This window comes from Marinobacter sp. MDS2, from assembly GCF_030718085.1.
Classification (GTDB): domain Bacteria; phylum Pseudomonadota; class Gammaproteobacteria; order Pseudomonadales; family Oleiphilaceae; genus Marinobacter.
In genome coordinates this window covers 115,344-173,014 of record NZ_JAVAJF010000003.1, presented here as the reverse complement: position 1 = coordinate 173,014, position 57,671 = coordinate 115,344, and the positions used below count along the sequence as shown (strand labels likewise).

50 protein-coding genes and 2 tRNA genes (2 of these 52 cut by a window edge) are annotated in these 57,671 nt (G+C 53.9%); 24 read left to right on the top strand and 28 right to left on the bottom strand.

The features are described from left to right. The 3 genes from Q9245_RS14010 to Q9245_RS14000 form a co-directional block, all read right to left on the bottom strand. Positions 1-1,118, bottom strand: the 5' portion of a protein-coding gene (locus tag Q9245_RS14010) for an HD-GYP domain-containing protein (RefSeq protein ID WP_305897767.1). 187 nt of this gene lie to the left of the window's left edge; the window shows 1,118 of its 1,305 coding nt (coding positions 1-1,118); the start codon lies at positions 1,116-1,118; its stop codon lies off the left edge, out of view. Between the two features lie 176 nt (positions 1,119-1,294). Beyond that, positions 1,295-1,888 carry a hypothetical protein gene (locus Q9245_RS14005; protein ID WP_305897766.1) on the bottom strand — a complete coding sequence of 198 codons (594 nt, stop codon included), beginning with the start codon at positions 1,886-1,888 and terminating at the stop codon, positions 1,295-1,297. A 59-nt stretch (positions 1,889-1,947) separates the two neighbouring features. Next, a complete protein-coding gene (locus Q9245_RS14000; protein ID WP_305897765.1) occupies positions 1,948-2,226 on the bottom strand; it encodes a PilZ domain-containing protein in 279 nt (92 codons plus the stop codon). A 187-nt stretch (positions 2,227-2,413) separates the two neighbouring features. Here Q9245_RS14000 and Q9245_RS13995 point away from each other — a divergent pair, with 187 nt between their 5' ends. Together Q9245_RS13995 and Q9245_RS13990 are read left to right on the top strand one after the other, a co-directional pair. Continuing rightward, on the top strand, positions 2,414-3,427 hold the full coding sequence (locus Q9245_RS13995) for a Fe(3+) ABC transporter substrate-binding protein (RefSeq protein WP_305897764.1): 1,014 nt from the start codon (positions 2,414-2,416) through the stop codon (positions 3,425-3,427). A gap of 159 nt (positions 3,428-3,586) precedes the next feature. Next, positions 3,587-5,275 (top strand): iron ABC transporter permease, encoded by a 1,689-nt coding sequence (locus tag Q9245_RS13990; protein WP_305897763.1) that lies wholly within the window; start codon positions 3,587-3,589, stop codon positions 5,273-5,275. 71 nt (positions 5,276-5,346) lie between these two features. Here the strand turns inward: Q9245_RS13990 and Q9245_RS13985 are convergent, their stop codons facing one another. After that, positions 5,347-7,014 (bottom strand): AMP-binding protein, encoded by a 1,668-nt coding sequence (locus Q9245_RS13985; protein WP_305897762.1) that lies wholly within the window; start codon positions 7,012-7,014, stop codon positions 5,347-5,349. Positions 7,015-7,270: 256 nt separating this feature from the next. Between Q9245_RS13985 and Q9245_RS13980 the strand changes: the two genes are divergently transcribed. From Q9245_RS13980 to Q9245_RS13970, 3 genes are all read left to right on the top strand, one after another. After that, positions 7,271-8,245 carry an ABC transporter substrate-binding protein gene (locus tag Q9245_RS13980; RefSeq protein ID WP_305897761.1) on the top strand — a complete coding sequence of 325 codons (975 nt, stop codon included), beginning with the start codon at positions 7,271-7,273 and terminating at the stop codon, positions 8,243-8,245. Between the two features lie 66 nt (positions 8,246-8,311). Next, positions 8,312-9,217, top strand: a complete 906-nt coding sequence (locus Q9245_RS13975) for an ABC transporter permease (protein ID WP_305897760.1) — start codon at positions 8,312-8,314, stop codon at positions 9,215-9,217. Positions 9,218-9,226: 9 nt separating this feature from the next. Continuing rightward, positions 9,227-10,021, top strand: coding sequence for an ABC transporter ATP-binding protein (locus Q9245_RS13970; RefSeq protein WP_305897759.1), 795 nt, complete (start codon positions 9,227-9,229; stop codon positions 10,019-10,021). 53 nt (positions 10,022-10,074) lie between these two features. Here Q9245_RS13970 and Q9245_RS13965 read toward each other — a convergent pair whose 3' ends face one another. Beyond that, positions 10,075-10,890, bottom strand: a complete 816-nt coding sequence (locus Q9245_RS13965) for a DUF6160 family protein (RefSeq protein ID WP_305897758.1) — start codon at positions 10,888-10,890, stop codon at positions 10,075-10,077. 372 nt (positions 10,891-11,262) lie between these two features. Between Q9245_RS13965 and Q9245_RS13960 the strand changes: the two genes are divergently transcribed. The 5 genes from Q9245_RS13960 to Q9245_RS13940 all read left to right on the top strand — a co-directional run bounded on the left by Q9245_RS13960 (position 11,263) and on the right by Q9245_RS13940 (position 15,799). Then, positions 11,263-13,401, top strand: a complete 2,139-nt coding sequence (locus tag Q9245_RS13960; protein ID WP_305897757.1) for an adenosylcobalamin-dependent ribonucleoside-diphosphate reductase — start codon at positions 11,263-11,265, stop codon at positions 13,399-13,401. A gap of 30 nt (positions 13,402-13,431) precedes the next feature. Further along, positions 13,432-14,130 (top strand): NrdJb, encoded by a 699-nt coding sequence (locus Q9245_RS13955; protein WP_305897756.1) that lies wholly within the window; start codon positions 13,432-13,434, stop codon positions 14,128-14,130. A gap of 108 nt (positions 14,131-14,238) precedes the next feature. Then, the gene (locus Q9245_RS13950; protein ID WP_305897755.1) at positions 14,239-14,691 is read left to right on the top strand and encodes a hypothetical protein; all 453 of its coding nucleotides are present in this window, start codon (positions 14,239-14,241) and stop codon (positions 14,689-14,691) included. A gap of 108 nt (positions 14,692-14,799) precedes the next feature. Continuing rightward, positions 14,800-15,285, top strand: a complete 486-nt coding sequence (locus tag Q9245_RS13945; RefSeq protein ID WP_305897754.1) for a GNAT family N-acetyltransferase — start codon at positions 14,800-14,802, stop codon at positions 15,283-15,285. A gap of 7 nt (positions 15,286-15,292) precedes the next feature. Beyond that, a complete protein-coding gene (locus tag Q9245_RS13940; RefSeq protein ID WP_305897863.1) occupies positions 15,293-15,799 on the top strand; it encodes a methylated-DNA--[protein]-cysteine S-methyltransferase in 507 nt (168 codons plus the stop codon). Here Q9245_RS13940 and Q9245_RS13935 read toward each other — a convergent pair. Then, positions 15,762-16,640: a metal-dependent hydrolase gene (locus tag Q9245_RS13935; RefSeq protein WP_305897753.1), complete on the bottom strand. Its 879-nt coding sequence runs from the start codon at positions 16,638-16,640 to the stop codon at positions 15,762-15,764. The genes Q9245_RS13940 and Q9245_RS13935 overlap by 38 nt on opposite strands. Before the next feature lie 148 nt (positions 16,641-16,788). Between Q9245_RS13935 and Q9245_RS13930 the strand changes: the two genes are divergently transcribed. Continuing rightward, positions 16,789-17,808, top strand: a complete 1,020-nt coding sequence (locus Q9245_RS13930; protein WP_305897752.1) for a class I fructose-bisphosphate aldolase — start codon at positions 16,789-16,791, stop codon at positions 17,806-17,808. 29 nt (positions 17,809-17,837) lie between these two features. On the opposite strand, the gene Q9245_RS13925 is transcribed toward Q9245_RS13930, so the two are convergent. The 7 genes from Q9245_RS13925 to Q9245_RS13895 all read right to left on the bottom strand — a co-directional run bounded on the left by Q9245_RS13925 (position 17,838) and on the right by Q9245_RS13895 (position 25,578). Beyond that, on the bottom strand, positions 17,838-18,815 hold the full coding sequence (locus Q9245_RS13925) for a tRNA-dihydrouridine synthase (protein ID WP_305897751.1): 978 nt from the start codon (positions 18,813-18,815) through the stop codon (positions 17,838-17,840). Between the two features lie 136 nt (positions 18,816-18,951). After that, entirely contained in the window at positions 18,952-21,123 is a 2,172-nt protein-coding gene (katG, locus tag Q9245_RS13920; RefSeq protein WP_305897750.1) for a catalase/peroxidase HPI, read from the bottom strand. A 295-nt stretch (positions 21,124-21,418) separates the two neighbouring features. Continuing rightward, entirely contained in the window at positions 21,419-21,637 is a 219-nt protein-coding gene (locus Q9245_RS13915; RefSeq protein WP_305897749.1) for a DUF2835 domain-containing protein, read from the bottom strand. A gap of 12 nt (positions 21,638-21,649) precedes the next feature. Continuing rightward, positions 21,650-23,542, bottom strand: coding sequence for a molecular chaperone HtpG (gene htpG / locus Q9245_RS13910; protein ID WP_305897748.1), 1,893 nt, complete (start codon positions 23,540-23,542; stop codon positions 21,650-21,652). A 375-nt stretch (positions 23,543-23,917) separates the two neighbouring features. Beyond that, positions 23,918-24,352, bottom strand: coding sequence for a PaaI family thioesterase (locus Q9245_RS13905; RefSeq protein WP_305897747.1), 435 nt, complete (start codon positions 24,350-24,352; stop codon positions 23,918-23,920). Continuing rightward, on the bottom strand, positions 24,349-24,819 hold the full coding sequence (locus tag Q9245_RS13900; protein WP_305897746.1) for a PaaI family thioesterase: 471 nt from the start codon (positions 24,817-24,819) through the stop codon (positions 24,349-24,351). The genes Q9245_RS13905 and Q9245_RS13900 overlap by 4 nt, the downstream gene beginning before the upstream one ends. An 18-nt stretch (positions 24,820-24,837) precedes the next feature. Beyond that, a complete protein-coding gene (locus tag Q9245_RS13895; RefSeq protein ID WP_305897745.1) occupies positions 24,838-25,578 on the bottom strand; it encodes a DUF599 domain-containing protein in 741 nt (246 codons plus the stop codon). Between the two features lie 176 nt (positions 25,579-25,754). Here Q9245_RS13895 and Q9245_RS13890 point away from each other — a divergent pair, with 176 nt between their 5' ends. The 4 genes from Q9245_RS13890 to Q9245_RS13875 all read left to right on the top strand — a co-directional run bounded on the left by Q9245_RS13890 (position 25,755) and on the right by Q9245_RS13875 (position 29,892). Further along, positions 25,755-27,047 carry a M48 family metalloprotease gene (locus tag Q9245_RS13890; protein WP_371824822.1) on the top strand — a complete coding sequence of 431 codons (1,293 nt, stop codon included), beginning with the start codon at positions 25,755-25,757 and terminating at the stop codon, positions 27,045-27,047. A 161-nt stretch (positions 27,048-27,208) separates the two neighbouring features. Further along, entirely contained in the window at positions 27,209-27,754 is a 546-nt protein-coding gene (locus Q9245_RS13885; protein ID WP_305897743.1) for a hypothetical protein, read from the top strand. Further along, positions 27,754-28,941 carry an iron-containing alcohol dehydrogenase gene (locus Q9245_RS13880; protein ID WP_305897742.1) on the top strand — a complete coding sequence of 396 codons (1,188 nt, stop codon included), beginning with the start codon at positions 27,754-27,756 and terminating at the stop codon, positions 28,939-28,941. The genes Q9245_RS13885 and Q9245_RS13880 overlap by 1 nt, the downstream gene beginning before the upstream one ends. 168 nt (positions 28,942-29,109) lie before the next feature. Continuing rightward, entirely contained in the window at positions 29,110-29,892 is a 783-nt protein-coding gene (locus Q9245_RS13875; RefSeq protein WP_305897741.1) for an ABC transporter substrate-binding protein, read from the top strand. Positions 29,893-29,911: 19 nt separating this feature from the next. Here the strand turns inward: Q9245_RS13875 and Q9245_RS13870 are convergent, their stop codons facing one another. After that, positions 29,912-32,398 (bottom strand): ABC transporter permease, encoded by a 2,487-nt coding sequence (locus Q9245_RS13870; RefSeq protein ID WP_305897740.1) that lies wholly within the window; start codon positions 32,396-32,398, stop codon positions 29,912-29,914. Continuing rightward, positions 32,398-33,117: an ABC transporter ATP-binding protein gene (locus tag Q9245_RS13865; RefSeq protein WP_305897862.1), complete on the bottom strand. Its 720-nt coding sequence runs from the start codon at positions 33,115-33,117 to the stop codon at positions 32,398-32,400. Before Q9245_RS13865 ends, Q9245_RS13870 begins: the two co-directional genes overlap by 1 nt. Positions 33,118-33,234: 117 nt before the next feature. On the opposite strand from Q9245_RS13865, the gene Q9245_RS13860 reads away from it, so the two are divergent. Continuing rightward, positions 33,235-33,810, top strand: a complete 576-nt coding sequence (locus Q9245_RS13860; RefSeq protein WP_305897739.1) for an arylesterase — start codon at positions 33,235-33,237, stop codon at positions 33,808-33,810. 186 nt (positions 33,811-33,996) lie between these two features. On the opposite strand, the gene Q9245_RS13855 is transcribed toward Q9245_RS13860, so the two are convergent. Continuing rightward, positions 33,997-34,905: a YheT family hydrolase gene (locus Q9245_RS13855; protein WP_371824821.1), complete on the bottom strand. Its 909-nt coding sequence runs from the start codon at positions 34,903-34,905 to the stop codon at positions 33,997-33,999. A gap of 130 nt (positions 34,906-35,035) precedes the next feature. Between Q9245_RS13855 and Q9245_RS13850 the strand changes: the two genes are divergently transcribed. Further along, positions 35,036-35,111, top strand: a tRNA-Asn gene (locus Q9245_RS13850). A 53-nt stretch (positions 35,112-35,164) separates the two neighbouring features. Here Q9245_RS13850 and Q9245_RS13845 read toward each other — a convergent pair. Continuing rightward, positions 35,165-36,448, bottom strand: a complete 1,284-nt coding sequence (locus Q9245_RS13845; RefSeq protein WP_305897738.1) for a M18 family aminopeptidase — start codon at positions 36,446-36,448, stop codon at positions 35,165-35,167. A 115-nt stretch (positions 36,449-36,563) separates the two neighbouring features. On the opposite strand from Q9245_RS13845, the gene Q9245_RS13840 reads away from it, so the two are divergent. Both Q9245_RS13840 and Q9245_RS13835 read left to right on the top strand, forming a co-directional pair. Beyond that, positions 36,564-37,055 (top strand): hypothetical protein, encoded by a 492-nt coding sequence (locus Q9245_RS13840; protein WP_305897737.1) that lies wholly within the window; start codon positions 36,564-36,566, stop codon positions 37,053-37,055. Between the two features lie 100 nt (positions 37,056-37,155). After that, entirely contained in the window at positions 37,156-37,758 is a 603-nt protein-coding gene (locus Q9245_RS13835; RefSeq protein ID WP_305897736.1) for an outer membrane beta-barrel protein, read from the top strand. Positions 37,759-37,955: 197 nt separating this feature from the next. Here Q9245_RS13835 and rlmKL read toward each other — a convergent pair whose 3' ends face one another. Further along, on the bottom strand, positions 37,956-40,130 hold the full coding sequence (gene rlmKL, locus Q9245_RS13830; protein ID WP_305897735.1) for a bifunctional 23S rRNA (guanine(2069)-N(7))-methyltransferase RlmK/23S rRNA (guanine(2445)-N(2))-methyltransferase RlmL: 2,175 nt from the start codon (positions 40,128-40,130) through the stop codon (positions 37,956-37,958). A gap of 319 nt (positions 40,131-40,449) precedes the next feature. Between rlmKL and rmf the strand changes: the two genes are divergently transcribed. Further along, entirely contained in the window at positions 40,450-40,662 is a 213-nt protein-coding gene (rmf, locus tag Q9245_RS13825) for a ribosome modulation factor (RefSeq protein WP_199007373.1), read from the top strand. A gap of 172 nt (positions 40,663-40,834) precedes the next feature. On the opposite strand, the gene Q9245_RS13820 is transcribed toward rmf, so the two are convergent. Then, the gene (locus Q9245_RS13820) at positions 40,835-41,860 is read right to left on the bottom strand and encodes a quinone-dependent dihydroorotate dehydrogenase (RefSeq protein WP_305897734.1); all 1,026 of its coding nucleotides are present in this window, start codon (positions 41,858-41,860) and stop codon (positions 40,835-40,837) included. A gap of 402 nt (positions 41,861-42,262) precedes the next feature. On the opposite strand from Q9245_RS13820, the gene Q9245_RS13815 reads away from it, so the two are divergent. Next, the gene (locus tag Q9245_RS13815) at positions 42,263-43,432 is read left to right on the top strand and encodes a cation diffusion facilitator family transporter (RefSeq protein ID WP_305897733.1); all 1,170 of its coding nucleotides are present in this window, start codon (positions 42,263-42,265) and stop codon (positions 43,430-43,432) included. A gap of 5 nt (positions 43,433-43,437) precedes the next feature. Here the strand turns inward: Q9245_RS13815 and Q9245_RS13810 are convergent, their stop codons facing one another. Further along, the gene (locus Q9245_RS13810) at positions 43,438-44,937 is read right to left on the bottom strand and encodes a RimK family protein (RefSeq protein ID WP_305897732.1); all 1,500 of its coding nucleotides are present in this window, start codon (positions 44,935-44,937) and stop codon (positions 43,438-43,440) included. Positions 44,938-45,136: 199 nt separating this feature from the next. On the opposite strand from Q9245_RS13810, the gene rimI reads away from it, so the two are divergent. After that, a complete protein-coding gene (gene rimI, locus Q9245_RS13805; RefSeq protein ID WP_305897731.1) occupies positions 45,137-46,252 on the top strand; it encodes a ribosomal protein S18-alanine N-acetyltransferase in 1,116 nt (371 codons plus the stop codon). On the opposite strand, the gene uvrB is transcribed toward rimI, so the two are convergent. Further along, complete coding sequence (uvrB, locus tag Q9245_RS13800) at positions 46,253-48,310, bottom strand: excinuclease ABC subunit UvrB (RefSeq protein WP_305897730.1); 2,058 nt, start codon at positions 48,308-48,310, stop codon at positions 46,253-46,255. It abuts the gene before it with no gap. 190 nt (positions 48,311-48,500) lie between these two features. Between uvrB and Q9245_RS13795 the strand changes: the two genes are divergently transcribed. Continuing rightward, complete coding sequence (locus Q9245_RS13795; protein WP_305897729.1) at positions 48,501-49,685, top strand: pyridoxal phosphate-dependent aminotransferase; 1,185 nt, start codon at positions 48,501-48,503, stop codon at positions 49,683-49,685. A gap of 70 nt (positions 49,686-49,755) precedes the next feature. Then, positions 49,756-49,831: transfer RNA gene (locus Q9245_RS13790), tRNA-Asn, on the top strand. Positions 49,832-50,323: 492 nt separating this feature from the next. Here the strand turns inward: Q9245_RS13790 and pyrF are convergent. The 7 genes from pyrF to Q9245_RS13755 form a co-directional block, all read right to left on the bottom strand. Then, the gene (pyrF, locus tag Q9245_RS13785; RefSeq protein WP_305897728.1) at positions 50,324-51,034 is read right to left on the bottom strand and encodes an orotidine-5'-phosphate decarboxylase; all 711 of its coding nucleotides are present in this window, start codon (positions 51,032-51,034) and stop codon (positions 50,324-50,326) included. 31 nt (positions 51,035-51,065) lie between these two features. After that, positions 51,066-52,235, bottom strand: a complete 1,170-nt coding sequence (gene lapB / locus Q9245_RS13780; protein ID WP_305897727.1) for a lipopolysaccharide assembly protein LapB — start codon at positions 52,233-52,235, stop codon at positions 51,066-51,068. Next, complete coding sequence (locus Q9245_RS13775) at positions 52,235-52,537, bottom strand: LapA family protein (RefSeq protein ID WP_305897726.1); 303 nt, start codon at positions 52,535-52,537, stop codon at positions 52,235-52,237. Before Q9245_RS13775 ends, lapB begins: the two co-directional genes overlap by 1 nt. A 66-nt stretch (positions 52,538-52,603) precedes the next feature. Next, complete coding sequence (locus tag Q9245_RS13770) at positions 52,604-52,900, bottom strand: integration host factor subunit beta (RefSeq protein WP_114335658.1); 297 nt, start codon at positions 52,898-52,900, stop codon at positions 52,604-52,606. Between the two features lie 134 nt (positions 52,901-53,034). Beyond that, positions 53,035-54,726, bottom strand: a complete 1,692-nt coding sequence (gene rpsA, locus Q9245_RS13765) for a 30S ribosomal protein S1 (protein ID WP_305897725.1) — start codon at positions 54,724-54,726, stop codon at positions 53,035-53,037. A 131-nt stretch (positions 54,727-54,857) separates the two neighbouring features. Next, entirely contained in the window at positions 54,858-55,538 is a 681-nt protein-coding gene (gene cmk, locus Q9245_RS13760; RefSeq protein ID WP_305897724.1) for a (d)CMP kinase, read from the bottom strand. Beyond that, a protein-coding gene (locus tag Q9245_RS13755; RefSeq protein WP_305897723.1) for a bifunctional prephenate dehydrogenase/3-phosphoshikimate 1-carboxyvinyltransferase crosses the window boundary here: on the bottom strand, positions 55,538-57,671 show its 3' portion. Its footprint extends 107 nt past the window's final position; 2,134 of the gene's 2,241 nt are visible here — the last part of the coding sequence; its start codon lies beyond the right edge, outside the window — the gene reads right to left on this strand; it ends in the stop codon at positions 55,538-55,540. The genes cmk and Q9245_RS13755 overlap by 1 nt, the downstream gene beginning before the upstream one ends.

The window sequence follows — 57,671 nt, the reverse complement described above, 5'->3', positions numbered from 1 at the left end:
GCTTGCAACACCATAACGCTCGGCCATAGCCGGCGCTCCGGACTATGCGAGACAACCACTCCGCGGCTACCGTCATTCAGCTCAACCAAGGTCCCCGCGGGGTAAACGCCTACAGCCTGGATAAACGCCTCGACCAAATCCTTCTGAAACTCGATATTGCGCATCTCATAGAGTAAACCCACTGCCTTAGCGGGTGTCATGGGTTCTTGCCCCTCACGGGGCGCGATCAATGATTCGAAGAACTCGGCAATACCTGCCACTTTTGCCAGCAAAGGAATCCGCTCGCCACCCAATCCAACGGGAAAGCCCGAGCCGTTATGGCGCTCTCTATGGCCTTGGACGACACTAAGCACCGCCTTGGAAACCCCGGATGGCTTCAGAATCTCAACGCCTCGCTGCACATACGTCCTGAAAACCTCGTAATCTTCCACGGACAGTTGCTGCTCACTCTCAACGATCTCTATCGGCAACGTGGTCTTGCCGACCTGAGACAACAAACAACCTGCACCCAGATGATTCAAAAGCCCTTCATTAAGACCAAGCTGGCGCCCAACCACCAGGGCCCATACCGATGTATTTAAGGCATGACGATACACAAAATCATCGTATTGACGCGTTCGGCTCAACCATAAGAGCGCACTGGGCTGCCGACAGACACTTTTCACCATTTTTCTGGTAACGTCCGCGACCAGACGGGCATCTACACCGGCCTCTGAACGAACCGAATCGAACATTCTCTCAAGCGCGCCTTCGGCATCACCCAACAGTTTTCTCGAGGTTTTGATTTCTTTCTTTAGGGTAGTACTGACTTTGTGGTTTACCGGCTCACGAATACTAAGCGGCGGAAGTTCAATCTCTTCCCGACCTTTAGCTCTTTGCCTTGAGCGAGCCTGGAACCCCACAACATGCGGCAAGTTTACATCAGCGGAATCGCGGGTTTCCGGCTCGTCGATCATCACCCATTTGCAGTGAGAGACGAGCGCCCGCACGTCGTTTTGCGAGCGAATATAGAAGCCCTGAATCGGAAAAGGAGTTTCATGCCACGGTCGATCCAGATCAGACACGAACATGCCAATCTCCAGATCATGAACCCCTAGCTTTCGTTGCTGAACCCCCACCACTTTCCCCTCAGATACAAATGTCTCAAGGTACTCAGTGTGACATGCCGGAGCATAGCTGCCATTACCATTTTGTAGAGAAGCGTCACGAAAGCAGGCTCAAAGGTAACCCTGCACAACAATTCGCAACGGAATGTATAGATGAGACCCAGTGCGCACAAATGGAACCGGCACAATCAATCAGCTTTACACACCGAATCATCAAACTCTGGCAGCCGGGCGCTGAGCGATCCGCGGGGCACTTTGCGTGCGTACACTGTATAAGCCACGGATGAAGCGCGGAGGTAATCCATGTTCACCACCTCATCGCTTTTTGAAATCTCGGTGTCTATAGGCCGGCACACGACAGATAACCGGAACTTCGCACCGATGTCCGCAATGCGCTCAACCGACTCTGGCCCAACCACTTGCATACAGGCAATTTCGCTTGCCGGGCCGCTCTTGAACACACTCACATCCTGACTTTTCTCACCGCAAGCCCTCACACCCGCGGCACAACTGCCCGCCTGGTCATGGCTGTCGTCGGCAAGCCGCCAGACCCGATCGCTGCATTGGGTTTCAACCTTCATGGTGGTCGATTGGTCGCGCATGAACGACCAGCCCGGATAGTCTGCGGTCTGCCACGACACTCTTATCTGGCGTGATTCTCCCGACGACGTTTCACCCGGGAACATTGCGTAATGGGTGTAATAACTGGCACACCCCTGAAGCGCCGAAATCAATAAACCAACGCAAAAGAGTTTTATACGAGAGGTATCAATCAACAACATGGAAACAGGCCTTCCCAAGCACATGAATTCGCCACCATCCTTTTTGACAGACCTTCGGGCTATTCGCTGTCCAACGCAAATTGCAGCCCATACCCGTCATCGGTCTTACGCACCACCACCATATTCAATACAGGCGCTGGCACCGGCAACCCCTGCACCTGGACAACCACCTTGTCTCCGAGCTTCGGCGCAAATGAGACCCCTTCCAGTGCAATAAAAATACCACCGTCGGAAATATCACGGGTCGGGAAAATATGCTCCCCCAGCTCTTCATGGATGACCTTTACTCTTGCACTCATCGCCGTGCGACCGTGCTCCCTGCGATCAGTTGTGGACATTCGGGGATTCCTAAGAAGTGACGTCTTTTTATAGTGTTAAGAAGCATACCATCATTTTTATAACAATATGCCAACAGAGTTGTTGACTCAAAGCTCATCATGAATGAGAATGCTTTTCGTTTTGATATGCCGTTGATACCCAATCACAGCACGCATTCACAAGCATCAACATTAAAGGAAAGCACCTATGCGAATGAAACTAGCCGCAACCGCCGCCATGGCACTCGCAGCCATGCCGCTCAGCGCCTCAGCCGATGGCGAAGTCAACATCTATTCTTATCGCCAAGCATACCTGCTAGAACCTTTATTGAACGCATTCACCGAAGAAACCGGCATTGAAGCCAACGTCGTTTTTGCCAAGCAAGGCCTCGCTGAGCGCCTTGAGCGCGAAGGCCGCAACAGCCCCGCTGACGTTGTCATGACAGTGGACATCTCCCGCATCAATGAACTGGTCGAAAGAGACCTGGTCGCGGGCGTAGAATCGGAAACACTGTCCGAAAACATTCCTGAGAACCTGCGCCACCCGGAAGGTAAATGGTACGCCCTGACCACCCGTGGCCGCCTGATCTTTGCCTCTAAAGACCGGGTAAAAGAAGGTGAAATCACCAGTTACGAAGAGCTGGCGGATCCGAAGTGGGAAGATCGCATCTGTACCCGCAGCGGCAAGCACCCCTATAACATCGCGCTTATTTCTTCCATGATCGCTCATCACGGCGAAGCAGAAACCGAAGCGTGGCTGAAAGGCGTTAAAAACAATCTCGCTCGCAAGCCACAGGGCGGCGACCGCGATCAGATCAAGGCGATTGCTGAGGGCGAGTGCGATCTCTCCATCGGCAACAGCTACTACTACGGCAACATGCTGAAAGACGAAAACCAGCGCCCAATCGCTGAGCAAGTGAACCTGATCTTCCCGAACGCTGAAGGTCGCGGTACTCACGTTAACATCAGTGGCATCTCACTAACCAAGAGCGCGCCGAACAAAGACAACGCCATTAAACTGATGGAGTTCTTGTCGTCGCCAGAAGCCCAGCGCATCTACGCTGAAGCCAACACCGAGTACCCGGCTAACCCAGAGGTGAAGCCAACCGGTATGGTTGCAGAATGGGGCGAAATCAACCCGGACGACCTGTCGCTGCAGGAAATTGCTGAAAACCGCAATGCAGCTGTCAAACTGGTCGATCGCGTAGACTACGACAGCTAAAGTATCGTCGTTACTTCAGATGATGCGAAAGGGTGCATGGTAAATGCACCCTTTTTTCGTTATTGACACGCCTCAAGATGACTCGAGTCATTGCAGGGAACCGGCTCAGTAACTAAAATCGCAACACTTCTCATCACCACTTACAAATACAGGAACGCCATGACTGAGGTTGTTAGCAGTGCCGACTCAGGGCTTTCACAACCCCTACTGGCAAAACGCACCTCGAAACGTTGGCTTTTAAGCGCCATCATCACCACGGCCATCGTTGCGCTACCTGTTCTTGCCGTTATTTTTCTCGCTCTGTTCCCTGAAGAAAATATCTGGCCGCACTTAATCAGCACCACCCTGCCCCGTTACCTCATAACCACCATTCAGCTCATGGTTGGCGTTGGCGCGCTGACATTGATCATCGGGCTTTCCACGGCGTGGGCGGTTACGATGTGCGACTTTCCGGGCCGAAAATTTTTCGAGTGGGCGCTACTGTTACCCTTTGCCGTACCGGCCTATGTCATCGCTTACGTATACACCAGTCTGCTGGACTATGCCGGCCCGGTTCAAAGAGCACTCCGTGAGTGGTTTGGCTGGCAGAATGCCAGCGAATACTGGTTTCCGGAAATCCGCAGCCTGGAAGGCGCAACGCTGATGATCGGTCTGGTGCTCTACCCTTACGTGTATCTTTTGGGCCGTGCCGCGTTCCTCGAGCAATCACCGTCGCTTTTTGCCGTCAGCCGAAGTCTTGGCCACTCCGCCTTAAGTACGTTCTTTAAAGTGGTATTACCCATTGCGCGACCTGCCATCGCGGTTGGGCTTTCCCTCGTGTTGATGGAAACGCTGAATGATTTTGGCACGGTCGATTTCTTTGCAGTACAAACGCTCACCCGCGGCCTGTTCGATACCTGGATGAACCTGGGCAACCTTGGCGGAGCAGCGCAAATTGCGACCACCATGCTCATCTTCGTGGTAATCCTTGTTACCCTTGAACGCTACTCACGTCGCCGGCAGCAGCAGTTCGCCGCCCGGGACAACCGGGATCCGATTCGCCGCTTCAGCATGTCGTTTCCACGCCAGATGATCTGCGTGGCGGTTTGTGCAATCCCGTTGATCTTTGGCTTCCTGATTCCCGGAGCAACCCTTGGTTACTACGCATGGGAATACTTCGATGTCAGCTGGAACCCGGATTTCGTGCGCAACACCCTGAACAGCCTGTTTCTTTCGGGCACAGCCGCACTAACCACCCTGATCATTGGCGTCACTCTCGCTTACAGCCGTCGCCTTCATAATACGAGAGGCATGAAAGTTCTGATGCGCCTGTCCAGCCTGGGGTACGCCATGCCCGGCGCTGTGCTTGCGGTTGGCGTGATCGTTCCTCTTGCCGGTTTCGACAACTGGCTTGATTCGTTGATGCGTGATTACGTGGGCATAAGTACAGGTTTGCTGTTAAGCGGCTCTGCATTCGCCCTGGTATTCGCTTACACGGTTCGTTTCCTTGCAGTATCGGCCGGTAGCGTCGAAAGCGCCCTGCAAAAAATAACCCCCAGCATGGACATGGCGTCCCGCTCACTGGGCCACAGCCCAGGCAAAACACTGCTCAATGTTCATCTCCCTATGTTACGCGGAACGCTGCTAACAGCCGCCTTGGTTGTATTCGTAGACTGCATGAAGGAGCTGCCAGCAACCTTGATCCTTCGGCCCTTCAACTACGAAACCCTGGCAACTTATGTATACCAGTTTGCCTCTGATGAGCAGCTTTACCACAGCGCCCTGCCCGCTTTGATTATTGTGTTGGCTGGCATTATCCCCATCATCCTGATGAGCCGATCCATTTCCAACTCCCGCACCATGAGCTGATCTGTCCCACACCAGACACAAAAAAGGCCCGACATTGTCGGGCCTTTTTGATCAAGCACTCGGCTTAGAGCTTACTGCCAAATCACCTTCTGCTTCTGAGCGTACCAAGCGTCAACTTTCGCCTGATAGGCATCTTCAACCACATTGCGCTTAAGCTTGAGCGTTGGCGTCAGGAAGCTGTTTTCGATAGACCATTCATCGCTAACAACGGTGATGAACGCCAATTGCTCGTGAGGATCCACCGTCTTGTTAACCTGTTCGATCAGGTTCTTGAAACTTTCTTCGATCTCAGCCCGGAAGGCCGCATCAGCCGACTTCGGACGAATCTCTTCAGACAACACCACCAGTGCGTGCGGCTGAGTCTGATTAGCGCCGGAAACACACACCATCTCGATCGCGTCGTGCGACATCAGGCTGTTTTCGATCGGCGCAGGAGCAATGTACTTGCCTTTACTGGTTTTAAAGATTTCTTTGATGCGGCCGGTCAGTTTCAAGCGACCCATTTCATCAATTTCGCCTTTATCACCCGTCCGAAGGAAGCCGTCTTCAGTGAAAGCTTCGGCGGTTTTCTCTTCGTCTTTGTAATAGCCCATCATTGTAGCCGGGCTTTTCACCAGAATTTCGCCGATTTCGCTGATCTTGGTTTCAACACCGGGCAATGCCTCACCAACATATCCGGTGCGAGTGCGGCCGGGCTTATTCATATGAGAATAGGCAAAGTTTTCAGACATGCCGTAACCTTCAAGCAGCTCCAGGCCAAGGTTGCGATACCAGTCCAGAACATCGTGAGACAAAGGTGCAGACCCGGAACCGGCCAGTTTTACCTTGCTCAAACCAAGCCCTTTGAGCACCTTCTTCTTAATAACCTTGTTAAGCAACGGAACCTTGAGCAAACGCTCCAGCTTCTTCTTCGGAAGCTTCTGCAGAACACCGTGCTGGAACTTCACCCACAGGCGGGGTACCGACAGGAACAGGGTCGGCTCGGCTCGCTGCAGATCGGCCACAAAGGTATCAAGGGATTCCGCAAAGTACAGCTCAAAACCTGAATACAGTGAGCCGAGTTCTACGAACGTACGCTCAAATACGTGAGCCAACGGCAAGTAGGACAACATACGTTCATTCGGCCCTACACCCAGCGTCTGCGTACCACCAACAGCAGCAAATGCCATATTCTCGAAGCTGAGCATGACGCCCTTCGGACGACCGGTACTACCCGAGGTGTAAACAATCGTGGCCAGTTCGCTGGCTTCGCGCTGCGGCTTGCCTTCCAGCGGCGGGTACTTGGCAACAATATCGTCCCAGGTTTCAAAATTATTGGACGGACTCAAGGGGTAAGATATGCAGCGAACAGAATCTGGCACGCCAGGCTTCATCATTTCCCAGTCGTCCAACTTGCCGACGAACAGCACGTCACATTCCGCGTGGCCAAGGATGTAGTTAACAGTGTCAGCGTTCAGCGTTGGATACAACGGCACCGAAATATGGCCGGCCAACCAAATTGCCCAATCGGTCATGACCCAGTGAGCACAGTTCTTGGAAATCAGGCCGATGCGGCTCTTTTCCGGCAGGTTGAGGGATTTCAGGTACGCCGCCATCCGACGAGCTTCGTCGATCGCGCGCCCCCACGTATATTCAACAACCTGGCCATTTCCGATTGGCTGAGTCATGTAGAGGGCGTTGGCGTTCGTGGCCTCCCAGTGGTAGACCATATCGAGCGGGAGTTTTTGGTTGGAGTCCATGGATCTTCCTGTCTTTTCTTTATAGTTGGATGACTTGCGTATTATTAGACTTTAGTCGCGCATTGCAACATGTGAGTGTATATCCAAATGTTGTCAATACGAAACCTTTTCAATTCATCAGCGCTTCGCCACTTTAAACCTGAAAACTGTCGATAGTCACTACCCTCAATGCCGTAAGCCTGTGTTAAACTGGCCAACTTTAAGTTTTCAACCCTGCACACTAGGGAAAACAACCCCAAAAACCGGAGATGGGCATATGGCCAAAAAGACCCTGCGCACCTTGCTCGGCGCGTCCTTGCTGGCGGCTGCCAGCCTGGTACAGGCTGAAGACACGCGCGTTGTAGCCATCACGCAAATTGTTGAACACCCTGCTCTAGATGCGGCTCACCAAGGCGTGAAAGACGAACTTGCAGAGCACGGATACATTGACGGCGAAAACTTGCGCCTCATGCATGAAAGTGCTCAGGGCAATTCCGCCATCGCGACGCAGATCGCCCGTAAATTTGTTGGCGAAAGCCCGGATGTCATCGTCGCCATCGCCACACCTTCTGCACAAACCGTTGCCGCAGCTGCACGCAAAACCCCTGTCGTGTTTTCAGCGGTAACTGACCCGGTAGCGGCCAAGCTGGTTAAAAGCTGGGAAGCGCCAGGCGCCAACATTACCGGCGTGAGCGACATGCTTCCCATTGAGAAGCACATCGACTTGCTGCAACGCGTTCTGCCAGATGCCAAGCGCATCGGAACCGTTTATAACCCGGGCGAAGCCAACGCGGTTGCTCTGATCGAGCTTCTGGAAGAACGTCTCGCAGCCCGCGGTTTGGAGCTGGTAAAAGGTGCCGCAACCAAAACATCTGAAGTACTGGGCGCAGCCCGCTCTCTGGTAGGAAAAGCCGACGCGATTTATCTGACCACCGATAACACGGTCATTAGCGCCGCAGAAGCCGTGGTCTCCGTAGGTGAGCGTTCTGACATCCCCGTCTTTGCTGCAGATACGGCAACCGTAGCCCGCGGCGCTGTGGCAGCACTGGGCTTTGATTACTACAAGCACGGCCGTCAGACCGGAGCGATGGTTGTTCGCATCCTGGAAGGTGCCGAGACAGCCACCATGCCTGTAGAAACCATGGAAGAACTTGACCTGTTTGTGAACCCGGCCGCCGGAGAGCGCATGGGCATCACACTGTCTGAAGACGTTATCAAGGACGCCAAAGAAGTCGTCAACAGCGACAAATAATGCCTGACCAACACGGGCGAGCCTCACGAGGGCCCGCCCGTTTTCTTTCTCGGTGACTTATTACCCATGTTAAGCGAAATCGCATTCTACGGTGCTCTTGAAACCGGCCTCATTTATGGCCTGGTTGCTTTTGGTATCTATCTTTCTTTCCGTGTTCTGGATTTTCCAGATCTAACAGTTGACGGCAGCTTTCCATTAGGCGCTGCTGTAGCCGCTGTTCTCATTATTTCAGGCTGGAACCCGTGGCTTGCTACCGGCATGGCTGTCCTAGCAGGCATGGCGGCCGGTGCAGTAACAGCCATTTTGAATGTAAAACTCAACATTCTGAACCTGCTTGCCTCCATCCTGACCATGATCGCGCTGTATTCCGTTAACCTGCGCATCATGGGGCGCCCAAACCTGGCACTGTTAACTGAAGACACTGTGCTGACACCCTGGTACGACATCGAGTTTCTCGAATTTCATCAGGTATCGGTTGTCCTGTTCGCCATTGTTGTCGCCATCTCGTTAATACTCCTCTGGCGATTCATGAAGTCTGAAACCGGCCTCGCCATGCGCGCGACCGGCGCCAATGCACGAATGGCTCGTGCTCAAGGTATCGCCACCGGTGGCATGATTATTTTCGGTGTTGCGCTTTCGAACGGTCTGGTTGGCCTTGCTGGCGCACTCTTTGCCCAAAGCCAGGGTGCGGCGGATGTCACCATGGGCGTAGGCGTGATCGTTATCGGCCTTGCCTCTCTTATTGGTGGGGAAGCCGTTATTACGCCCTCATCGGTTATGCGAGCACTGATTGCCTGCGTGATTGGCGCGATCATTTACCGACTGGCCATCGCTTTTGCACTGAATGCCGATGTTCTCGGGCTTCAGGCGCAGGACCTCAACCTGATCACAGCCGTTCTGGTAACCCTGGCGATTGTCTTGCCGGGCGTGCGCACCAACCTTACAAACCGCTTTAGCCGCAAGAAAGCCTGAGGAGGCCCTATGATCAGCGCAACCGATCTTAAGCTCACCTTTGGCAAGGGAACGCCTCTGGAGAATCCCGCCTTGCGAGGCATGAGCCTGACCGTCAATCAGGGCGAATTTGTGACCGTGATCGGCAGTAATGGTGCCGGTAAATCGACGTTTCTGAACGCCCTGTCCGGCGAGGTTATGGTCGATAGCGGCAAAATCGTCGTCGATAACGTGGATGTCACCAAGCTGCCGACCCACAAACGGGCTGGCCGCGTGGCACGAGTATTCCAGGATCCACTGGCCGGTACCTGCGAAGGCTTGAGCATTGAGGAGAATCTGGCACTTGCCATTAAACGCGGCCAACGCCGTGGCCTGACCAGCGCCGTCAAACGGCAATACCTCGCTCAGTTCCGGGAAAGCCTGTCTACGCTGAAGCTTGGCTTGGAAAACCGTCTTGGCGACAAGATGGGACTGCTGTCAGGTGGCCAACGTCAGGCCGTCAGCCTGCTGATGGCGAGCCTCACGCCCTCTTCGATTCTCTTGTTGGATGAACACACCGCCGCGCTGGACCCCAAAACGGCCGCGTTCGTACTGGAGTTAACCACCAAGATCATTGAAGAGCAGAAGCTGACAGCCTTGATGGTGACTCACAGCATGAAACAGGCCCTCGAAGTTGGCACCCGTACGGTGATGCTGCACCAAGGCCAGGTGGTGTTCGACATAAAAGGAAAAGAACGTGAAGGCCTGGAAGTGAAAGACCTCCTCGAACTGTTTGAAAAACAACGAGGAATCACTGTGGATGACGACAGCCTATTGCTAGGCTAATGAAAAACGGGAGCCAACTTGGCTCCCGTTTTTACAACAGTCAACGCCAGGAATTAGTGGCCATATATCCGCATCGACGTATTACTGATTGCCAGATTATCCAAAGCAAGCGAACCGATTGACGTTCCTCCGACGATCACGCCCCCTATCCGTACATCAGCTTCGAACGTTTGCAAATCAACTGCAAGACTCTGAACGCCCTGAGAGTTCGTGGCCTTGTATATATCGAGTTCTACAGGGGCAAACACCCTTAAAGGTTGAGGCGCCTGCAGATCATAATCTGCACCGGTCACTTCTAAATCCCTTATGCCCAGCGCCAGGAAAGGCACATCGAAATCCATATCATCAATAGCGATATCCGTTTTAAAGTTTAGCTTGTCTGTCGCTGTATCTATCCGAATCGTACCGGAGCCGATCAGTGCATCCATCTTGAAGTTATCAAGAATGGTAGTGGAACCGCCGCTACCAATCAGATTCCAGGCACCAGTAGACACGTTGAAATCCACCGCATTGAAGGCTAAAGGTAATAGATTGATGATGGCATCGCCATCTCTCGCCACATCGATATTGATCCGGACGTTATCCAAACGATCGGTAGCGGCCCCGTTCATGTTCAACCCCATCTCTGAAAACATATCCGTACGATTGGCACCGCCAACGAATATGTCATTGACCTCCAGCGATCCTTCATCGGTATAGATAAAACGGTCGATGTTAAGTTTCGTCTCAAGCTCGATGGTTACACCGGCCTGCCCGGTGATATTTCCCATGAAAGCTTCATCCAGCGGCTGAAAGCCGGAATCTGCAAAAGCCAGCGTCGGTACTCCGCTAACGAACAGCGCTAATAATGTTGGTTTCAGGCCTTTCATTATTTTTTTCCTTGTATAGTATTAGCCAATTCCTATGGGCCACTGCAGACGTACGACACCACCACTGCAGTTTACCGATACGTCGCTATACAAGACGTGCAATGCTCACATATTCCTCAACTTGTTCACTTATAAATCAGCGCTTAAATTCGTACTGATCTGCCGATTTTTTCTGAGCGAGCCAGCAGCTCACGCCCCGTGCGGTGTTGCGAACTTTCAAGTGTTTTCTCATTGAATTTCTTTGCCCGCGCCTCTCAATTCATAGGTTATCCCTTATTCACAAAACACTATATCCTGTTATACTCATCGAAAATTAACCCATATATAGGGTTATAGACGAGAAGACAGTTATTAAAAAAGCAGAGGGTGGCAATGAACGCTAAGGCACAGGCAGTGATCACAACGATTCCCATGCAGGAAGCTTCGCTCGACATCTGGGCCAGCAAATATCAGCTGAAAACCAAGACCGGCGAGTCTGTCGATAAAGACATTAACGCAACCTACGAGCGGGTCGCCAAAGCCCTTGCCGAAGTGGAAAAAAAGAATGTACGCGACAAGTACATGAAAGAATTCCTGTGGGCTTTGCAGAACGGCGCAATTCCCGCTGGCCGGATCACCTCCAATGCGGGCGCCGAAGCGCACAAACCGGCAACCTCGACCATTAACTGCACGGTTTCCGGCAACATCCACGATTCCATGAACGACATTCTGGAGAAAAACCACGAAGCCGGCCTAACCCTCAAGGCTGGTTGTGGTATTGGTTATGAGTTTTCCACTCTGCGTCCCCGTGGTGCCTACGTGGCTGGCGCTGGAGCAACCACTTCTGGCCCGCTGTCGTTCATGGATATCTTTGATCGCATGTGCTTCACCGTCTCCTCTGCTGGCGGTCGTCGCGGTGCGCAAATGGCCACCTTTGACGTTCATCACCCTGACGTCATCGAGTTTATTCAAGCCAAACGAGAAGACGGTCGCTTGCGTCAGTTCAACCTGTCTCTGCTGATCACCGAAGATTTCATCGAAGCCGTCCGCAATGGCGAGGACTGGCATCTGTCTTTCCCGGTCAGCCGTAAAGAGGTAGAGCAAGAAGAGCTTGACCTGACCGACACCAGCAAATTCCTTTACCGCGACTTCCCGGTGCAGGACAGCTACGTGGTGAACGATGAAGGCAAGGTGGCCTGCCGCATCTATAAAACGGTAAAAGCCCAGTTCATCTGGGACACCATCATGACCAGCACCTACGACTACGCCGAGCCAGGTTTCATCCTGATCGACAAGGTCAACCAGATGAACAACAACTGGTTCTGCGAGGACATCCGTGCCACCAACCCTTGTGGCGAACAGCCTCTGCCTCCCTACGGTAGCTGCCTGCTGGGTTCTGTGAACCTGACCAAGTTCGTGGACTACCCGTTCACCGAAAAAGCCAGTTTCAACTACGAAAAGTACCGCAAAGTTGTGGGCACGTTCACCCGCATGCTGGACAACGTGGTAGAAATCAACGGTTTGCCGCTGGAAGAACAGCGCCATGAAATCACCTACAAGCGCCGTCACGGCATGGGCATTCTGGGCTTGGGCTCTACCCTTGCGATGCTTCGCATGCCCTACGGCTCTGATGAATCCGTCGCCTTTACCGAAGAAGTTGTTCGCGAGATGGCCGTTGAAGGCTGGCGCCAGTCCTTGTCGCTTGCTGAAGAAAAAGGCGCAGCCCCCATCATGGACGACGAATTTGAAGTGACGCCCAAGATGCTGGCCAAGTGCCCCGAGCTTGCCAAAGACGGCCACAAAGTTGGCGACAAGCTGAAAGGTAAAGTACTCCACGCCAAGTACAGCCGCTACATGCAGAAGATTGGCGAAGTTGATCCGGAGCTGGTTGAAAAGCTGGCAGAGAAAGGTGGTCGATTCACTCACCACACCTCGATCGCACCAACTGGAACCATCAGCTTGTCGCTGGCTAACAACGCCAGTAACGGTATTGAACCGAGCTTCTCGCACCACTACGCTCGCAACATTATCCGCGAAGGCCGCAAGACCAAAGAGAAAGTGGACGTTTTCTCATTCGAGCTGCTGGCATACCGTCATCTGGTGAATCCGGGTGCCATGCCGTTCTCCGCGGACGAAGACAAAAAGCTGCCAAGCTATTTCACGACGTCCGACGACGTTACGCCGAAGCAGCACGTAGACATTCAGGCCGCCGCACAGAAATGGGTAGATTCCTCCATTTCCAAAACCGCGAACGTGCCTCAAGATTTCGCATACCAGGACTTCAAGGGCATCTATCTGTATGCCTACGACCAAGGCTTGAAAGGTTGCACCACTTTCCGCTTCAACCCGGAAGCCTTCCAGGGCGTACTGGTCAAAGAGAAAGATCTCGAGAACACTCTGTACGAGTTTACCCTGGACGATGGCAGCAAAGTCACCTTGAAGGGCAATGAACAGGTAGAATACGACGGCGAAATTCATACCGCCGCCAACCTGTTTGATGCGCTCAAAGAAGGCACTTACGGCAAGTATTGATCCCGGAACCCGACAGATAGGACAACGAAAATGACAGTTAAAATCAGCAACCAGATTGTCGGCTACCGAGTGAAAAAAGCCGACACAGAAACCAGCAACGATGCCCCGGCCGCCGCACAGCCAGACAACAAGCCGGTTCAGATGAACGAATACATCGAGCGGCCTGATTTCTTGCTGGGTACCACCTACAAGATCAAGCCGCCGGTGGCCGAGCACGCGATGTACATTACGATCAATGACATCTTGCTAAACGAAGACACAGACCACGAAAGCCGCCAGCCGTACGAAGTGTTCATCAACTCCAAGTCGATGGAACACTTCCAGTGGGTTATAGCGTTGACACGGGTTATTTCAGCAGTATTCCGCAAAGGCGGTGACCTTACCTTCCTGGTCGAGGAACTGCGCAGCGTATACGACCCCAACGGTGGCTACTTCAAGAAAGGCGGTGTTTTCATGCCGTCTCTGGTTGCCGAAATTGGCGCCGTCATCGAGAAACACCTGAAGGCTATCGGCCTGCTGGAAAGTGACGAGATGAGCGAAACCACCAAGCGCATTCTGGCTGAAAAACGTGCTGAATTTGAAGCGTCACACAGCACTGCCACCAACGATGACACCAGCAGCGACTACCCTGCCAACGCCACCATGTGCGGCAAGTGCAGCACCAAAGCCGTTATTGTCATGGACGGATGCGCAACTTGCTTGTCTTGCGGTGACAGCAAGTGCGGTTGATTTGACTCAACGGCAATAAACAAAAAGCCCGGTTACGTGAGTTGCCGGGCTTTTTGTTGCCTTGCTGAACATGCATCCTTTCCTACCCATTCTTGACGGTACACAGTCATGGCAAAATCCCTTGCGCTTTCCGCTCTTCTTATTGTCTTGGCGGGCCTGATCGTTTTTCAGTATTTCATCACCTCGGTGCCCAGCCTCAACGCTCCGATCACGGCAACAAACGCCCATTACGCCGACAACGATAATTCATTACTGGTTTCGATGGTGGGGAGTGACGGCCAACGGTTCACACTGGGACTTCGCGGCGATATTCTCGAGAAACCCGAAGAGGCCGCACTGTTTTTCATCAGCCGCCCCGAACTTGTCCCCTACGTTTACTGGCCCGGTTTGCGAAGCAACGATGAAAAGCGCGTGGCCACCCTGCTTGGCCGCTGGGCAAAGAATCTCGATAACCCGACTGCCACCGAGGCCCGTTTTATTCGGTCGGAACAAGAGAACATCGCCCCGGACGCCGATGCGGCGGCGTATCAAATTTACTCGGTATTGAAGAACAGGAACTGACGCCGGGCCCAAAGGCTGGATTTTCCCGCAGTTGTCGGTATGCTTCAAAGAGTGGTCAACGACTTGGCCATCAACCTGATTTCTCACACAGGTGGATACTGAAACGATATGACTACAGCCCCTTCGATCACCATTCGCAAATATCGAATTAAAGACCTGAGCCCGGTGGTTCGCCTGTTTACGGATTCTGTTCACGAACTGACGGCAGCTGCTTACGATGAAACCCAGCGATACGCCTGGGCCTCGCGAACCCCAAACCTGGACACCTGGCAGGACCGTTTCGCCTCGCTGGAAACACTCGTCGCCGAGGACGGCGAAGCGCTTGCGGGCTTTATTTCGTATGAACCAAGCGGCGCAATCGATCTAGTCTTTACCGCCCCCAACTACGCCCGCCAAGGCATTGCCTCGGCGCTTTATGAGGAAGCCGAACAGCAACTTCAGGCCAAAGGAGCCAAAGAACTCCAAACCGAAGCCAGCGTCATTGCCCGCCCGTTCTTTGAAAAACATGGGTTTGAAGTTCTGGAAGAGCAGCAAGTTACCATGAAAGGCGTTCAGTTCCTGCGTTTCAAAATGCGCAAGAAACTGCAGGGCTGACAGCGTGATGCACTATGGCATTGCTCACAGCGCTCTCGGTTGGGCGCTTGCGGTATGGAACGAACAAGGCCTTCGTTCGGTCGACTTGAGTGATCAAGAGGAGCAGCTACTTCACTGGATAAAAGAACGTTTTCCTACTCAAACCATATCACCGGCGGACGGGCAAGACGCTGAGTTGCTGAAAAAGATCGTCACGGTACTGGAAAATCCGGAAACACCACTTGACCATCCCCTTGCTCTGGAAGGAACCGCGTTTCAAAAGCGAGTCTGGCATGCACTTCAGAGCATTCCGCCGGGGCAGACAATCACCTATTCGGAATTGGCAACCCATCTGGGTGAACCGAAAGCCGTGCGCGCGGTGGCAAATGCCTGTGGAGCAAATCAATTGGCCGTCATTGTCCCCTGCCACCGTGTTGTCCGGTCGGATGGCGGATTAGGTGGCTACCGCTGGGGCATCGAACGGAAACAAGCCTTGCTCAATCGCGAAGCGAAGCTGGCAGCCATCGTTTCTTAGCCTTGTCGAGCAGATCCCGAACATCGTTATTCCAAGGGTGAAAGTTAGGGCTGTAATACCTCAGATACGAAGGGATCATCTTGCGGAAGATTCCCGGTTTGACCCACATATACTTCACCGCGCCCGCCCAGGATTTGAGATTGCCGAGCTCACCCTCTTCCCTCATCAACTGGACCAAATGCAGTGAGGTGTAGAAGGGGAACATCACACTGACGTACATCATCTCCGTCACGCGAACGAACTCGCTGCCGCCCACCGACCGGTACACATCAAAAGCGACCGCTTTGTGCTCTGACTCTTCAATCGCGTGCCAGGCCCAAACTGGTGCAACCCGTGGATCCATTTCCTCCAACGCATCGAATTTCAGCAAGAACTCTTCCGCCATCATGGCAGTGAAGTGCTCCACCGCGACCGTGTGAGCTAACTGCCGCTCAGGACTCAGGTTCTTTCGCATCCAATCCATGAACCACTGGATCTCACGTTCGATGCGGGCCAGGCCAACTCCCTTTTCTTCCAGGCAGCCATTCATCAATTTGTGCTCTTTCGAATGATGGGCTTCCTGACCTATAAAGGCACGAATCGACCGCTGCAGTTCCGGATCTGCAATCTGATCCTGATAATAGCGCACCGAATCAATAAAGAACCGCTCACCAGGCGGAAAGCTGGCCGACAAAGCCGCCAACAACAGTGTCTTGGCCGGATCATTATCCCACCAGTATTTCGGCAAGTCCTGAGACAACTCGAAATCCGGGCTGCGCACCACCGGTTGAAAACCTTTCGGCGTCAAAGACCGATAAACCTTCTTTCTTGCAGCCTTGACGGTGTTCGTGGCCATGTTCATCGCAAACCTCCAGCCCGTATCCTGTTGACTTACCCTCAGGCTAGACCTCCTGGTGGATATAGGGCAGGTGTTAAGAGGCCAATTTCATCTCATGATCATGGAATTTACCGGCTAAACTCAGTTAAGAATAACGATTCAAGGAGGCATCATGAGCACCGCCCACGAACTGCAAACCACCATCAACGATCTGGTTCAGCCCAACAAAGGCATACTCGCCGCGGACGAAAGCGCGCCCACCATTGCCAAACGTTTTTCCGCCATTGGAGTCCAGTCTACGGAAGACTCACGGCGGGAATACCGGAGTTTGATCTTCTCAACGCCCGATCTCGGCAACCACATCAGTGGCGTCATTCTCTTTGAAGAGACCTTGGGGCAGTTGAGCCTTGATGACATTCCTATTCCAAAGCTGCTCGAAACTCAGGGCATCGTACCCGGAATAAAAGTTGATGCGGGTAAAGGCCCGCTAGTGAATGCTGCTGGCGATGAAATCACCTACGGATTAGATGGGCTGGCTTCGCGCCTGGAATATTACAAAGCACTCGGTGCCCGCTTTGCCAAGTGGAGAAGTGTCTTTCATGTCTCGGATACCCTGCCCTCCCATCAGGCCATTGAAGCCAATGCCGAAGTTTTGGCTCGCTACGCGGCAGAGTGCCAGGCGCAAGGTATCGTGCCCATTGTAGAGCCTGAAGTATTGATCGATGGCAACCACTCGATCGGGCGAACGGCGGAGGTGAGTGAGAGCGTCTTGATCAAGGTTTTCGGCGCCCTGCACCGGCATCATGTGCGGTTCGAGTGGATGGTGCTGAAACCCAGTATGGTGACGCCCGGCAAAGATGCGGAGAAAGCATCGCCCGAACAAATCGCCACAGCCACTCTTCGTGTGTTCCGGCGCACAGTACCGGCTGCGGTACCCGGCATCATGTTTTTATCGGGAGGGCAATCACCGGAAGAATCGACTGCCAACCTTAATGCGATCAATAGCTTAGGGTCACAACCGTGGGAGTTAAGCTTTTCGTATGGCCGAGCATTGCAGGAACCGGCTCAAAAAGCCTGGGCCGGCGAACGGAGCAATGGCGAAAAAGCTCAAGCGGCTCTGACGAAACGCGCACACCTCAATGGCTTGGCGCGCTCCGGGAATTATTCGCCGGCGCTCGAACACGAAAACTGACATCGGTATCAAAATACCGACATGAATTCTCAGGCAGCCTCTGTGTCGCGAACGGGCGCGCTGGCCACCTGACTGAGGCAAGCCAGCATGGGCGCGACATCTCGCAGTTTGCGCGCCTCTGGCCACAGCAGCTCCGCTTCCGGGAAGCCTTGTCTCAGAAAATTAAGCCACTGTTTAATGCGACCTGTAACAAAGCGGTCTTCCAGTCGGGTCTGCAACGCCGCTGCGTATTCGCGAACCAAAGCCACTGCTTCGGGCCAGGTCATTGGCTCCAATGATTCTCCGCGCTGGGAAGCTTTGATTTGTGCTGCCAGATCCGGACGAGCAATCAAGCCGCGGCCAATCATCACATCGTCGCAGCCTGAGACCTCACGGCAACGCCAGTAGTCATCAACGGTCCAGATCTCACCGTTGGCTATCACGTGGCTGTTCACCGCTTCTCGCACTTTGGCGATCTCTTCCCAGTAGGCCGGCGGTTTATAACCATCCACCTTACTGCGGGCATGAATGACGATTTCCGATGCGCCGGCAGCTTCCAGAGCTTGCCCGCAGGCAACCCCCATGGAACGGTCGTCGTACCCCAAACGCATCTTAGCGGTCACGGGAATATCGGCAGGAACCGCTTTGCGCACCCCGGCAGCAATCTGGTACATCAGTTCCGGCTCACGCATCAGTACACAACCACCTTTGTGCCGATTCACTGTTTTCGCGGGGCAACCGAAATTGATATCGACCTGGGTAGCACCCAGTTCAGCGGCTTTCGCTCCGTGTCGGCCCATCATTTCGGGGTCTGACCCCAATAGCTGAACCGCTACCGGAACACCGACCTGAGTCCGCGATTGATTATGCAGTTCCGGAGCGTACTTGTAGAAAATACGGGGTGGCAACATGCCCTGAGTCACACGAACAAACTCGGTAACACACCGGTCAATGCCACCGACCTTGGTCAAGGTTTCTCGGATAGGTGCATCGACCAGCCCTTCCATCGGGGCAAGGATGATTCGCATGAAAGCTCCAGAAGCAATTTACGGACGTTCAGAATAAGACTGCTCAAAAATCAAGCGGAGGGGATTGTAAGGAATTTACCTGAAAGTTGATAGCAGGATACTCCCCTATCGGAGTATCCTGCCGGTTAGTGTCGGTCTATTTCTGCAGATCAAAACGATCGGCATTCATAACCTTGGCCCAAGCCCTGACAAAATCATTCACAAACTTTTGCTGATTGTCATCCTGGGCATACACCTCGGAGTACGAGCGCAGGATTGAGTGGGAACCGAACACCAGATCGACGCGCGTCGCAGTCCATTTCACATCACCCGTTTTGCGGTCGCAAATCTCATAGAGATTGCTGCCCACCGATTTCCACGTGTTACCCATATCGGTCAGATTAACGAAAAAGTCGTTGCTTAATACCCCGACACGATCGGTGAATACCCCTGCACCACTATCGCCGTAGTTGGTGCCAAGCATACGCATCCCGCCAATCAGCACCGTCATCTCTGGCGCTGTCAGGCCCAGCAGTTGAGCACGATCAAGCATCAGCTCCTCGGGCTTGACCGCATAATCTTTCTTTAACCAGTTCCGGAATGCATCAGCCACCGGCTCCAATGGTTCAAAAGACTCTGCGTCGGTCATTTCATCCGTCGCATCGCCCCGCCCTTTCAGGAAGGGTACTCGTACCGTGTATCCTGCAGCTTTCGCCGCTTGTTCGATACCGACACTACCACCAAGCACAATCACGTCGGCTACACTGGCGCCTGTATCCGAAGAGATCGGCTCGTAAACCTTGAGCACTTTCGCCAAGCGAGCCGGTTCATTGCCTTCCCAGCCGTTCTGAGGTGCCAAGCGAATCCGCGCGCCATTCGCACCGCCGCGCAAGTCGGAGCCTCGGAAGGTACGGGCGCTGTCCCAGGCTGTGCTGACCATCTCACCCATGCTCAAACCACTCGCGGCTATCCGCTGCTTTACGACTTCTTCGCTGTAATCCAGGTTTCCGGCAGGAACCGGATCCTGCCAAATCAGCTCTTCAGCGGGCACATCCGGGCCAATGTAACGCGTTTTCGGCCCCAAATCGCGATGCGTCAATTTGAACCACGCCCTCGCAAAGGTATCCCGAAAATACTCGGGATCTGCCATAAACTTCTCACAGATCGCGCGATACTTAGGGTCCATTTTCATCGCCATATCCGCATCGGTCATAATCGGATTGTGACGCACCGACGGATCACTGGCATCCACTGGTTTATCTTCTTCCTTAATGTCGATGGGCTCCCACTGCCAGGCACCTGCCGGGCTCTTTTTCAGTTCCCATTCATAGCCGAACAGAAGCTTGAAGTACCCCATATCGAACTGGGTCGGGTTCGTCGTCCAAGCGCCTTCAATGCCCGAACTCACCGCACGACTGGCCAAACCGTTCATGTTCGGGTTATCCCAGCCAAGCCCTTGATATTCAAGATCAGCCGCCTCCGGATCGGCCCCCAACACCGAAGCATCACCATTGCCGTGGCACTTACCCACCGTGTGGCCACCTGCGGTCAAGGCGGCGGTTTCCTCATCATTCATCGCCATCCGGGCGAAGGTTTCGCGCACTTGTTCGCCGGTCTTCAGCGGGTCAGGTTGACCGTTCACACCTTCGGGATTGACGTAAATCAGCCCCATTTGCACCGCCGCCAACGGATTTTCCATGGTGTCGGGCTTACTGATATCGTCATAGCGCTCGTCAGACGGTGCCAACCACTCCTTCTCTGAGCCCCAATAGACATCTTTTTCCGGATGCCAAATGTCTTCACGGCCGAAGGAGAAGCCGTAAGACGGCAGCCCCATCGATTCGTAAGCGACGGTGCCCGCAAGCACCAACAAATCGGCCCAACTGATTTTATTACCGTATTTTTTCTTGATCGGCCAAAGCAACCGTCGGGCCTTGTCGAGGCTCACGTTATCGGGCCAGGAACTCAAAGGTGCAAAACGCTGATTACCGCTGCTTGCTCCTCCACGGCCATCGGCCAAGCGGTAGGTTCCCGCGGCGTGCCACGACATACGGATCATTAAACCGCCGTAGTGGCCCCAATCCGCCGGCCACCAGTCCTGACTTTGCGTCATCAGGTCGTGCAAGTCTTTCTTGATGCCGTCGAAGTCGAGTGTTTTCACCTCTTCCCGGTAATCGAAGTCATCTCCCATCGGATTCGTTTTTTGGTCATGCTGATGCAAAATATCCAGATTGAGACCTTCAGGCCACCAGTCCGTCACATTACGGCTGGTCGTCGAGTTGGCACCGTGCATCACCGGACATTTGCCACCGGGATTATTTTGAGACATACACTTCTCCTTCACTGCATTATTTCGTGAAATTGGCATTGATCCTGATTACCGGCACAGTGGCCGCTTGTGCGCCTACTGCGCCATGGCGTAGTTCTGCCAGTAATCAAACATGACCCGGGAGACATCACTCCAAACAGGAAGCTGACGAACCTTTGTTAATGTCATAGTTTCACCCCCGGTTTCAGTTTAGACCAAATCAGAGTACGCCCACGCAGAAAAAAGATATAATTAATTAAAAACAGAAAGGTGAAAGCTTTTATTAATCGAAAGACAGCCTGACAGGCAAATGGCATCAGAGCCTTTCGATAGAGGAGAACTTGCCGGAGTCGTCAAACAGAATACGAAAACTGCCTCGCACTCCATCACGAAGGTAAAACCTGGAGAGAATACGCGCCGGGAAGCGGACAGAACGCCCGTCCCGGCTCGTAGTATGAACATCGGTCGCTACGCCCTGATAAAGCTTTATCCATTCATCAGGGCTGATGGCGATGTCCACGATAATTTGCTGCATTTACCGGCGAACTCAGTTAGCCAATTCAAGCAGCAAACGGTTCAAGCGACTGACGTATGCGCCGGGATCTTTCAGCTGCTCGCCGCTGGCCAGTGTGGCCTGATCGAACAACACCGCCGAAAGCTCAGAAAAGCGCTCTTCGCCCTGCTCACTTTCCAAACGCTGAACCAGCGGGTGGTCCACGTTGATTTCAAAGATCGGCTTGCTGTCCGGCACCGCCTGGCCTGCCGCTTCCATGATCTTCTTCATCTGAGCGCCCATATCGAACTCACCGGTCACCAAACAAGCCGGAGAATCGGTTAGACGATTGGTTACCCGTACCTCCTGAACACTGTCCTCCAAGGCTTTCTTGATGCGCTCCGTCAGCTCTTTGTGCTCTTTCGCCGCTTCTTCCTGTTGCTTCTTATCTTCCTCGGTTTCTACTTCACCCAGGTCAAGATCTCCGCGAGCAACGTCCTGGAACTGCTTGCTATCGTATTCGTTGAGGTAACCCATCATCCACTCGTCGATACGGTCAGACAGGATCAATACCTCAATGCCCTTCTTGCGGAAAACCTCAAGATGCGGGCTACTCTTGGCGGCCACGAAGTTATCAGCGGTGATGTAGTAGATCTTTTTCTGACCTTCTTTCATCCGGCTGATGTAATCATCCAAAGACACGTTCTGGGTTTCTTCGCCCGTGTGGGTCGAGGCAAAACGCAGGAGGCCAGCAATCTTCTCTTTGTTGCTGAAGTCTTCAGCCGGGCCTTCTTTCAGCACCGTACCGAATTCATTCCAGAAGCTCTGGTATTGATCCGCGTCTTTCTTCGCCAGCTTGGACAACATGTCCAGCACACGCTTGGTCATGGCGGTGCGAATGCTTTCAACGGTGCTGTCATTCTGGAGAATCTCACGAGAGACGTTCAGAGACAGATCGTTGGAGTCGATCACACCTTTGGTGAAGCGCAGGTACAACGGCAGGAACTGCTCGGCATCATCCATGATGAACACACGCTGAACATACAGCTTCAGGCCACGCGGCGCTTCACGGTTGTACAGATCAAACGGCGCACGCTTCGGGATGTACAGCAGGCTGGTGTAATCGAGCTTGCCTTCCACTTTGTTGTGCGACCAGGTCAGTGGGTCTTCAAAGTCGTGAGCGATGTGCTTATAGAACTCTTTGTACTCTTCGTCTTTGATTTCAGTACGCGGCAGAGTCCACAGGGCGGTTGCATCGTTGATGGTTTCGTCTTCGCCCTTCTTGTCCTCTTCTTCGCTCTCGGACTTCATGACCACCGGGAAGGAGATGTGGTCGGAGTACTTCTTCACCAGAGTGCGCAACTTCCAGCCATCGGCAAATTCGGTGGCTTCGGGCTTCAGGTGCAGGACAATCTCGGTGCCACGCTTTTCGCGGCTAACCGGCTCAATCGTAAACTCACCGTCGCCTTTGGACGACCAATGCACGCCCTCTTCAACCGGGGTGCCCGCGCGGCGGGTAAATACATCGACTTTGTCAGCAACGATAAATGCAGAATAGAAACCTACACCAAACTGGCCAATCAGCGCGCTGTCTTTCTTTTCATCACCGGACAACTGCTTGAGGAATTCGGCGGTGCCTGAACGTGCGATGGTGCCCAGGTTGGCAATCACATCGTCGCGGTTCATGCCGATACCGTTGTCGGTCAGGGTGATGGTGCCGGCGTCTTTGTCGTAGTCGAGACGGATTTTCAGATCCGAATCGCCTTCAAACAGTGAATCGTCTTTCAAAGCGGCAAAACGCAGTTTGTCTTCGGCGTCTGATGCGTTGGAAATCAGCTCACGAAGGAAGATTTCCTTATTGGAGTACAGAGAGTGGATCATCAGCTGAAGCAACTGCTTCACTTCAGTCTGGAATCCTAGGGTCTCTTTATTGGTTTCTACCGTCATGGCTTGTGCTATCTCCTACTATTTAACGTTCGGTGGAGCGGTGCGATCGGGTAGCGGTTTCCAAAACACGCTGTAAATACATCCTTGTACGCTCTGCTTCGCCATCCCTGGCTACGCAAGGTTTTGGAAACCGCTACCCGACCACACCACCCGACTTATGTAAAAGGCCGAAAACTGCACGGAGCTTGGGCCCTCATGCGCGGATGCACTGCCGAAACCGTGCGGAGCCAGGGATGGCGGAGCCCGAGCCGAACAGGGACGTCTCGAGGCGTGTTTCGGAAGTGCATCCGCGCATGAGGGCTTACACCAATACAGCGTGGACTGAACTCAGAAATGGGGGCCCGCCGGGGCTTTTCAACCCCGGCAAAAGCAAAATCAGTCTTCGAGCAGGAAGTGGGCCCGAGCCGTTGCGATGGGCTGGGAACGGGATTTCTGCCAGGCGGTGATCATCACATTAGCAACCCGGTTACCCTGACGGGTCAGGTGGCATTCCGCGTAAGTTTCGCGGTTGAGGCCCGCCCGCAGATAATCCAATGAAAAGTCGATAATCCTGGGCATACGCAGAGTGTCTTGCGACATCATCAGATAGATGGCTGCGGACATTTCCATGAAACCACCAATCACACCACCATGGATCGCCGGCAAGATGGGGTTACCCAGGTTTTCCTCTTTTACCGGAAGGCGGAAAATCAAATCATCTCCGAAACGATCACACTCTAAACCAATCCACTTTGCGTACGGAACGCTATCAAGCATCCGCGAGAAGTCACCGGTTTGCTGGGTGTATTTCAGAATTTCCGGACTGGTCATTCCTCGCCTCCGGTAATCAGATCACGATAGGATTTCGGGCTGGCTTCTTTGCCAATACGCATGAACGTGCCGACACAGTTAGCGATGATTTCGCCACCTTCCTGATAAGCAACGCAACGGGTGAAGATGATGTTACGGGTTACCTTGTAGGTTTCAGCTCGTGCGAACACCGGTTTCCTGGGTTCCGCTGGGCGCATGTAGTCAACTCGTAAATCCAGCGTTGGGCATAACTCAAACTCATCCAGCGCGCAAATCATCACCGAGCCCGATGTCGTGTCCATCAATGTGGTAATCGCGCCACCATGAATCACACCGGTATCCGGGTTACCAATGATCTTATCGCTGTAGGGCAGCTCAACGACAAGATATCCATCACCCACTTCTTTCGGCGCCAGGCCCAATTCCCTCGCCTGGTTTAACGTACTTAAAAACCGGGTGACCCGGTTGATTCGGGTTTCATCGTTCATTCAGGAAGGTCCTGCAGATCAGTTTTTCAGTTTTGCAGTCGCATTTTGCGGCACCGGCTTGGCTTCATGAAAAACCTTACCGTCGCGCAGTGCGTTTAAAGCATCGGAATGGAATTCACGGCGGTACAGTACGATGACCACCAAGGTTGAAGCGGCAATAAACACCAAGGGGTGTATGAAGCCAACAATGACAGCCAGTGCGTAATAGTAAGAACGAAGCCCCAGATTGAAGGCATCGCCGGCCAAATTACAGATGTGCCCAGCATTACGAGCGAAGGTTTCCCTCGCAGCGGGGCTGGTTTTACTGTCACTGGCCAACGGCGCGCTACCGATCATTACGGCAACAAAATTGTACATCCGCATGGCCCACGTAAATTTAAAGAAGGCATAGACGAACACCACCAGCAGGACAACCAGCCTCAATTCCCACACTTCACGGGTGGGCACAAAGCTGAACGGCATGGTGGAAAAAACCTCCATGGCCTCACTGGTATAACCCAATGCGGTGAGAAGCCCGGCCAGAATCAGAAGACAACTGGATGCGAAAAAGGCGCCGTTTCGCTCAAGATTGCCAACCGCAGACGTGTCGGCGATACGGTTTTCGCGCTTAAGCATCACCCGCATCCAGTCTTCACGATACAGATCAAGCGTATTCGACAAACACGAGTGAGTAACGGCCCGTTTTTTCGAGTACCAGGTATAACCTCCCCAACAAACCAGGAACCAGAGTAACGCCAGAAGGTCTAGGTAATGTGTCATTGGCTAATCTGTATCCAGGCCAGTAGAAATGCGGTCAAAACGTTTACATATAATACGGTAAGCCGGCTTACCGAGCCACTTTATAGCGAACGTATATGCAGCATACTGACGCGAATATGCTATAAACTTCGGTCTTATCACCCGCTTTCCGCTGATAAGAAACAAACCTACGCAACATGAAGGAGCCATGCGTGAAATCAGGAAACTTGCCCGGTCTGCTCATTGTTCTGGCCCTGCTGGCAACCCTCTCCGGATGCGCGGTCAATCCGGTAACCGGAGAACGCCAGTTGTCGTTAATCCCCGAGAGCCAGGAGTTGTCGTTGGGGGCTGAGCAATACGTACCGACCCAACAAACACAAGGAGGGCAGTTCTACCTGGATCCTGAACTCACGGTGTATGTACGTGAAGTCGGCATGAAAATGGCCCGAGTGAGCGACCGGCCGGACCTTCCCTATGATTTTGTCGTATTAAACAGTAGCGTCCCCAATGCCTGGGCTCTGCCGGGCGGAAAGATCGCGATCAACCGAGGTTTACTGGCGAAGTTGGATGATGAGGCTCAGCTGGCTTCCGTCTTGGGCCACGAGATCGTTCACGCTGCAGCGCGGCACAGCGTCCAACGCATGCAACAAGGTATGTTGATCAGTGCCGGAATGGCCGGTATTGGCATGGCCATCTCCGATAACGAGTGGGCTGGTCTTATCATGGGGGGAGCGGCAGTTGGTGCTCAACTGGCTTTGGCACAGTACGGCCAGGGCGATGAGCTGGAGTCCGACGCCTACGGGATAAAGTACATGAAAGCCGCCGGTTACGACCCGCAAGCGGCCGTTGAACTGCAGGAACTTTTTCTGTCTTTATCCGAAGGTAACCAATCCAGTTGGCTGAACGGTCTGTTTGCCAGCCACCCACCCTCGGCGAAGCGCGTGCAAGCGAATCAGGAACTTGTTCAGAAAATCGGCGCAGGGGGCTATCGGGGTACGGATATTTATCAGCGCAGAATCGCGATGATTAAAAAACTCCAACCCGCCTACGACGCACACGACAAAGCCATAAAACTCGCGTCAGAAGACAAGATGAGCGAAGCGCTGACCTCGATTAACAAGGCCATCAAAATTGAGCCGCGAGAAGCAATGTTCTACGCATTGCGCGGGCGCATCTATAAAAGCCAGGACCAACTAGACAAGGCGCGTGCAGACTTCGATAAAGCCGTATCCCTATACCCCGAAATGTTTCAATACCAGCTTCACAACGGCCTGAACGAACTGGCCCTGAACAATCTGAGCAAAGCTCGAAACCACCTGGAACGAGCGAACGAAGTGGTGCCAACGTCAATCGCTTACCTGCGCCTCGGCGACATTTCCAGAGAGCAAGGTCACCGAGATGAGGCCATACGTTACTATTCCACAGCAGCGGAGGCTGGCGGTGATATCGGCGAGGAAGCCAAGCGGAAACTGGCAGCAATGACCAACTAGGCAAACGCAAATTGCACGAAAAACCGGAGGTTAACCACCTCCGGTTTTTTTATGGACATCATCATTGCCCGTTTGACGCGAGATAAGCGTCAATGATTACATTGACTTCTAGAGCAATAACTCTAAAAATCAGATAACCCAATAACAAACGGACAACCAACATGCTCTCAAAACGAATGCAGCCGCTGACATCCCAGGCGCGGCGATCCTATGTCGAGTTAATGTTCCAGGTCATGGGGCGCGCATTGCAAGCGATTAGCGAGGTGGATGAGGTAGCACGTGACGAAATCAAGCTCCTACCCGATGGTTTTCTCTTTGAAATGCAGGTTATGCCCGCGGGCCCTAAGCTGATCGTAGAGCACATCGGTGAAGGCCGCCTTCGTTTTCTTGGCGACCGGGCACCGCGGCCGATCGACCTGTCTATTCAGTTCAAACACATCGCGCACGCGTTTCTGGTGCTGTCGTTCCAAGAAAAGACATCTGTTGCGTTTGCAAACGACCGCATGCTGGTGGATGGCGATGTAAGCCTCGCTATCCGTATGACCCGGGTGCTGAACCGCTTGGAAGCATTCATTCTGCCTAAGCTGGTCGCGGAGCGCGCCGTCAAAGAGTACCCGGACCACATCAATTTCCCGAACAAACTCATCAGCGCTGCACGTATTTACCTGAAAGTAGCCACCAACCTTGTCGAGACAGCGAGAGCATAATGACCAACAAATACTACGAGTTCTTCTGCCCGGTAAAAGTCATCGCAGGCAAAGCCGCCTTGGAACACATTCCTTTTGAATTGACCAGTCTGGCGGCAAAGCGCCCGATGATCATCACAGACAAAGGCGTGCGAGCGGCCGGCCTACTTGATCCGGTCATCGCCGCATGTGAAGAAAGCGGTCTGGACATTGTGTCAATTTACGATGACGTGCCACCGGATTCGTCAACAACCGTGGTCGCCGCAATCGCCAAGGTTTATCGCAAGGAAAAGTGCGATTCGATCATCGCTGTGGGCGGTGGCTCCGCCATCGATACCGGCAAAGCCGTGAACATTCTGGTTTCTGAAGGCGGTGACGACATCGCTGAATACAGCGGTGCCGGCATTCTGAAACACCCGCTGAACCCCTTTTTCGTGGTTCCAACCACCGCAGGTACTGGTTCGGAAGTCACCTCCGTGGCCGTTATCACCGATGAAAAACGAGGCGTAAAGCTGCCCTACTCTTCGCCATTCCTGCTGCCGAATGCTGCCATTATCGACCCCCGAATGACGCTTACGCTGCCGCCGCACATTACCGCAGCTACTGCGATGGATGCTCTTACCCACGCCACCGAAGCATTCACGTGCATGGGCAAGAATCCGCTGAGCGACGCTTACGCAACCGCTGCGGTGAAAAAGGTCAGCCAGTCACTGCTCAAGGTGATGGACACACCCAAAGACGAAGACGGCCGCCTCGACCTGGCCCAGGCCTCCACCATGGCAGGCATCGCCTTCTCAAATTCAATGGTTGGCCTTGTCCACGCACTTGGGCACGCCACAGGCGCGATTGTTCACCTGCCACACGGGCTGTGCATGAGCTTGTACCTGCCCTACGTTCTGGAATTCAATCTGGAAAGCATTCGCGAGCCTCTGGGCGAGTTGTTGCTCCACTTGGAAGGCCCCGAAGTGTATTCGGCAACGCCGAGCTCTCGTCGCGCAGAAGCCAGCATTTCCTCTATTCGCAAGCTTCGCGATGAACTCTACAAGCGCTGCAAGCTGCCACGAACCTTGAAAGAAACCGAAAAAGTTTCCGAGGATCAATTGGAAGCCATTGCAACAATGGCGTTGGACGACGGTTCGATCATGTTCAACCCGAAAGAAGTGTCGCTTGAGGACGCGCTGACAATCTTGCGGAGAGCCTGGGCCTAAATTCCTCGTTAGCGGAATGCTACCCTGAAACAATCAGGTAGCATTCCGCTACATAAAAAGCATTTCACATCCACCATTAAACAGGTAATATTCTGTTATCATTTCGCCACAGTGTAGGCTGGATAGCTTTTGCTAAGCTTCCTTTACCCGGCCGCCAGGGTTTTATGCATGTATTTTGGACGTATCTGCGCTCTGCACTTTTCTACCCGACTTCTGATTATTTCGCTTCTCTGTTACGCCCTGGGCGCCAACGCCTCTGAGGACATCGAAGAGCATCCCAAAATCTTCCGTCTCAACGTATCCCCACACGGATACCCGCCCTATCTCATTGTTGACGACGACACCCCGTCCGGCATTCTATGGGACGTGATGACAGCCATAACCCCGCGCCTGGGTTACCAGTTGATACCCCGAAAAATCCCCCGAAAACGGGTGGACGGCATGCTGCTTGACGGTTACATCGACGGCACACTGAGAGCCATTGAATGGACAGAAAATCCGGAGAAATTTTTGTTCACTCACGCGGTGGTGGATATAGAAGAAGTACTGTTCTTCGAGCACGATTCAAAAATGGACTTCTCGCACCCCTCGGATATATTCGGGCACACCATTGTTGCGCACTTAGGGTATAAATACCCTGCTCTTGCCCCCTACTTCGAGCAAGGTAAGATCAAACGCTTCAATGTTTCCAGCGACAAAGATCTCTTCCGCTACGTATTGTTGGGAGATCGCTTTTATGCAGCCCTGGCCGACCGACTGGTGGGCCAATGGTTCTTGCGCAACGAGGGGCTTTCAAACCGGTTACGGCCTTCGACAGGCAGCATCAGCCAATATGGTTACCGCCTCATGCTTCGAAAGGATTGGACGCATTTCGCCCAAGGGTTTAACCGGGAACTGTCGGCCATGCGCGAGAATGGCGAGCTGGATGCCATTCTCGAAAATTACCGTTAACGCCGCTGAACGGCGTGTATCACTCCAACCTGCGCAGAAGCAGCATGGGAGAGACGTTCAAGACCGGTCGCAACTGCCAGCGCCCGAATATAGCCAATAACAAGGCGCTAATCAGCGGAACCGATAACACCACCTGCCAGTGCCATCGGAACTCCCCTTCAAACGCACGAGCCTGCAACGCATAAACGGCCATCTCCGCCGCCAGCACACCCAACACACCCGCAAAGAACCCCAACAAGGCAAACTCCAGCATAGTGCTCCGCACCAACAACAACTGCTGACCGCCCAGTGTGCGTAGCAACGCACCTTCCCGCTGCCGGTCACGAAGCGTCGCGCTTACCACAGCGGCCATCACCACCAGTGCTGCCGCTAAAATCAAAGCCAGTATCGCTTCGATGGCTTGCGTCACTTGCTGAACGATTTCCTGAATGCGTTTGATGATGTGGTCAATCTCCAAGACAGAAACCGTTGGGTACTGACGGGAGAATGCGTTCAACAACATCTTGTCGCTTTCATCCAGATGAAAACTGGTAATCCATGTGGCGGGCATGTCGGTCAGCCCGCCCCCCGGCGGGAACGCCATGTAGAAGTTGGGTTTCATACTGTCCCACTGAACGCTCCGTATGCTGGCGACCGGTTCTGTCACTTTCTCAGAGCCAATGGTAAACGTTAATCTGTCACCCAGCTTCAAGCCCAGCTTGTTGGCTAATTCCGCTTCAACCGACACACCTTCCGCATGGTTGCTTTCGAACCATTGGCCTTCCTGAATCCGGTTATCTTCTGGAAGCTGTGCCATCCAGGTAAGATTTAATTCCCGGTTCAGAGCATTGATACGCTCATCCTTACTCACAGCTTCTTTAACCGGCTGACCGTTCAGCGCTGTCAGCCGCCCCCGTACCATCGGGTAAACCGTGTCCAAGCGGACACCGCGCTCGGCCCAGAATGTTTCCACCGAGGCAACATCATCCGGAGCAATGTTGATCAGGAAGTGATTGGGTGTATTTTCCGGCAACTGCGCCTGCCAGTCCTCCAACAACGCTGAACGGACCAACACCAGTGTGGCCGCAAGCATCAGAGTCATCGCAAATACCGCCATTTGCGCCATGCTGGCTTGTCGATGTCGATACAACCCTACTAGAGCAAGGCGCCATGCATTTCCTCCTCCGCGCACACGACGAAGCAGGGCCACCATCAGCCAACCGATAAGTGCCAGCACAGTCAGCAGGAGTGCCAACCCGCCGAGCAACGAAACCACCAAGGTCAGTTCACCTGCGTACAGCCAAACCAAACCAAAAACAGCAACCACGGCAATGACGATATCCGGCAGCACTTCCCTTCCGGATTCACCCGGCTGGGCGCGCAGCACTCGCATAGCCGGGACATTTTGCAGGCGGCGAATGGGCGGATAGGCGAATGCAAACAGCGAGATCAGGGCGGTCAGTAACGCCGGCGTGAGCGCCGAAGGGGCCAGATAGAAATCAACAGGGCGCTCCAGTACGTCGCTCAACAGTCGCACAAGCATCCAAAACAACGGCAACGCAACGGCCAGTCCGCCCGCGATACCCACAACGCCCCACAAAGCCAGGCGGCGCAGGTATAACCGCCCTATCCCGCCCCCTGTTAGCCCCAAGGTTTTTAGCAGAGCGACGGTGTCACGCTGAGAAAGCGCATACTGGCGGCTCGCGACCGCAACGGCCACAGCCGCCAGCAAAACCGCGAGACTGCCACCAAGCAGCAGGAACCGCTCAGCGCGCTCAAGTGAGCGTGAGAAAGTTTCGCCATCTCTTACACTTTCCCACTCATGGCTGGGCTCCAGCTGCGGCTCCAACCACTGATAATAGTTTTCAAGCAGACGCTCATCGCCGGCAAAAAGGTAAACGAACTCTACCCGGCTGCCTTCCTGCACAACACCGGTCGCCCCGACATCATAAACGTGCATCATGACTCGCGGAGCCAGGGAGGATAGCCGAAAACCGCCATCCGGCTCGCGAATCAGCAACTTCGACACGGTCAGTTTAAGATTCCCCACTTCCAGACTGTCGCCAATCTCGAGCTCCAATAGCTTGAGCAGCCTCGGGTTGATCCAGATCTCTCCGGGCTCTGGTCCGGCATCAACGGTCATTCGCGAGGATTGTTCGTCTGATTGAACCTCGATGTCGCCTCGCAGAGGGTATTCGTCACTCACGGCTTTCACCGAAACCAGCTGGAACCCGTTTTCACCGAAGACCATGGTTGAGAACTTGATCATCTGGCCGGTTTCCAGGCCGCGAGTTTGCGCTTCGTCGATCCAGCCTGAAGGCACAGGCTTCCCGTTCTCTGCTTCGAGCTGGCGATCTGCCGCCAAAAACGAACTCGCCGAGGACACCAGTGTGCGTTGAAGCTGATTCGCAAACAGCGCAATGGTTGCCACAGTCGCGACCGCGATGATCAAAGCGACCAATACCACCCGGACATCCCGCTCACGCCAGTCACGTTTTACCGACATTAATTTTTTTGCGGCAGCCATCAGTCAGCGAACTCCCGAGCGGTATCCGGCTCGCTCAAAACACCCGCTTCAATATGGAAGGTGCGGTTACACCGTGCGGCCAGCCGCTCATCGTGGGTGACCATGACAAGGGTCGCGCCCTGCTCCCGGTTTAAGTCCATCAGCAAATCAGAAACCGCTTGACCGGTTCGGTTGTCCAAATTACCCGTAGGTTCATCGGCGAACAGAATACTGGGTTCAGAGGCGAAAGCGCGGGCGATGGCGACTCGCTGTTGTTCACCCCCTGATAGCTGCCTCGGTGTATGATTTAGGCGCTCACCCAATCCAACGCGTTCAAGCAACTCGCGAGCCCGCTGATCAGGCGTTTCTATGCCGGCCAGCTCCAGAGGTAACATGACGTTCTCTAACGCACTCAGTGCCGGAAGCAACTGAAAAGACTGAAAAACAAAGCCCACTCGCCGTGCGCGCAGTTTGGCGCGTTCGTCTTCGGTAAGACGACTGATCACGGCGCCATCCAGTTCCACGGTGCCTTCGCTTGGGGTGTCTAACCCGGCAAGCAGGCCCAACAAGGTGGTTTTGCCGGAACCGGAACGACCAACAATGGCTACGGATTCGCCCCGATTGATTTCCAGGTTCACCCCCTGCAAGATCGTCAGCGTATCGGTTTCCAGACTGACTTGGTGAGTCAATCCGGACACTCGCAGCATGAGGCTAGGTTCATTCTTTGTCAGGTCCGTCATTTGGTTCACGCTTGCTCCGTTCGCTGGCGTTCAATGTTTTCGTTTTTAAGGGTACACGAATCTATTATGCATAAGGCGTTTACGTTCGTTAGGTCGTTTTTTCTCATTGTTGTTTTCATGGCGTCTTGGCCTGCCTTGGCGAGTCAGTCCACCCTGCTTGTTGTAGGCGACAGTTTGAGCGCCGCTTACGGGGTTCCTTCCGAGACTGCCTGGGTGGCTCTGCTGCGTGACCGCCTCGAGCGTGAGGGACTGCCCTGGCAGGTGGTTAATGCCAGCATCAGCGGCGAGACAACGGATGGCGGTTTGCGCCGGTTGCCGCGTTTGCTTGAGCTGAATGAGCCGGAGGTGGTTGTCATTGAGCTGGGTGGTAACGATGGCCTTCGTGGGTTTCCTCCGAATGTGATTGAGGCGAATTTGGCCAAGATGATTGAGTTGTCGTTGGATGCTGGTGCTGCTCCGGTTCTTGTGGGTATGCAGATTCCACCGAATTACGGTCAGCGTTATACGCAGATGTTTTCGGATATCTTTCCGTCGTTGTCTGACCGTTATGAGGTGGGGTTGGTTCCGTTCTTTTTGGAGGGGATTTACGATCAGGAGGGTTTGATGCAGGGGGACGGCATTCATCCTACTGAGGAGGCGCAGCCTTTGTTGCTGGAGAACATTTGGCCTGAGCTGGAACCGTTGATCCACTAAAATGCTCCAAGCCTTCGGGCTTTTTAGCAGGTTGAGGGCGGTACGCTCCTTTCCTGAAACCGCTACAAGCACGTCCGTGTGCGCTTCTCTTCGGCCATCCATGGCCTACGACATTTCAGGAAAGGAGCGTACCGCCCTCACCCCAGACTTTGCAGTGATACCTCTCACCGCATCTCAGCAATTTCCTTAAGCAAAATTTCCAACGAAATCCAGCACCCGCCTTTCCGACCAGTAATAGCCATCTTTTGCATGCTCAACAAAGCCTACGTGGCCGCCCCACCGGGGCGCTTCGACTTTCACGTGTCGGCCTAAAACTTTTTTCGATTCCGGGTAGCAGGCGGCAGACAAGAACGGGTCGTCGGCGGCGTTGACCATCAGTGCGGGCACTCGGATGTCCTTAAGGCGGTATAACGCCGAGCATTGGGCCCAGTAGTCTTTTGCGTCTTTGAATCCGTGCAGCGGTGCGGTGTACCGGTTGTCGAATTGATGGAAGTTCCGGATATTTTTGAAGTCGCTGATGTCGATCAATTCCGGGAAACGCTCAGCTTTCTCCTGCATTTTTGCGTACAGGTCGTTGAGGAATCTTTGCATATAGATCCGGCGGCTGGGCAGCGCCAGCATGTCGGCACTTCCGGCTAGGTCAGCGGGCACCGAGTAGGTCGCGGCACCGCTAATCCGGCTGTCGAGTTGTTCGCTTTGCTGCCCGAGGTACAGCAAGGTGAGGTTGCCACCCATGCTGAATCCAGATAAGAACAGGTTTTTGTAGCTGTCGCACAGCGCTCGGGAGACGACGGTGTGGAGGTCTTCGGTGGCACCACTGTGATAGAACCGGGGTTGGTGGTTCATGTTTCCGCCGCAGGAGCGGAAGTTCCAGGCGAGTACGTCCCAGCCTTCAGCCATAAGTGCTTTGGCCAAGCCCAGTACATAGGGTCTGCGGCTGTGGCCTTCCAGACCGTGTGAGATTACAGCAACACGGTCGCTGTTTTGGCGGTACCAATCCAGATGAAGCTCGTCGTTATCCGGAGTCGCTAGCACTTCGGTTTGAGGCGCAGGCATTTCGACGTTTCGAAACAGTGTGGGCCAAATGGACTGCACATGCCCGTTGCGTAACCAGACCGGAGGCCGGTACGGATACTGGACTCGCCTGTGCAAATTTTGACCTTTTAATTCAGGGGGTTGACGAACCAAATCAAAGTCCTTAATATGCGCCGCACATTGATGCTGTTCCCCGATAGCTCAGTTGGTAGAGCAACGGACTGTTAATCCGTTTGTCGCTGGTTCGAGCCCAGCTCGGGGAGCCACTTCTTTTTAAAAGCCGCTGATTGTTTCAATCAGCGGCTTTTTTCTTTCTACGTCAAAGCACTTCTTTCCGCTGCATGAATTCTTTAAGAACCTGGTACAGGGTAAATCCATCCTGCACGCCAATCAGTTCTCGGATGGAATGCATCGCAAACTGCGGAACACCAATATCCAGGGTGGTCACACCAAGGTTTGCGGCGGTCAGCGGTCCGATGGTGCTGCCGCACCCCATGTCGCTGCGCACCACGAAGGTCTGGTGCGGCAAGCCAAGCTCATCGCTGATGTGCCGGTACAATGCCGCAGAACGGCTGTTGGTGGCATAGCGCTGGTTGTGATTCACCTTGATCACTGGCCCCTGGTTCAGTATCGGGCCGTGATTTTCGTCGTGCTTGTCCATGAAGTTAGGATGAATGCCGTGCGCGTTGTCGGCGGAGATCATCATGGATCGGGCAATCGCCCTGCCCTTGCTGGCCCCACACCAACGTTCTAACACATCGCCCAGAAATGGCCCTTGTGCGCCCTCAGCAGACACGCTGCCAACTTCTTCGTGATCGTTGCACACTAACAAAGCCGCCTCGTCTCCCGACGTGTCGAGAAGCGATTGAAGCCCGATGTAACAACTCAGAAGATTGTCCAGCCGGGCGGAGGCCAGGAAATCTTCTCGCAAACCGATCAAGGCAGCGTCTTGTGCATCGTAAAAGCTGAGCTCGTAGCCCAGAATTTTGTTGGCTTTCAGACCGGATTCACTGGCAATCTGCTCTTTGAGCAAATCAGCGAACGTTTCCGTCTCCGATGCTTGCATCAGAATGGGCGGAAGGTCCGTCTGGGCGTTAACCGAGCGATTGCTGTTGGCTTCTCGGTCCAGGTGGATTGCCAGGCTCGGGATAATGGCTACGGGCTTTTTGAAATCGACCAGAACATCCTTAACTTTTCCGTCGTTATCAAGCACCGTCACCCGGCCTGCCAAGGAGAGATCACGGTCAAACCATGGGTTCAGCAGCACACCACCGTACACTTCAGCACCCAACTGAAAATACCCTTTACGGCGAACTTCCGGGTTTGGTTTAACCTTCAGGCACGGGCTGTCAGTATGGGCGCCAACCATTCGGATGCCGGAATTTTCTGCGCCGTTTTTACCGGTACGGAACGCTATGATGGATGAGCCATTGCGAATCGCGTAATAGCTTTTACCTTGCTCCAGCGCCCATTCGTCGCGCTCATCCAGCTGTTCGAAACCAGACGCATCGAGACGCTCTTTCATCACATTGACTGCATGCCAAGGCGTTGGCGAGGCATTCAGAAACTGCAACAAGTCGTTATTAAATTCAGTGTGTTCCATGATCTTCCTGATTGCATGATAATGGCCGCTACAGTATGGCATGAAGCCGCTAACTCGCCTACAGGCTGGTGGCTTGTCCGTATGAGCAACCCAACGATTCAACCCGGAGTTCACTGTGTCGATACCCCGTTTTCTGGACATCGAATACTGCCAAACCGACGATGCTCTCTTCCCGACAGCGATTGCCTGGTCTTTGGAGGACGGGCAGATGAAATCTGTGGTCATCGCTCCCGATGAAGCCTGGATCCCTGAGGGCGCGGATTTGGGCGACATTGATCTGTTCTACCTCGAGGAACAGGGTGTTCCCGTTCTTGAACTGGTCAGAGAGCTCCACGAAGACTTGCCCGGTCAAACCGTTTACGTGGACGGCATGGACCCGGATGAGATTCTGGCAGACCTTATTTTCGAAGCGGTTAAGCAAGAAGCGCCGTTTGAAATTGCACCTATCGCCGAACTGGTAACGGATTTAGACGCCGGCACCCTGGAAGACCGTCGCCGTGAACTGATGTTTGAGGAAGGCCTTGAGCCGCAACTTCCTGAAAACGGCGTCTACGCTTTGCTATTGATTGCCCGCGAGTCCGGACTATTGGATGACCTGATCGGCTGAGCAGCAGAGACGGCGAACTGTGACAGGTGTCTGCGTAACACGGCGTTACACAAGGCAGAATCTGGCGTCAGCACCGTTACTGACAGGAAGCCAGACAATAATGAATAAGGTCGCAACTCGTTTCCTCACCGCCAGCACGATGTCCTTGTGCCTGTTTTCCGGGGTTTCTCACGCTCAGGAAACACCGCGCTCAGACAAGCACTACGTGGGCCTGCTGGCGACCACCATTGAGCACCGCTCTATCGGTGAAATTTCCAAAGAAGATGCCTGGAGCCAAGCCGGTACTCTGGTGATTGGTGGTCACCTGAACGACCTCATTCACGCCGAAGTTCGCTTGGGCGGTGGCTATAAAGATGCCGAGATCAACAGCGATTTCACACTTGCCATCGATTATTACGGCAGCTGGTATATGGGGCTGCACTATCCAGTCGGCGAGCTAGGCAATGTATATGCGCAGGCCGGTTTTACCCACATCAGCGGTGAAGCCACATTGGATAACCCGGACGAACGCCAAAACCGGCAGTTTCAGGAGTTTGGTGACGACTATCCGAGCAGCAGTTTCAGCTTTAGCTGGATAGCAGGTATCGATTTCGAGCTAATCGACAGCATGTATCTGGTGCTGGAAGGCGGGAAGTTGTTCGAAGATACCGATACCAGCGCGAATGCCTTCCAGTTTTCTTCGGGGGTTCGTTACGAGTTTTAAGGGTGCTCCTGATTCGGCGCAGGTCAAGCGGGGCTGGAATCCTTTTTCTGGAACCGCTACGAGCACATCCATGCGCGCTTCTCTCAGGCCATCCTTGGCCTTCGACATTCCAGAAAAAGGATTCCAGCCCCACTCGCCCCAGACTCAGGTTTCAGGGAAGAGACCCTCGCCTGCCTCCTCCCCCTTCAAGAAAAAACTCAGACTTTGTGCTGAATATGCCAGCACTGGTGAATCTTCTGGTTCCGCTGGAAATCCTTATCCAAAGTGCTCGCCGTCACCTCTTTCACATCGAACTCCGCAGCTAAATCTTCGTCCAGCTTAAACTTACGGAAATTGTTAGAGAAGATCAGCAAGCCGTCAGTGGACAGACGCTCCATACACTGACGAACCATCACACCGTGATCCCGCTGCACGTCCAAAACACCCGCCATACGAGCTGAATTGGAGAAGGTCGGCGGGTCCATGAAGATCAAGTCAAAGGTTTCGTTAGCCGTTCGCTTGTCCGCCAGCCATGCCACGCAGTCAGCCTGCTCGACCAGATGCTTACGCGGGTCTGCGCCGTTCAGGGACAAGTTGTCCATTGCCCAGTTCACGTAAGTTTTAGACATATCCAGGCTCAGTGAACGACTGGCACCGCCTACAGCGGCATGCACCGTTGCCGCACCGGTGTAACAGAACAGGTTCAGGAAACGCTTGCCCTGGGCGTTCTGCTGAATCCAATGGCGCACAGGGCGGTGATCCAGGAACAAGCCCGTATCGAGATAGTCTTTCAGGTTAACTTTTAGGGTGCAGCCATGCTCTTGCACCTTTAGATATTCGCCAGTCGCAGCTTGCTTCTCGTATTGCTTGGTACCACTTTGGCGCTGGCGTTGTTTGCAGACCATGTCCTTGGGGTCGATATCCAGCACGTCCGGAATGATCGCCAAAGCTTCGGCCAAACGTTCACGGGCAGCTCTTTCATCGATGGATTTCGGCGCCAGGTATTCCTGAACATGCACCTTACCCTCGTAGATATCGATAGCCAGCGCGTATTCCGGCATGTCGGCATCGTACAGGCGGTAGCTGCCAATGTTTTGTTTTCTGGCCCATTGCCCGATGGACTTCATGTTCTTCTTCAAGCGGTTCCGAAGCATCTCCGCCCGCCCAGCATTGACAATACGAGGGACCACTTGACCGGCGGCAGCTGGATCCCGTGGGGTCCTCGCATTTTCAGCATTCACGTCAAACAACAGCAGCTGCGCAGGCAGTTTGCCGTTAAACAGGTTGTATTGCTTGAAGCTTCTTAACCCGACGGATTTGCCGAACTCAGGCGCGCCTGTAAACACACCTAAACGCCACCCCGCCAGCTCACGCAGCGCGACTTCACCCAGACTTTGGTACAGCGCTGCAAGCACATTCCGCTCGCTCAGGCGCTCACCGTATGGCGGGTTCGTCAACATCAGTCCCTGCTCGGCCCAGCTTTCTTGACGGGTAAAATCGTTCAGCGAACGCTGCTCGACCGTTACAATCCCTTCAAGACCCGCTCGCTGAATGTTTCTCAGTGCGGTATCCAGCACACGGTTATCCTGATCGAATCCCGCAAACACGGGCACTCGGCCCTGCTTGCCCTCGTGTGCCCGGCGCTCGGCTTCCTGGCGCATGCCCAACCACAGCTCGGGTTGGTGGCCTGGCCACTTCTCAAACCCGAAACGCTCTTGGCGACGGCCCGGTGCGATATCCAATGCCATCAAAGCCGCTTCAATTAACAGCGTGCCTGAACCACACATGGGATCGACGAAATCCCCACCCGCGTTAGCAATACCCGGCCACCCAGCCCGCAACAGAACGGCAGCCGCTAAATTTTCTTTCAAGGGCGCCAAGCCCTGCTCCGTGCGATAACCCCGCATATGAAGACTGTGGCCACTGAGATCAAGACCCACAGCCAGACGGCCACGGTTGAGCCGAGCGGAGATAGTCACATCCGGATCTTTCTGGGCAACCGCTGGCCTCGGTGCACCGGCGCCGCGAATACTATCTACGATGCCGTCTTTGACTTTCTGAGCGCCGAACTGGGTGTTTCTGAGTGCTTCATTTTGGCCAAGAAAATTCACCCGGAAGCTGCCACCCGCAGGAATATGAGCCTGCCAATCCATTCTCACGATGCCGTCATAGAGTTCTTCCGCGCTGCGTGCGTCCACCTCATCGATATGCAGGATCACCCTGTTCGCCAGCCGGGACCACATACATGCGCGATACCCGGCTTCGAGTTCACCCTCAACCCAGACACCCGCCGGTGCATTGCGCACAAGCGTGAGGCCAAAAGCCTCCAACTCATCACCCAGGAGATACTCAACGCCCTTCGGGCAGGTTACAAAAAAGACATACTTGGACAAAATCAACTCCTGGTTTTCTAGATAAAGCTGGTAAGCCGCTGGATTCGCAGCGAAAGCCAAAATGGCCTGTCATCATTAGTTCATAAAACTATAAGAAAGTAGTCATATAGACGAAATCGTTAGTGTACTTCTCGGCCAAGTTCGTCTTACCTTGTACCTGACGCGTCGTTCTGGAAGCAACAATTAAAGCTTCCATTAACAGGATCCTGACTGCTCTGACCGGAGCTGGCAATAGTGGGTTGTCCCGGATGGGCTCCACAGGCCATGGTCATCGCAGATGTGTACACGCTTGTTCTGTTAATCCATAGTGAGGAACGGCATGAAAAGACAGAAAAGAGACGTTTACGCTCGTGCATTCAAGCGAGGATACCTCGCTGGCGTGTCCGGAAAATCTAAAGACAGCTGCCCTGTCGATCAACCAGAAGCGCGCCAGGAATGGTTGAACGGGTGGCGAGAAGGCCGCACAGATAACTGGGAGGGCATGACCGGCGTTTCCGGCATCCACAAGTTAGCCAACGTAACCGCAACGTGACCGCGGTGTTGGCCTGACACAGTTAGCTTTATCTGTTTTTTTAATCACTTTAACACGACAATTTGACGCAGTATTCCGAGCAACCAAAACGGGGCCACCCGCCCCGTACCATGCGAAGAAGCGCCACGGGGTTTATTCCCCGCAAAGGGCCCGCTAAGCGGGCCCTACCATTTTATGTCTGCTGCTCTTTTCGTATGGCCTCTACTGCCCCTCCAATCAATCTCGGGCCTTTGTAGATAAATCCGGTGTAGATTTGTACCAACTTGGCACCCGCCCGAATCTTCTCGGCCGCACTCTCGGCATCTGTGATTCCACCAACCCCAATAATGGGAATGCGGTCACCTAGCTCGGCATAAAGCCCTGCAATAACCCGAACGGATGATTGGCGTACAGGCGCCCCGCTTAAACCACCAGCCTCCTGCTCGTGCTCATGGCCTTTTACTGCGTCTCGGCTGATTGTCGTGTTGGTTGCAATCACACCATCCAACCCGGCGTCCAATAGCGCCGCCGCCACAAACCGCACTCCCTCGTCATCCATATCTGGCGCAATCTTTACCGCCACCGGTACGTATCGACCCTGCGCCTGATGACAACGTGTTTGCTCATCCTTGATCGCATGCAACAACTGCTTTAACGAGTCACCGAACTGAAGATCGCGCAGGCCTGGTGTATTAGGCGACGAAACATTCACGGTGATGTAGTCCGCGTAGCCATAAACTGCTGCTATCCCCTTGCGATAGTCAGACTCAGACTGCTCGTTGGGCGTGTCTTTGTTTTTGCCAACGTTGATACCCAAGATACCTTTGTAGCGCCGGTTCCGAACATTACCGATCAAATGCTCGAGCCCTTCGTTATTGAAGCCCATCCGGTTGATAATCGCTTCATGCTCCGGCAAGCGGAACATCCGGGGCTTCGGGTTGCCGGGTTGCGCTAACGGCGTAACCGTACCCACTTCAATGAACCCGAACCCCAATGCACCCAATGCGTCCAGATGGTCTGCGTTTTTGTCCAACCCGGCAGCAAGGCCTACGGGGTTCGGAAAATCCAAACCCATCACATTGACCGGGCAAGGATCAGGATGACGCGTGAACAGATTGAGCACGCCCACTTTTTGAGCAACATCGAGACTCTTCAACGCAACATTGTGGGCCTGCTCTGGCGGTAACCGAAACAACAAATTTCTAAGAACGGGGTACATCGGAAAACTCCTTGCAAGAGGTGGCGGGAGTATACCGGAAGTTTTCCACACCATCTTCCTGAACCGACAAATGTCGCCAAAAGCCGCATGCTGTCGAGGCTTGCGGGGTTTTCCACGGAATCTGTGGATAACTCTGTTGATAAGCGCGGGGCAAACGTTTCCAAGCCTTGATTACTGCGCCAGCCTACAGATTGATCATTTTTTAACCAGCATTTTATCCCTTTAATTTCAATAAGTTATAAAGATTGAAATAAGAATTGACGAAAACCGTAACCTAATGGTAGCTAACGATTCATATTTCAAAGTGTGCATAAAACAGAGGGGCATTTCTGATTTTGCAAGCCCTTTTTTAATTTTTTGGGGCTATACTGGCGCCACAGCAATGCAATGGAGCCCGCGTGCATGGAAAACGTTTCAAGAAACCACCCGAACCCCGACCGTGACCTCGAAGCCGAAAAACACGCCGCCTCTAAAGTTACCCTCATCGGCATGTTCCTTGATGGCTTTCTCGGGCTGATCAAAGTCATCGCCGGCACCCTATTCCATTCCCATGCACTGGTGGTCGATGGCATCCACTCCTTTACCGATGTTGCCTCGGACTGGGTCGTACTTATCGTCATGCGTTTATCTCGCAAGGGCCCGGATGACGACCATCCCTATGGCCACCAAAGGATCGAAACCCTCGGCACACTCGTATTGGGCAGTTTGTTGATTGCCGTGGGGGCGGCGCTGGCGTGGGAAAACATACTGCGCTTGGCAGAACAAGAAGAGCTTTACGTGCCTGGCTGGCCGGTACTGGTTGCGGCCGCCATCTCAGTGTTGAGTAAAGAATGGATTTTCCGCTATACCCGCCACGTTGGTCTCGCAATTCGTTCTGATCTGATCGTCGCCAATGCCTGGCACAGCCGCACTGACGCCATTTCATCGGTGGTCGTGTTGCTTTCAACCGCCGGAGCAATGCTAGGGGTGGTCTGGCTTGACACAGTCGCGGCGGTCGCCGTCGCGATCATCATTGTCCACATCGGCTGGAAATTCACCTGGGACAGCGTCAAAGAACTGATCGATACCGGCTTATCCAAGGACGATACCGAAAAACTCCGCGCAATCGCGCTGGCAACGCCCGGCGTTCGAAACGTCCATGAATTACGAAGCCGGCGCATGGGCCAGGACATACTGCTCGATATCGATCTGGTGGTGCGCCCTGAAATCAGCGTCTCCGAAGGGCACCAGATCGGCCTCAAGGTCGTGACCAGCATGCGCGCAGCTCTCGATAACATTCAGGACATCAATTTTCACATTGATGCTGAAAACGACGAGGCGATCCCCTCTCTAAATGAACCAGGGCTGCCGTCAAGGGAGGAAATACGCTCGCAGCTTACGGAAGCCTTGGGTGAGCTGCCGCCACACAGCCGATTGGGATTACACTACCTGGAAAAAAGGGTCCATCTAGAGATTTTCCTCGACGAAGAACACCCCGCTCCCGAGCTGACTCCGCAGGGGGTTCAGGCCGCGCTTTCGAATGCGCCCTGGCTGGGCAGTGTCCGGATTTGGGTGGCAGCCGAATCCGGGTAGAGCTCCTACCGACGACGCTTTTCTTCCATGCGGGAAAGGAATTCCTGCATCACCAAAGTGTAAAGTTCGCCCCCCAGAAACTTGTCCTCAACCCCGGAATCGATACTTGGATTATCGTTCACCTCGATCACCGCAACGCGGTTGCCTGCCTGTTTGATATCGACGCCATAAAGGCCATTCCCGATCAGGCGAGTCGAATTCAGAGCCGCTTGAATCACATTTCTAGGCACCTCATAGGTCGGCATCGTCTCGAAATCGCCACTTTCGACCGCTGCCCCGCCATGCTGATAGATTTGCCAATGGCCTTTCACCATCATGTATTTGCAGGCATAGATCGCGCGGCCACCCAAAACGCCTATACGCCAGTCGTAGTCGGTGTAGAAATACTCCTGGGCTAACACCAATGCTGACTGCCTGAACAACTCTTTCAAGCCAGCTTTTAACTCCGCTTCATCCTTGGCTTTGGCGACACCCCGCGAAAATGCGCCATCGGGAATTTTTATGACCACCGGAAAGCCCAATTCATTCACCACCTGCTCGACCGCATCCGTCTGGCCTTTTGAAAGAATCAGCGTCTTGGGTGTGGGTACTTTGTTATTTTTCAGCAAGTCTGCGAGGAACACCTTATTGGTGCAGCGCAGAATAGAGACAGGATCATCGATCACGACCAAACCTTCGGCCTCCGCCTTTCGCGCGAAGCGGTAGGTATGATGATCAATCGCTGTGGTTTCCCGAATAAACAAGCCATCGAATTCCGGCAGCCGCATGTAATCCCGGCGAGTAACCCGTTCGACATTAATACCTAACTTTCGACCTGCACGCTCGAATCTTTTAAGGGCAGCCTCATCGCTCGGTGGCATTTCTTCATCCGGGTTTACCAGCATGGCAAGATCAAAACGATAGCGCCGACGGGTTTTTGGTTTGCGCCATACCATGCTGCTAAACCGATCCAATGCTGCTGCAAACAGGTCCTGCTCGCGCTCATCAAGATCCGCGGGGCAAGCCGGCTTCATGGATTCTATTTGCCACTGCTTTCGATGACGGAAAACCACTTCGATAATGGGGCAAGGAAAACGCTCAAACAGCGCACGAGCGACAGGCTTGAGATCTGCATGTTCGGCCTGCCCAAAGTACGTGCGAATCCGAACTTCATGGGTGGCCGCCCTCTCATCTGTAGCGGGATCGATCTCCTGGGCTTCGTTTTCCAGCCACTGGATAACACTGGCGTCCAACTCCTCGAGCTCTAGAGAAAACAGGCCTTTCCTACCGAGGTCGTTCAGCGTCATCACAGAAGGCACCACATGGTGCCCCCGCGCTTCCGCCAACAAGGAACAGTAATAGCCCCGGCTCAAATACCGGGCACTCTGGCAAAGGTTGATTACCCGCACCCGGCTGTTAGAAGGAGCGGCGAATTTCAGGTACTGCTCAAAGGTGAGCACATCTTCACTCGGATAGTAGGGTGCCCAATCTTTCTCTCGATCCACAACAATCAACAAACGGGACATAGCAGGCTTTCCTCCCTGAAGGTTCAGCCGGATAATTAGCGCAACAATACGCCGCTGCAGGGTCCCCCACAATCATCCATTGATGAGTGCTTTTACGCATCCTTCCGCGCTACCCGATGCCCCCTGCCTCTACCATAATAGCTGCAGAGGGAGCCCTTCTGGCCTCCCCGTCTTTTCTGCGCCCCGGGGCTCAACCATCATGCAAGATTTACTGCTACGACAAGCCGTCTCCGGCGACCTGAAAAACCTTGTCGAACTCGAGAACCAATGCTTTATCGACGACCGCATTTCCCGGCGGAGTTTCCGGCGTTTTCTGGAAGTGCCCCGAGACCGACTGATCGTTGCGGAGCTGGGTTCCGATCTGGTGGGCTACTGCCTGGTTCTGATGACTGCCGCGACCCGTCTCGCCAGAATCTATTCCATTGCAGTTTCCCCGAATGTCCGGGGAAAAGGTGTCGGAGAACAACTGATCAAAGCTGCAGAAAAAGAAGCGTCCGATGCCGACCGCATTGTCATGCGCCTTGAGGTACGTGAAGATAACGCCGGTGCCATCAACCTCTATCGACGCCTGGGCTACCGACAGTTCGGCACATACCGGGATTACTATGAAGATCACGGCACCGCGCTGCGATTTGAGCGACGTATTCTGTACTACGAGCCTGCCCGGGAGTTTCTACCGGTGCCTTATTACCCGCAGACTACGGAATTTACCTGCGGTCCATCGGCTCTGATGATGGCTCTGTCGGCGCTGGATGAGTGTCAGCCGTTAACCACCCTTGAAGAGCTGAAAATCTGGCGCGAAGCCACCACGATTTTCATGCTCGCGGGTCATGGTGGCTGTGGCCCCCACGGCCTCGCACTGTCCGCCTGGAACCGGGGCTTTCAGGCCAGCGCCTGGATCAGTCAGGAGGGCGCTCTGTTCAAAGACACTGTGCGTAACGACGATAAAAAGCGGGTACTGGAACTGGTGCATGAGGGGTTTCTGCACGACATAGGGCAAACCGGCATCCAGATACACCACGACCCACTAACGCTAGAGGCGATGGAAGGCGCCCTGGTCAGAGGCGAGATACCGGTTATTCTCATCAGCACCTGGCAACTGAACCGTAGCCGGGTACCTCACTGGGTGACTGTTTGCGCCATCGATGAGGATTTCGTGTATCTGCATGACCCGGAGATCGACATAGAGGAAGGCGAAACGGTGGCCGACAAGCAATATTTACCAATCGACAAACGGGTGTTTAGCAAGATCTCGAGTTACGGCCGCAACCAGCCGCTGCAAGCAGCGGTGATTGTCGGCCCACCAAGAGCGTAATCAGCCATTGCGGATCGCAGCTTCCTTCAATTCGGATATCCGGTCCCGCAAACGGGCCGCAGCTTCGAAATCCAAGTCGGCGGCCGCCTTATACATCTCGTCTTCGAGTGTCGCCACTTCTTTAAGCAGCTCCTGAGGAGAGCGCTTGCCGGCTGCAACCAGGTAATCCTCCGCCTGCTCTGCCGCTTTCTGGCCGGGCCGGTCGGCCTTGCGGCGACCCCGCCCTCCTCCGGGAGCCCCCTCCATAATGTCTGCGATCTTTTTAGTGAGGCCGGTTGGGGTAATACCATGCTCTTCGTTATGAGCCTGCTGCTTCGCCCGGCGGCGTTCGGTTTCATCCAACGCCCGCTGCATCGAACCGGTGATCCTGTCGCCATACAGAATGGCTTTGCCGTTCACGTTCCTAGCAGCACGGCCGATGGTCTGGATCAGCGAACGCTCGCTGCGAAGGAAGCCCTCTTTGTCAGCATCCAGAATCGCCACCAGCGAAACCTCGGGCATATCCAGCCCCTCTCGCAACAGGTTAATACCCACCAGCACATCGAATTCGCCGCGACGAAGATCCCGGATAATCTCAACCCGTTCCACCGTATCAATGTCCGAATGCAGATAGCGCACACGAATGTCGTGCTCCATCAGGAAGTCGGTTAAATCCTCCGCCATCCGTTTGGTTAACGTGGTCACAAGAACACGCTCTTTAACCTCAACCCGAGCGTGAATCTCGGAAAGCAGGTCGTCCACCTGAGTAGACGCAGGACGAACCTCAATCTCGGGATCGAGCAACCCGGTCGGCCGAACCACCTGCTCTACCACCTGCCCGGCGTGTTCAGCTTCATAATTACCGGGTGTCGCCGACACGAAGATCATCTGTGGCGCAATCCGCTCCCACTCTTCGAACCGCATGGGCCGGTTGTCCAGTGCCGATGGCAGACGGAAGCCATATTCAACGAGTGTTTCTTTACGCGAACGGTCCCCCTTGTACATGGCACCGATTTGCGAAATCGTCACGTGGGATTCGTCCACCACCAACAACGCGTTCGGTGGCAGGTAGTCAAACAAGGTGGGAGGCGGTGCGCCCGGATCCCGGCCCGACAGGTAACGGGAATAGTTTTCGATGCCGTTGCAGTAGCCCAGTTCCAGCATCATCTCGATATCGTAGCGTGTCCGTTCCTCGAGCCGCTGCGCCTCCACCAAACGATGATTATCGCGTAACTGCTTCAACCGCTCATCCAGTTCCACTTTAATGTTCTCAACCGCATCCAGGACTTTCTGGCGTGGCGTTACATAGTGAGACTTGGGGTAAATGGTGACGCGCGGCACCCGGCGCAGCACTTCACCGGTAAGGGGGTCAAAATAACTTAGCTGCTCAACTTCATCGTCGAACAACTCAATACGAATAGCTTCGCGCTCGGATTCGGCCGGGAACACATCGATCACGTCGCCGCGAACCCGATAATTGGCCCGATGGAATTCCACATCGTTCCGGGTGTATTGCAACTCGGCCAATCGCCGCAAGATATCGCGCTGCTCGACCGGATCACCTCGGTCCAGATGCAGCATCATCTTCATATAGGACTCAGGGTCGCCCAAGCCATAAATTGATGACACCGAGGCCACGATAATCGCATCCGGGCGTTCCAGCAGTGCCTTGGTCGCCGACAAACGCATTTGTTCGATGTGTTCGTTAATCGAGGCATCTTTTTCGATAAACGTATCCGACGACGGGACATAAGCTTCCGGCTGGTAGTAGTCGTAGTAGGAAACGAAATACTCCACCGCGTTGTCCGGGAAGAATTCTTTAAATTCACCGTACAACTGGGCTGCAAGCGTTTTATTATGGGCCATCACAATGGTTGGCCGCTGCACTTCCTGAATTACGTTGGCAATGGTGAAGGTTTTACCGGAACCCGTCACGCCCAGCAGGGTCTGGTGGGCCAAACCAGAGTGGATACCGTCTACAAGCCCGGCGATGGCCGTGGGCTGATCCCCCGCTGGCTGATAAGGCGAATCGACACGAAAAACACCCTCTTTCGGGGCACGAGTTGATTGACTAGCCATAATTGGCAAAGAACCTCCAGTGGTCAGTGGCAACCATCACGGCTACTACTTACAAGAAATTTAGCGATACCGTCGCTTCATGATACCATCTGCCCGATCGACGGCCGTGTAAAATTCAGCCGGGAAGCAGAACTCCCCGTGCTACCACGCCGGTCGCAGCCCATAAGACGCAGCTTTAAGGAGCTCAAGTTTGGACCTTCAACTTTCCAGCCGTGTACAGGCTATCAAGCCATCCCCGACCCTCGCCGTTACCAACAAAGCAGCCGAGCTTCGCGCTGCTGGCCAAGACATTATTGGCTTGGGTGCAGGCGAGCCGGACTTCGACACCCCAGAGCACATCAAAAAGGCCGCTATTGAAGCCATTACCAATGGCCAAACCAAGTACACCGCGGTTGATGGTACGCCTGCTCTGAAAAAAGCGATCATTGCGAAGTTCAAACGCGACAACGGTCTGGAATACGAAGCCAATCAGATTCTGGTATCCAGTGGCGGCAAACAAAGCTTTTTCAACCTGGCACTGGCCACTTTGAACCCGGGCGACGAAGCCATTATCCCTGCGCCGTACTGGGTATCTTACCCGGACATGGTGCTGGTTGCAGAAGGCAACCCGGTAATCATCGAAACATCGGTTGATACCCGCTTCAAGATCACGCCGGAACAGCTGGAAAATGCGATTACTGATCGCACCCGCCTGTTCGTGATCAACAGCCCGTCCAACCCGAGCGGCATGGCCTACTCGATGGAAGAGCTGAAGGCGATTGGTGAAGTGCTCAAGAAGCACCCGAACATCATGATCGCCACCGACGACATGTACGAGCCGATTCTTTGGACTGGCAAGCCGTTCTGCAACATCGTGAACGCATGCCCAGAGCTGTATGAGCGCACGTTCGTGCTGAACGGCGTTTCCAAGGCCTACTCCATGACGGGCTGGCGCATCGGTTATGCCGCAGGCCCGGCAAAGATCATCGGCGCCATGAAGAAGATTCAGTCCCAGAGCACGTCTAACCCCTGCTCGATCTCTCAGGCAGCCGCTACCGCTGCGCTTGATGGCGACCAGGCGTGCGTAGGCGAGATGGTTAAGTCGTTCAAGCAGCGCCACGATTGGCTGGTTGACGCGTTGAACAAGCTCCCGGGCGTTGAGTGCCCTTACGGCGATGGCACCTTCTACGTGTTCCCTAGCTTCCAAGGCGCGATTGACGCAACGGACGGCGTAAGCACTGACGTTGAGTTCGCTGAAAAGCTGCTGAGTGAAGCAGGCGTTGCGTTGGTTCCTGGCTCTGCATTCGGCAGCCCGGGCCACATGCGCTTGAGCTTTGCGACCAGCATGGACAACCTCGAGAAGGCCATCGAGCGTTTGGAAAAAGCTCTTGGCTAATTTTTTTAGTTAAGGGGTTGACGAGGCGGTATGGCCACACTAATATACGCGCCTCGTCACATGACGATGTTCCCCGATAGCTCAGTTGGTAGAGCAACGGACTGTTAATCCGTTTGTCGCTGGTTCGAGCCCAGCTCGGGGAGCCACTATTTCGAAAGCCCGCTAGTTCTATGAATTAGCGGGCTTTTTTGTGGGCGTTCGTTTTACCTGACACTTTCGGTGATTGCTGATCGGCACTTGGCCCTAGCTTGTTTGTTTGGGTGCAATGGCGTGGCGGACCCCTTCTTCCAAAAACCGCTCCTTCGGCACGTCCATGTGACGCTTCTGCTCCGCCATCCATGGCTCCGCACATTTTTGGAAGAAGGGGTCCGCCCCACCAATCAACCTGCACAGGCATCCGAAAAGGCTAACACCTCCTCTGGATAGAACATTAGAACCAGAACCAAATCGTTATACGACGATAACTCCGAAGACTGAACGCCGAGGATGGAGGCCGCTCCCGAAAATTTCGGAGGCCATGGATGGCCGGAGAGAAGCGCACATGGATGTGCTCGTAGCGGTTTTCGGGAGCGGCCTTCATCCTTGGCGCCACCCCCAAAATCAAAGACTAGGGCCAGCAGCGAAACGTGCGCTGCCAGTTAGCCCCCATGAACCTCAGCATGAATAGCCTCCAACGCCGCCAGAGGATCAGCAGCCTTGGTAATAGGACGACCAATCACTAGGTAGTCGGACCCCGCTTTAAGGGCATCCGTGGGGGTCATAATGCGCTGCTGATCGCCTTTGTCAGCGGACAGCGGGCGAATGCCCGGGGTAATGAGCTGAAAGCCAGCACCCTGCTCAGCTTTTAGGCGCGGAGCCTCTTGTGCAGAACACACCACACCATCCAAGCCACAATTTCGGGTTAGCGTAGCCAACCGGGACACATGCACTTCTGGCGAATCAGTGATACCAATACCAGCCAAATCGTCGGCAGACATACTGGTTAGAACGGTCACCGCAATCAGCAAAGGCTTATCCACACCAAACTGCTCCAAACGCTCCCGGCACGCGACCATCATCTTCTCGCCGCCCGAGGCATGCACGTTCACCATCCACACGCCCAAGTCCGCTGCGGCCGCCACGGCCGACGAAGTTGTATTGGGAATATCGTGGAATTTCAGATCCAGAAAAACATCAAAGCCCCTGCTCTGCAGAGCCTTAACCAGTTGCGGGCCAGAACGGGTAAACAACTCTTTGCCGACCTTCAGGCGGCACTTGTTCGGATCAAGCTGATCAACAAGCGCCAGCGCCGGATCCTGAGAGGGAAAGTCTAAAGCTACAATGATTTTCGGGTCGTTGGGGTTTTGCACGTTCGATTTTCCCAGTCAGTAAATTAAAACGTTATTCGGCTTCCACACCTTGAATCGGCCGCACGGTCTCCCACTGCTTGCAGCTCGGGCACAACCAATGCAGCTGCTGGCCATCAAAGCCACAGTTCACGCAGCGATAGATCGGACGATTGGCAAGTATCAAATGACCAATACGGCTTACCAAGCGCCCCTCATCGGTAGTCATGCCCTTTTCATAGCCTGCAAGCTCTACAAGCCGCAGCAGACCCCGCATTGAAGGCCGAACCTCCAGCTCCTGACGCAACAGATCAATCGCTGCCGGGCGGCTGGAGGAGCGTTCCACCGATTCTACCAGCGCAAGCAGCAAACTCGTGCTCGGGTGCTGCTCATAAAGTTTTTTCAGTTTTTTAAACAAACGCCCGACATCACCGTGGTCACGCTCGAGCTGCATTAGCCGATCGACAGCCTCGGGGCCAAATTGAGGGTTTTGCTCGAATACTTTCAAGCCCTGTTTACTGGCGTCGCGATAATTGCCTTGGCGAACGTGCAGCTTCATCAACAACAGCGTGGCCCGCACACATGAAGGATCGTATTCCAAGGCCTCTCTGAACAACTTCTTTGCCGTCCAGCGGTCGTCCTCTTTAAGCGCTAAATCAGCCAGCTCACAGGTAATGTAGGCAAGCGTCTTGAACATGACAGGATCGGAATCCGTTCGGGTAAGCGTTTTCGCAACCTGCCCGGCCTTTTCCCACTCCTTCTCCTGCTGATACAGCTCGATGAGCTCGCTTGCCGCCCGGCGACCGTATTCGCGATCCCCCATCAGCTCTTGAAACAGCGCCTCAGCCCTATCCAACAGCCCGGCGCCGAGGTAATCCATGGCCAGTTCGAGGGTTACTTTAGGCGTGTAGCGAGCGGGTAACTCAGGGCGAGCAAGTAGATTTTGGTGAATCAGGGTTGCACGGTCGGTTTCGCCTTTATTGCGAAAATGACTACCAATGGACAGATGGAGGCTGACCGTATCCTTGTTAACTGGCAAGGATTGCACAAAGTTTTCAACGGCCTGATCAGAATAATTCGTAAAAAGAAACTGGAGACGATCTTTAACGGAGTCTACATCCGAGATGGTTTTACGCGAACGGCGATAAGAAGCGCCATACCGGCCCAGCAGCCAGCCAACAGCAACAGCAACCGTTAGAAGCAGCCAGTTGAACACTAATTCCATTAAAGTGCCTGGTCGTTATCAGCCCTGGATTTCTCTAGCGCCTGTTCGGTTCGCTCAAGCCGCTTTTTAAGATTGCGGCGGGACACCGAGGAACGAAAAGACCCGATCAACATTAGCAGAACACCAACTAACGCACCCAACACGAAAGACATGATGATCCACACCGCGACACCATGGGGCTGAGTTTCAAACAGAAGGAAGTTCAGGGAAACCGCCATCTGATTATTCAACGAGAATACCAGTGCAACGACTATCAGAATAACAACCAGGACAATTAACAGAATCTTCTGCAGTGCTGCCATCTCGTATACGCTCCAGACGGGTAAATTTCCAATCCTACAATGCCATAAGGCGCACTTACAGCAGGATCAGAAGCCTTTCTTCAAGCTATCATTAACCTGCTCTCGCAGCTCTTTTCCGGGCTTAAAATGCGGTACATATTTTGCCGGTAACTGCACTGCCTCCCCGGTTTTCGGGTTTCGGCCCACACGCGCTTCGCGGTGATGCAAAGAAAAGCTGCCAAATCCTCTGATCTCGATACGCTGGCCATCGGCCAACGCCTGAGACATATGTTCAATGATGGTCTTAACCGCCAGCTCGACATCCTTTACCGAGAGCTGTGTCTGCTTTGATGCTACCAGTTCAACCAGTTCGGACTTCGTCATGAGGCACTTTCCTCTGTCATTATTATTCCGCACTTAAATGCTGGATTCCAATGACTCTAGTTTAGCCAAACCAGAAAAAAACACAAAAAAAACGGGCTCTTAGAGCCCGTTTTTTTTCACTACCAACCAGACAATCAGTCTTTGTTGGCGTTTTGCTGCTGCATCTGTTCCTTGATCAGGTCACCGATGGTGGTGGCACCTGAGGTTTCTGCAGCCTTACTGCGCACGCTATCCAGCGCCTGCTTGTCGTCTTCTACATCCTTAGACTTCACAGACAGGTTGATAACGCGGTTCTTGCGATCGATGCTGATGATCTTCGCTTCAACTTCTTCGCCTTCTTTCAGCACGTTGCGCGCGTCTTCAACGCGGTCACGGCTGATTTCGGAGGCTTTCAGTACGGCTTCAACTTCTTCGTTCAGGGCGATAGTAGCGCCTTTAGCGTCTACTGCAGAAACAGTACCCTTAACGATGGAGCCTTTGTCGTTCAGCTGTACAAACTCGGCGAACGGATCGCTTTCCAGCTGCTTGATACCCAGGGAGATACGCTCACGCTCTGGATCAACAGACAGGATAACGGTTTCAACTTCGTCGCCCTTCTTGTATTCGCGAACGGCTTCTTCACCGGTTTCGTTCCAGCTGATGTCAGACAGGTGAACCAGGCCGTCGATGCCGCCATCCAGACCGATGAAGATACCAAAGTCAGTGATTGACTTGATCTTACCGGAGATGCGATCGCCTTTGTTGAAGTTGCCAGAGAAGTCTTCCCATGGGTTAGACACACACTGCTTGATACCCAGAGAAATACGACGACGCTCTTCGTCGATATCCAGGATCATCACTTCAACTTCGTCACCTACCTGAACAACCTTGGACGGGTGGATGTTCTTGTTGGTCCAATCCATTTCGGACACGTGAACCAGACCCTCAACACCTTCTTCCAGCTCAGCGAAGCAGCCGTAATCGGTCAGGTTGGTTACACGAGCAGTTACCCGAGCATTCTCTGGGTAACGACCTTTGATATCGACCCAAGGATCTTCGCCCAGCTGCTTCAGACCCAGAGACACACGGTTGCGCTCACGGTCGAACTTCAGGACTTTAACATTGATTTCATCGCCCACATTCACGATTTCGCTCGGGTGCTTAATGCGCTTCCAAGCCATGTCAGTGATGTGCAGCAGGCCGTCAACACCGCCCAGATCTACGAATGCACCGTAGTCGGTCAGGTTCTTGACGATACCTTTGATTTCCAGACCTTCGGTCAGGGTTTCCAGCAGAGCTTCACGCTGCTCGCTGTTTTCAGCTTCCAGAACGGCGCGGCGAGAAACAACCACGTTGTTACGCTTCTGGTCCAGCTTGATAACCTTGAATTCAAGCTCTTTATTTTCCAGGTGCGCGGTGTCGCGAACCGGACGAACGTCTACCAGGGAGCCCGGCAAGAAGGCACGGATACCAGCCAGATCAACAGTGAAGCCACCTTTGACCTTGCCGTTAATAATACCTTTAACCACTTCTTCAGCTTCGAAGGACTTCTCGAGAACCTTCCAGGCTTCGGCGCGCTTCGCTTTCTCACGGGACAGACGAGTTTCACCGAAACCGTCTTCAACAGCGTCGAGAGCTACGTCGACTACGTCGCCGATTTGAACTTCCAACTCGCCTTTTTCGTTGAGGAACTGGGAGGCGGGGATAACGCCTTCGGACTTCAGTCCAGCGTTAACGGTGACCCAGTCGCTATCAACATCAACTACGGTTCCCTGAACAATGGAACCTGGCTGCATGTCGATTTCTTTTAAACTTTCTTCGAATAAATCCGCAAAGCTCTCGCTCATTATGTGCCCTATATGATCAACGCAAGTATGCTCCGTGCCGCCAGCAACACGGTCTGTTAATGATTTCCGGATTCAGCCTGCGGCTGGCAATATTTTGCTGACTCCGGCATTCCAACGACAAAAAGGTGTAGTCAGGCCTGACCTGCTGCGGCCATACACCTGTCTAACACCTCTTCTATACTCAAACCTGTAGAATCAATGACTTGCGCATCATCCGCAGGCTTAAGGGGAGCCGCTGACCGGTTCATATCCCGATCGTCGCGTACCCGAATCTCGTCTAAAACGGCGTCAATAGTAACATCGACCCCAGCGTCCTTCAACTGATTATAACGGCGCCGCGCGCGCTCTTCGGCACTGGCAGTCAGGAAAATCTTTACGGGTGCATCGGGAAAAACCACCGTCCCCATATCTCGCCCGTCTGCCACAACTCCGGGTGCCTTCTGAAAATCTCTCTGGCGCTGCAGCAAGGCATCCCGAACCGGCTGCATGACGGCAACTTTGGACGCATTGTTGCCACAAGCCTCGGTACGAATCTCGGACGTAACGTCCTTCCCAGCCAGAAGTACGCGGACCGGCTGACCAACCTCACCCGGTTCAAACTCTACATCCAGGGTTGCTGCAACTTTGACCAAGCCTGCTTCGTCATCCAACGGTACGCCCTGGCGCGTTGCTGCCAGCGCGGTCAGACGATACAGCGCACCACTGTCCAGCAAGTGCCACCCTAGTTTGCGGGCCAGCATCTGGGTAATCGTGCCTTTGCCAGCACCGCCAGGGCCGTCAACTGTAATGACCGGGGCCTTGCTATCCACCATTAACAACCACCTTCTGTTCTGATTTTGAAACCCGTTTGTTTGGCCAGCTCAACGAAGTCCGGGAACGATGTCGTCACGTTCGAACAATCGTTAATCGTAATCGGGCCGGTTGCACGCAAAGATGCAACGGCGAACGACATGGAAATCCGGTGGTCTTCGTGGCTCTCAACCGTGCCGGAACCGATGGTCTGGCCACCCTCAATAATGATGCCATCCGGAGTCACGGTGGTTTCAACACCCAGCTCCGCCAACCCGTCGGCCATCACCTGAATCCGGTCACTTTCTTTCACCCGAAGCTCTTCAGCACCACGCAGCGTCGTGCGGCCCTTGGCGCAGGTTGCCGCAATGAACAGCACCGGAAACTCATCGATCGCCAACGGCACCTGGTCTTCCGGAATATCAATACCCTGCAACTCAGCCGACCGAACTCTCAAGTCCGCTACAGGCTCACCACCAATAACACGCTCGTCGAGCACCTCAATATTCGCACCCATCTGGCGCAGGATGTTGATGACGCCAACACGAGTCGGGTTCATCCCCACGTGGCGCAAGGTCAAATCAGAATCCGGTGCAATAGACGCCGCCACCAGGAAGAACGCCGCAGATGAAATATCGGCAGGCACATCAATAACCCCAGCTTCCAGCTTACCGCCCCCAACAACTTTTGCGGTTGCGCCATCACGCTGCACGTCATAGCCAAAACCTTGCAGCATACGCTCGGTGTGATCGCGAGTGGGCGCCGGTTCGGTGACAGAGGTTGCGCCGTCAGCGTAGAGACCGGCCAACAGCAAGCACGATTTTACCTGCGCACTGGCCACCGGCATATCGTAATGAATACCGTTCAGTGATTGGCCACCTTTGATCTTTAGCGGCGGTCGGCCACCCTCGGCCGTATCGATCACTGCGCCCATTGCTCGCAATGGATCAGCAACACGCCCCATCGGGCGCTTCGACAGACTGGTGTCACCAGAAAGCTCTGAATCAAATGGTTGAGCTGCCAGCAACCCGGCAAACAGTCGCATGCCGGTGCCGGAGTTACCCAAATACAGCGGCCCACGCGGTGCCTGCAAGCCATGCAAACCCACACCGTGAATTCGAACCAAGCCGTTCTCCGGACCCTCGATGGTTACACCCATATCCCGAAAGGCCTGCAAAGTGGCAAGACTGTCTTCGCCTTCAAGAAAGCCTTTTACCTCGGTCACGCCTTCAGCCAATGCGCCCAACATGATGGAACGGTGCGAAATGGATTTATCACCCGGAACCCGAATGTCGCCGCGGACAGAGCCGCCCGGCTGCATTTGAAAGATAACTTGCTGATCACTGTTATTAGTCACGTACGCCTGCCCTGAAAGCATCTTTGTAAAATGTTCGCGCGCCGCCTTGGCACGACTGAAAACCCGGAGCAACGTCGCCCCATCACCTTCGGCAATGGCACCCCGGAGTTCACCCAAATCGTGGGTAAAATGGTCAATCACGCGCAGCACTGCGTCGCGGTTTGACAGAAAAATGTCATGCCACATGACCGGATCACTGGCTGCAATTCGAGTGAAATCCCGAAAGCCTCCGGCAGCGTACCGAAAGATATCCAGATTCTCATCTTCTCCGGCCAGCGTATCCACCAACGAGAAGGCTATCAGATGCGGCAGATGGCTGGTCGCCGCCAGCACCTCATCATGGTACGCCACCGACATGGTCAGCACCGTGGCCCCCGCGCCTTCCCACAATCTGGACAGACGAGCCAGGCTGACACGATCGGCATTATCCGCCGGAGTCAGGATCACTTTATGATTGGCAAACAGATCAGGGTTGGCTGCTCGAATGCCGCTCTTTTCAGAACCCGCGATTGGGTGCCCGGGAATAACGTTCGGCGGAATAGCGCCAAAAACAGCCTCTACATCCGTCGCAAAACTGGTTTTGGTGCTGCCCACATCCGTCAGCACGGCATCGTTACTCAACCAGGGTTTGATCTGCTCTAACACGCTGCGTGTGGCTCTCACAGGCACTGCCAGAACCACCAGATCACTCCCTTCAACAGCCGCTTGTAAGCTGGATGCGGCCTGATCGATGACACCCAGCTCGACACCCAACGCAAGCTCATCGGCGCGCTGATCGAAACCCACGACACAATCCGCC

Excerpts from the sequence above, each read along its gene's own strand:
- Q9245_RS14005 (WP_305897766.1), bottom strand. The coding sequence starts at position 1,888 with ATGTTGTTGATTGATACCTCTCGTATAAAACTCTTTTGCGTTGGTTTA.
- Q9245_RS14000 (WP_305897765.1), bottom strand. The coding sequence starts at position 2,226 with ATGTCCACAACTGATCGCAGGGAGCACGGTCGCACGGCGATGAGTGCA.
- Q9245_RS13995 (WP_305897764.1), top strand. The coding sequence starts at position 2,414 with ATGCGAATGAAACTAGCCGCAACCGCCGCCATGGCACTCGCAGCCATG.
- Q9245_RS13990 (WP_305897763.1), top strand. The coding sequence starts at position 3,587 with ATGACTGAGGTTGTTAGCAGTGCCGACTCAGGGCTTTCACAACCCCTA.
- Q9245_RS13985 (WP_305897762.1), bottom strand. The coding sequence starts at position 7,014 with ATGGACTCCAACCAAAAACTCCCGCTCGATATGGTCTACCACTGGGAG.
- Q9245_RS13980 (WP_305897761.1), top strand. The coding sequence starts at position 7,271 with ATGGCCAAAAAGACCCTGCGCACCTTGCTCGGCGCGTCCTTGCTGGCG.
- Q9245_RS13975 (WP_305897760.1), top strand. The coding sequence starts at position 8,312 with ATGTTAAGCGAAATCGCATTCTACGGTGCTCTTGAAACCGGCCTCATT.
- Q9245_RS13970 (WP_305897759.1), top strand. The coding sequence starts at position 9,227 with ATGATCAGCGCAACCGATCTTAAGCTCACCTTTGGCAAGGGAACGCCT.
- Q9245_RS13965 (WP_305897758.1), bottom strand. The coding sequence starts at position 10,890 with ATGAAAGGCCTGAAACCAACATTATTAGCGCTGTTCGTTAGCGGAGTA.
- Q9245_RS13960 (WP_305897757.1), top strand. The coding sequence starts at position 11,263 with ATGAACGCTAAGGCACAGGCAGTGATCACAACGATTCCCATGCAGGAA.
- Q9245_RS13955 (WP_305897756.1), top strand. The coding sequence starts at position 13,432 with ATGACAGTTAAAATCAGCAACCAGATTGTCGGCTACCGAGTGAAAAAA.
- Q9245_RS13950 (WP_305897755.1), top strand. The coding sequence starts at position 14,239 with ATGGCAAAATCCCTTGCGCTTTCCGCTCTTCTTATTGTCTTGGCGGGC.
- Q9245_RS13945 (WP_305897754.1), top strand. The coding sequence starts at position 14,800 with ATGACTACAGCCCCTTCGATCACCATTCGCAAATATCGAATTAAAGAC.
- Q9245_RS13940 (WP_305897863.1), top strand. The coding sequence starts at position 15,293 with ATGCACTATGGCATTGCTCACAGCGCTCTCGGTTGGGCGCTTGCGGTA.
- Q9245_RS13935 (WP_305897753.1), bottom strand. The coding sequence starts at position 16,640 with ATGAACATGGCCACGAACACCGTCAAGGCTGCAAGAAAGAAGGTTTAT.
- Q9245_RS13930 (WP_305897752.1), top strand. The coding sequence starts at position 16,789 with ATGAGCACCGCCCACGAACTGCAAACCACCATCAACGATCTGGTTCAG.
- Q9245_RS13925 (WP_305897751.1), bottom strand. The coding sequence starts at position 18,815 with ATGCGAATCATCCTTGCCCCGATGGAAGGGCTGGTCGATGCACCTATC.
- katG (WP_305897750.1), bottom strand. The coding sequence starts at position 21,123 with ATGTCTCAAAATAATCCCGGTGGCAAATGTCCGGTGATGCACGGTGCC.
- Q9245_RS13915 (WP_305897749.1), bottom strand. The coding sequence starts at position 21,637 with ATGCAGCAAATTATCGTGGACATCGCCATCAGCCCTGATGAATGGATA.
- htpG (WP_305897748.1), bottom strand. The coding sequence starts at position 23,542 with ATGACGGTAGAAACCAATAAAGAGACCCTAGGATTCCAGACTGAAGTG.
- Q9245_RS13905 (WP_305897747.1), bottom strand. The coding sequence starts at position 24,352 with ATGACCAGTCCGGAAATTCTGAAATACACCCAGCAAACCGGTGACTTC.
- Q9245_RS13900 (WP_305897746.1), bottom strand. The coding sequence starts at position 24,819 with ATGAACGATGAAACCCGAATCAACCGGGTCACCCGGTTTTTAAGTACG.
- Q9245_RS13895 (WP_305897745.1), bottom strand. The coding sequence starts at position 25,578 with ATGACACATTACCTAGACCTTCTGGCGTTACTCTGGTTCCTGGTTTGT.
- Q9245_RS13890 (WP_371824822.1), top strand. The coding sequence starts at position 25,755 with ATGAAGGAGCCATGCGTGAAATCAGGAAACTTGCCCGGTCTGCTCATT.
- Q9245_RS13885 (WP_305897743.1), top strand. The coding sequence starts at position 27,209 with ATGCTCTCAAAACGAATGCAGCCGCTGACATCCCAGGCGCGGCGATCC.
- Q9245_RS13880 (WP_305897742.1), top strand. The coding sequence starts at position 27,754 with ATGACCAACAAATACTACGAGTTCTTCTGCCCGGTAAAAGTCATCGCA.
- Q9245_RS13875 (WP_305897741.1), top strand. The coding sequence starts at position 29,110 with ATGTATTTTGGACGTATCTGCGCTCTGCACTTTTCTACCCGACTTCTG.
- Q9245_RS13870 (WP_305897740.1), bottom strand. The coding sequence starts at position 32,398 with ATGGCTGCCGCAAAAAAATTAATGTCGGTAAAACGTGACTGGCGTGAG.
- Q9245_RS13865 (WP_305897862.1), bottom strand. The coding sequence starts at position 33,117 with ATGACGGACCTGACAAAGAATGAACCTAGCCTCATGCTGCGAGTGTCC.
- Q9245_RS13860 (WP_305897739.1), top strand. The coding sequence starts at position 33,235 with ATGGCGTCTTGGCCTGCCTTGGCGAGTCAGTCCACCCTGCTTGTTGTA.
- Q9245_RS13845 (WP_305897738.1), bottom strand. The coding sequence starts at position 36,448 with ATGGAACACACTGAATTTAATAACGACTTGTTGCAGTTTCTGAATGCC.
- Q9245_RS13835 (WP_305897736.1), top strand. The coding sequence starts at position 37,156 with ATGAATAAGGTCGCAACTCGTTTCCTCACCGCCAGCACGATGTCCTTG.
- rmf (WP_199007373.1), top strand. The coding sequence starts at position 40,450 with ATGAAAAGACAGAAAAGAGACGTTTACGCTCGTGCATTCAAGCGAGGA.
- Q9245_RS13820 (WP_305897734.1), bottom strand. The coding sequence starts at position 41,860 with ATGTACCCCGTTCTTAGAAATTTGTTGTTTCGGTTACCGCCAGAGCAG.
- Q9245_RS13815 (WP_305897733.1), top strand. The coding sequence starts at position 42,263 with ATGGAAAACGTTTCAAGAAACCACCCGAACCCCGACCGTGACCTCGAA.
- Q9245_RS13810 (WP_305897732.1), bottom strand. The coding sequence starts at position 44,937 with ATGTCCCGTTTGTTGATTGTTGTGGATCGAGAGAAAGATTGGGCACCC.
- rimI (WP_305897731.1), top strand. The coding sequence starts at position 45,137 with ATGCAAGATTTACTGCTACGACAAGCCGTCTCCGGCGACCTGAAAAAC.
- uvrB (WP_305897730.1), bottom strand. The coding sequence starts at position 48,310 with ATGGCTAGTCAATCAACTCGTGCCCCGAAAGAGGGTGTTTTTCGTGTC.
- lapB (WP_305897727.1), bottom strand. The coding sequence starts at position 52,235 with ATGGAATTAGTGTTCAACTGGCTGCTTCTAACGGTTGCTGTTGCTGTT.
- Q9245_RS13775 (WP_305897726.1), bottom strand. The coding sequence starts at position 52,537 with ATGGCAGCACTGCAGAAGATTCTGTTAATTGTCCTGGTTGTTATTCTG.
- Q9245_RS13770 (WP_114335658.1), bottom strand. The coding sequence starts at position 52,900 with ATGACGAAGTCCGAACTGGTTGAACTGGTAGCATCAAAGCAGACACAG.
- rpsA (WP_305897725.1), bottom strand. The coding sequence starts at position 54,726 with ATGAGCGAGAGCTTTGCGGATTTATTCGAAGAAAGTTTAAAAGAAATC.
- cmk (WP_305897724.1), bottom strand. The coding sequence starts at position 55,538 with ATGGTGGATAGCAAGGCCCCGGTCATTACAGTTGACGGCCCTGGCGGT.